The organism is Escherichia sp. 94.0001, from assembly GCF_013369155.2.
GTDB classification, from domain to species: domain Bacteria; phylum Pseudomonadota; class Gammaproteobacteria; order Enterobacterales; family Enterobacteriaceae; genus Escherichia; species Escherichia coli_F.
Window position 1 is genome coordinate 1 of record NZ_JABWMS020000026.1, and the last position, 57,092, is coordinate 57,092.

Consider the following 57,092-nt stretch of genomic DNA (forward strand, 5'->3'; position numbering starts at 1 on the left):
CGAACGCATCCGTCACCCTCACCCGCAGCGTGTTCGCCATTGCGCCGTCAGCCACGGCGTTATCCTGCGTCACCTCCAGACTCGCGATCTGCGCCGTCCTGACATCGGCGATAAACGTCACATCCCGGCTCTGGCTGCTGCTGTTAATGCTGGCAGTGACCGCACTGATTCCGGCGGTCTGGCTGGTGACAGAGATCTCCGCCGTGCCGTCCGGCTGTGTGGTGACCGTCGGAGCAACCGTTGCGCCGTTGTCCGCCAACACGCTGACCGTCTGCCCGCCCAGCGCATTACCGAACGCATCGGTGACCCTCGCCCGTAGCATATTCGCCATTGCACCGTCTGCCGCTGAGCCGTCTTGCGTCACCACCAGCTCCGCGACCTGCGCCGTGCTAACATCAGCAACAAAGTTCACCGTTTTACTATCGCTGCTTTGATTGACCTTAGCCTCAACAGTGCTGGCATCCGCTACGGTACTGCTCAGATCAACCTCTGCCATGCCATGCGCATCCGTCCTGATATCTGCGCTCTGCCTTGCATTGGCAAATACAGCCGCCCCTTTCGTCACCGTAAAGGTGACAGTCTGCTCTGGCAGCACATTGCCAAACTGATCTTCCACCCGAACATTCACCGTATGTTGATCGCTACCATTGGCCAGCACATCCTGGCTACCCGTTGTCACTTGCATCGCGACGATTTGTGCGCTGGCGGCATCGCCACTAATACTGTAAACATTTGAAGTCAGGGCGCTCGCCCAGCCGGACATCTGTAGCTGTGCTTTTAAACCGGTGCCAGGAAGTAAAGCGGTATACGTTGCGGTATAAATGCCTTTTTGATCTTCATTCCAGGTAATGCTTTCCGCTTTTGTATTTGGCAGCTGGATAGCCTGGCTGATAGCGTCTCGTTGCCCCCCGACCAGGTTTTCATAGCTATCCTTGAGCGTTACCGTAACTTTAATCGCACCGCCTGCGGTATAGGTCGTTTTGTCGGTAACGATAGAGGAATAAGCCAGCACAGCTCCGCTTTCGCGGATGACATACGCATCGGATTGCTGCGCGCTACTCCATGTCGATAGTTTCAGCGTGGCGTAATGGCGATCGCCAGCAATCTTCGCGGTTCGGGTGGTGGTGTAAACGCCATCAGACTCTTCGCTCCAGTTACCCGTTTCATTTTTATCTGTACCGCTCACCTCGACCACACCGCTACCCGCCAGCAGCGAAGCCATCCCTTTCACCAGGTTTTTCTGCTCATCCATAAGGGTAACTGACACTTTTATCTTGCCACCCGCGGTGTATGACACATCGTCCGTCTTGATGGTGGAGGTCAGCTGCGAGATATCGCCAGTAATAAAGCTCACTTCCACAGACTGACTACTGCCATTGATCTCGGCCTTGATAAGACTGTTTACCGCCTGGTCACTGGCAAGGTTAACGCTGGCAATCCCGTCTTTATCTGTCGTCACAATACCGCCATTTGGATCGGCAAAAACCGCCGCACCATTCACGACCGTGAAGGTAACATTTTGTCCCTGCAGTAAATTTTGATGCACGTCCCTGACCGTCACAGCGACGGTATTGTGATCGCGTCTGGCGACTGCGTTATTCGCGGTGATCTGCATCGCTGCGATTTTGGCGGTATCTTTATCACCCGCAATACTGAACGCATCCGAATGCTTGGTTTGCCAGCCGGGCATCGTCAGCTGGGCCGTTAATTTGTCGCCAATGAGATGGGCCGTATAGTTTGCTTTGTAAACTCCCTCACTTTCTTCCGTCCAGGCACTAACAGCATCAGTCTTCGTGTTGTCTACTTTAACAGCCTGTTTAAGAAGTTCTTTTCTTCCGGTAACCCCGTTGCCATTCTCATCTTTCAGGGTCACTTTTACGCCTATCGGCTTACCCGCGACGTAATTATTCTGGTCTGTTTCAATCATGGAGTCCGCTCGGGATGCCATATTAGCCACAATGGCAATCAGCGCTGGTGTTTTAGCAACATCGTCGCCGTTAAATTGTGGCATCAGCGACAACGCGCCTGACGTCTTCCCGGAGGTAACTAACTGGGTATAGGTTCCGTTACCGTTGTCTTTCCATTCGCTTAGGGCGAAATCTTGCAAACCTTTCGCATGGGTTTTTAATGTCATACCCGGGATAGGCTTGCCGCTGGAATCTCGCGCGGTATAGGTCAGCGTTGAGATTGATTTTCCATCCGCAAGCAGGATTTGTAGATCGACAGAAAGCGTTGAATCAGCGAGGCTTAGTGTGGGTTTTTCTACAACCACCATACTTTCTTCACGCCGGGAGAAATTCCCTTTCGAATCTTCCGCTATAACTGTTATTGGGTAAGTGTTGTCGGTTTCAGGCATTACCGTAAATCGGTAGGGTGGAATAGTGACCTGAATATCCTTGCCGGAAACAGCAACTTTCCCGCCCGCAGATTGCAAGGAAGCGGCTTCGATGTCATAACCTTTCAGCGCGTATTTGGTTTGTAAGGAAGAAACCAGCGATTTAACCTCGCCCGGCTTGCCTTTCAGCGGATCGGTCAGCGTCAGCCGCACCAGTTCTTTCTTGCGATATTCAAGGACAATATTGTTATTACGATCGACCAGGTCATAGCGACTGCCTACAAGGCTACGCCGTGCTGCTACTTCAGCCGGATCGAGCTGTTTTTGCAGTGATTGACCGGGTTGCAGCGTCAGCTCCATACCAATTCGGGTGTCGTTTTCTCCCTGTTTGCCCTGCCGTTGCTCGGCACTAAAGGAGATCAGGGGAACGGGGGTGTAACTCAATCCTGCGGTAATCGCGTGAGGATCATTTTGTCGCTCATCTTTACCAAATAGCGCCACTTCATCGCCGTAATATTGTTCATAGACTAACTTACCGCCCAACTGCGGCCAGGCCGGTAACCAGCCTTCGGCGCGAAGATCCCACCCGTTCGCCGGACGTGCTTCATAGTCATTGTCGAGTTCCGGTGCACTACGCCAGTTACTGAGGCGCAGATAACCGTTGCCGCTCAGTTTCAGGTAATCGCGCCAGTATTCAACGCCCATCCCGGTTCGGGTGTGATAGCGGGTCAGGTCATGATCGATAAACAGGTTTATGCCAGACATCCAGCTCGATGTGAAATAACGCCAGCCGATACCGTGGTTGGTTTGAGTGCGATCATCCGTACGGTGAAGTGTGTGCTGGCTGAAGACCAGGTTATCCGGCGTTTCGTACCACGGATGGAGAAATTCAAATGACGAGCTTTTAAGGCTGAAATCTTCATCAACACCAAGAGATACCCGGGCAGTTCCCCAACGACTGAGCCAGTCCGTCGCCTGCGCAGACACAGAAGAAGCCACCCAGCCACGCGCCATACTCGCAGCCTGTTCGCTGTCCATATCGCGCGCTAAAAGTGTCCCACTTTGTTGCGCCACTTCCGCGACCTGCATTTGTGGATCTTTACCGTCGCGCTCCATCTGCATTGCTTTCAGAGTGCGCGCTTCAGGGCTGTTACTGTTGATGAGTGGTACATCTATCTCATCGCCCTGACGCACATTGTCAAAGCCACGCGCAAAGGTACGGAACTGATTCAGGCGACGTAATTCATCCATGGTGATACCAAAGCGTGTCGCGACCGATTGTGCCGTTTCCAATGCCCCCAGGGTGTATGGGATAGTTTTAACATTCGGCAGGATCTGTGACGCGGCGGTATCCGCACGAGCATGGTTAATATATGTAGGGGCAGCAGCCATAACAGGGAAAATAGTTTGTGTTATCAGGCAAATACCGGCGGTCAGACGACGTAAACGATCCCCCAATCCACATATGGTTTTATCACCCCGACGATCGCCATTCCCATGCGCTTTCCCTGCCATTTGTCATCCCTGTCGCTATGCGTTCAGATTAAATGACTTTTCTTTAACATGAGGGAAAATGATGATTCATGATGAGTAAATGATGAATGCTGGTAGAAGAATGGAAATAACAACAAGATAAGAACAATGCCCGATCAATTGTTATCAGAGGGAAGAACAGGAGAGTGTTCCCACCACAGCAGTAACCCCTCCTGTAAATACGTTACTTCATTTTCACCTTTGCGGTGACTAACAGCGCGGTAAGCAACATCAATGTGCCGGACAACATCAGCGGCGAAGTCAGACCAATGTTATCCAACGCATAACCGCCGATTGCCGCACCGCAGGTATTGGCAAGCTGAATAACGGCCACCTGAATAGACCCAGCCTTTTCTGCCTGATCGGCTAGTGAGCGAGTGATCCACGTTGACCAGCCAACGGGAATTAAAGCAAAAGTCAGCCCCCAGATAATCGCAACGCCGGTCGCCACGATTTTATCGCTTCCCCACAACGTCAGCACCAACGCACTCAGAGCCAGTATTAACGGCGCACCTGCTAAGGCCAGTTTTACCGAATGTTTAAGAATGAACGACGAAAGCGACGTGCCGATAAAGCTGGCGATACCAAAACTCAACAGCACCAGCGTTAAGCCATCCACGCCGAATCCTGCGAGATTCATATACACTGGACGAATATACGTGAAGAAAGCAAACTGCCCGGCGAAAGACATGAAGATGGCGATCATCCCGGCCATCACGCCCGGACGCTGTAATAAGCGGAAAGTATTTTGCTTCTGATGCGAGGGTTCGCCAGGCAGCGAAGGCAATGATTTGATAATCCAGATAATACACAGCACGCCCATCACCGCCGCCGCATTAAAGACATTGCGCCAACCGATAAGCTCACCTAAAAAGCTGCCCAACGGTGCGGCTATCACCAGCGCAATAGAAACCGCGCCGAAAATCACCGACAGCGCCTTCGGCACCGTACGCGCTGGTACCAGACGCATGGTCAGCGACGCCGACATCGCCCAGAACCCGCCGAGTGCCAACCCCAGACAGGCACGACCGATTAAAAGCAAACTGAATGAGTTGGCAAAGGAAACCAGCAAGCAGGAGAGCGTCAGCAAAACGGCAAACAAAATAACAACGTAGCGGCGGTCAGTGGCCTGAATTGTCTGGGTAATAAACAAACTGGCAAACATTGCCACAAAGGCGGTCACGGTCACCGATTGCCCGGCAACCCCTTCCGAAATACCTAAATCCTGGGCCATTGGCGTCAACAAACTGACGGGCAAAAACTCAACGATAATCAGGCAGGCGACGCAAAACGCTACCGAGAAAACGGCGGACCAGTTCGGTCGGATGATGGCATCCGCGCCGCGGTTTTCGGCAATAAATTCACTCATGGTGTTACCCGTGGCATGTTTCAGAGGAAAAGCCGACCACTTTAACATTGAAATGTGTGACACATTTAACGTTTTTGCAACTTTTACGGTGTTGTGGGAAAAGTTCGAGGCTGCTCGAAGAAATAAAAATCATAGGGCAAGCTGATATGCATTTTCGCGATTGGGTTGGGAATAAGGGATAAAGTATTGCACTTGGTGATATACTTTAATAACAGGACCTCAACGATATGCGCGTGTTTAAAACCAAATGGTTTGCAAGGGAAGCCAGGTCTCATGCAATAACAGATGAAGAGTTGTGCCGGGCCATTTTAGAAACGGAGCAAGGTAAAGCTGATGCACTTGGTGGTGGCGTTTTTAAAAAGCGCCTTCACCAAAATCGTGAGCGTGCAATTATTCTGGCAAAAGGGGGAAGCAATTGGTTTTACACGTTTTTATATGCAAAACAGGATATGTCGAACATCAATAGTCAGGAACTGGCTGGGTTTCGTGAACTTGCAAAGCATTATGCCTTCCTGACGAAAGCCCAACTAACAGCAATGATTAACACTAAAGAACTGACAGAGATCTGCTATGACTGCAAAAACTAAATTTAAAAGTCCTGCATTTGAGGCTATTCACAGCGCAGCTGCTGGATTGTCCAGCGTCGATGCTATTTCTGCCGAAACGATGCGTACTTTTGACAAAGCCTGCCTGACCAGCGTGCAAGACTTACAACCTGTTGAGATAAAAGCACTGCGGGAAAAATTAAAAGTGAGTCAGCCCGTCTTCGCTCACTATCTCAATACCAGCGTTTCAACTGTACAAAAATGGGAAAGTGGCGCTAAACGCCCCAATGGCATTTCATTAAAACTGCTCAGCATTGTGCAAAAACACGGGCTGGAGGTGCTGCTGTAAATAGAACGTAGATAATGCGTTCACCTACTGTCAGTTCCGATGCCGGATGCGGCGTGCACGCCTTATCCACCCACCAGCTCAGGCGCGGTCTGTAGGCTAATAAGACGAAACGGTTTTAATGCAGCCAGTGAACGCCCTCAGCAGGCTGAAAGAATGCGTTATAGCGCATCTGAAAAGCATTAATATCCTGCATTTCAGGTTCGGTTTCGCGCAGAAAACCCAGCGCCAGCCTGACCTGAGCATCGGTAATCGGCGCGGCGAGGCGAGCTTTTTGTAAAATCCGATGCCATTGCAGCAGGTTCTGTTCGCTTCCATCGACAATGACAATTTGCCAGATGAGCAACACCTGCGCGGCGTTTTGCAGGTGCGACTCATCCGGGCGATGCAAATAACGTAAAAATTCCTCACCGGCTGACTTTCCCATTTGATCGACCATCGACTCCACGGGTACGACATCAATATTCAGCCGATCGCTGAGACGGCGAATCGCCTTTCTGGCCCCGGATGTCAGCACCCGAAAACCAATTACAAACACCACCGCCAGCGTAGCGAGCATTATCCAGATCATGAGTTCTCCTGCGTAATCAGAACTCATGATATCTGGAAACCCTCGCCAGTTACTAATCCACCAAAATAATCTTCAGAGCAAACAGAGCTGCAACCACCACCACACACAGGTTCAGATCGCGCCAGCGCCCGGTGCACACCTTCATGATGCAGTACGACATAAAGCCAAGCGCAATCCCTTCGGTGATCGAGAAAGTAAAGGGCATCATCACCGTAGTAATAAATGCAGGTACTGATTCGGTAAAATCATCCCAGTTAACGCGCGCCAGGCTTGAGGTCATCAGCACGCCAACAAAGATTAACGCTCCGGCGGTGGCGTAGGGAGGGACCATCGCCACCAGCGGCGAGAAAAACATAACCAACAGAAACATAATGCCGACCACGACCGCAGTCAGCCCCGTTCGACCACCAACTGCCACACCAGAAGTACTTTCAATATAGGCGGTAACAGACGAGGTGCCGATAAACGCGCCCGCCACCGAACTGACGCTATCAACATACAGCGCCTTATTCATATTAGGGAATTTACCGTTACTATCTATTAAGCCAGCTTTATCAGTCACACCAATTAATGTTCCTGATGAATCAAATAGGTTGATCAGCATAAAGGAGAAAATGATACCAGCGAGTTCAAGTGATAATGCGCCACTCAAATCCACTTCACCAATGACGCCGCTAATATCAGGCGGAATGGAATAGACGCCGCTAAAATGAACATCACCGAAAAATAATCCACAGCAAGACGTCACCACAATAGAGACCAGCACCGCGGCATGAAAATGACGAGATGACAACACGGTTATAATAAAAAACCCTAATATACCTAACAACACACCGTGAGAACTTAAATCACCAATCATCACCAGGGTGTCTTTATTGGCGACAATAACACCAGTATTTTTTAACCCCATTAAGGCGATAAATAATCCGATTCCGCTAGTGATACCAATACGTAAACTTAATGGAATGTTGGAGATCATCCAGTACCGGATGCGAAACAGCGTGAGCAAAAATAGCCCAATTGCGCCCCAGAATATTGCGCCCATCCCAGTCTGCCAGGAGATGCCCATCGCCCCCACGACCACAAACGCAAAGAAGGCGTTCAGCCCCATTGCCGGAGCCAGCGCCACGGGTAAGTTAGCAAATATCCCCATCGCAATACTGCCGATACCGGCAATCAAACAGGTGGTAACAAACACCACTTTCGGGTCCATTTGTGCCGCGCCGAGGATTTGCGGGTTCACAAAAACGATGTACACCATGGTTAAAAAAGTGGTCATCCCCGCAATCAATTCTGTGCGGACGGTGGTCCCATGTTGAGGTAGTTTAAATAATCGCGAAAGCGTCCCTGATTCATTACTCACGTAATCGATATTGTCATTATTCATTTTTTTGTCCATTGGAGGAGATTTAATCCCTTGCTTTTGTAAAACAAATGACAACAACGGTTCAGTGATAATTATCACATTTCAATTGCGCATTAATGGATATTCTTTAATAATCTCGCGACGTTTCTTTATGATAAATAATAATCAAATTGATAAAATCAAAATGAGAAAAATATGAATAATTCCATTAACCATAAATTTCATCACATTAGCCGGGTTGAATACCAGGATTTGTTAGCCGTTTCCCGTGGCGACGCTGTTGCCGATTATATTATTGATAATGTCTCTATTCTCGATCTGATCAATGGCGGAGAAATTTCCGGGCCAATTGTGATTAAAGGACGTCACATTGCCGGTGTTGGCGCAGAATATGCTGACGCTCCGGCTTTGCAGCGGATTGATGCACGCGGCGCAACGGCGGTGCCAGGGTTTATTGATGCTCACCTGCATATTGAATCCAGCATGATGACGCCGGTTACTTTTGAAACCGCCACCCTGCCGCGCGGCCTGACGACCGTTATTTGCGACCCCCATGAAATCGTCAACGTGATGGGCGAAGCCGGATTCGCCTAGTTTGCCCGCTGTGCCGAACAGGCAAGGCAAAACCAGTATTTGCAGGTCAGTTCTTGCGTACCTGCCCTGGAAGGCTGCGATGTTAACGGTGCCAGTTTTACCCTTGAACAGATGCTCGCCTGGCGTGACCATCCGCAGGTTACCGGCCTTGCTGAAATGATGGATTACCCTGGCGTAATTAGCGGGCAGAATGCGCTGCTCGATAAACTGGATGCATTTCGCCACCTGACGCTGGACGGTCACTGCCCGGGTTTGGGCGGTAAAGAACTTAATGCCTATATTGCTGCGGGTATTGAAAACTGCCACGAAAGTTATCTGCTGGAAGAAGGTCGCCGGAAGTTACAACTCGGCATGTCGTTGATGATCCGCGAAGGGTCCGCTGCCCGCAATCTCAACGCGCTGGCACCATTGATCAACGAATTTAACAGCCCGCAATGTATGCTCTGCACCGATGACCGTAACCCGTGGGAGATCGCCCATGAAGGACATATCGATGCCTTAATTCGTCGCCTGATCGAACAACACAATGTGCCGCTGCATGTGGCATATCGCGTCGCCAGCTGGTCGACAGCACGCCATTTTGGTCTGAATCATCTCGGCTTACTGGCACCCGGCAAGCAGGCGGATATCGTCCTGTTGAGCGATGCGCGTAAGGTCACGGTGCAGCAGGTACTGGTGAAAGGCGAACCGATTGACGCACAAACCTTACAAGCGGAAGAGTCAGCGAGACTGGCACAATCCGCTCCGCCGTATGGCAATACCATTGCCCGTCAGCCAGTTTCCGCCAGCGACTTTGCCCTGCAATTTACGCCTGGAAAACGCTATCGGGTCATTGACGTCATCCATAACGAATTGATTACGCACTCCCGCTCCAGCGTCTACAGCGAAAATGGTTTTGATCGCGATAATGTGTGCTTTATTGCCGTACTTGAGCGTTACGGGAAAAGACTGGCTCCAGCCTGTGGTTTGCTCGGCGGCTTTGGCCTGAATGAAGGCGCGCTGGCTGCGACGGTCAGCCATGACAGCCATAATATTGTGGTGATCGGTCGTAGTGCTGAAGAGATGGCGCTGGCGGTCAATCAGGTGATTCAGGATGGCGGCGGACTATGCGTAGTACGTAACGGTCAGGTACAGAGCCATCTGCCGTTGCCCATTGCCGGGCTGATGAGCACCGACACGGCGCAGTCGCTGGCGGAGCAAATTGACGCCTTGAAAGCTGCCGCCCGTGAATGTGGTCCGTTACCGGATGAGCCGTTTATTCAGATGGCGTTTCTTTCCCTGCCAGTTATCCCCGCACTGAAACTGACCAGCCAGGGGCTGTTTGATGGTGAAAAGTTTGCCTTCACCACGCTGGAAGTCACGGAATAATAAAAAAAGCCCGGCGTCATGCCGGGCAAAAGTCACCAGTTACGTTTATGCCACTGTCAACTGCTGAATCTTTTTCTCGCGGCGGATTTTGCGTTCTTCCATCACCGCCACTATCGCCATCAGGCAGATACAACCAATCGCGGCGATATCCAGTGCGGCAAAGGTGCCTGCCCAGCCGGTAAGGCCGAATACCGGCGTACCATCGGCAATCATCCCCAGCCCTAACTTGGCAAAGCTGTCGCCAATCAGGTAAGCGAAGGTGCCTTTAATACCATCGGCAGCGCCAATGGCTTTTTTAGGTACAAAACCAACAGCGGCCACACCAATCAACAATTGCGGGCCAAAGACCAGGAAACCCAACGCAAAGAGAGAAGCCAGATAGATATATTCGTTGCTGGCATGTTGATACACACCGAGCGTGGCGATAATCAGCGCCAGCGCGATGCAGGCCACCAGACCACGGCGACCGTTCGCCAGGTCAGAGAGCCAGCCCCACAACAGCGTACCCACCAGCGCACCAGCTTCAAACAGCGTAAAGCCCTGAATCGCCACCGCTTTAGAGAGTTTCAGTTCCTGGAACGCATACACGGTTGACCACTGGTCGATACCAATACGCACCACATAGAGGAAAATGTTGGCGAAGCACAGCAGCCAGATCACTTTGTTTTTCAGCACATACTCAACAAAGATCTGCCACTTGGTCATATCGGTAGATTCTGTCTCTTTGTCCTCTTCGCTGATCTCTTCGCCGAACAGTTCTTCAGCTTTGCCGAGGCCATAAGATTCCGGGGAGTCGCTGCCGTAACGCAGGCCGATAAAACCGACAATCAGCGCGATAATCGACGGGAAGATAAACATGCCGATGACATGGCCATCGAACAGGTAATTTGCGCCGAACAGCGCCACACCCGCCGCGCCCGCACCGCCAAGGTTGTGAGAAATGTTCCAGAAACCGAGGAACGTCCCGCGCTTACGACGCGGCGTCCATTTGGTGATGGTGGAGTAACTGCACGATCCCCCGGTACTCTGGAAAAAGCCGCTTAAGGCGTAGAAGGCAATCATCAGGAACAGACTAACCGAGCCGCTGCCCATACTGGCACTGAAGCCCAACATACAAATGGCAGACAAGATCAGCATGAACGGCAGGAATTGTTTGGTGTTTTTGCCGTCAGCGTAATAGGAAACCAGTGTTTTACCCACACCATAAGTGATGGAGAAGCCCAGGCCGATCATCCCCAGCTGCGTCATGCTCAAGCCGTAGGTCGAGATCATGTCGTTCTGCGCGATGTTAAAGTTCTTGCGAATCAGGTACATCGTCAGGTAGCCGATAAAGACCACCAGGTAGGATTGCATGAACGGTTTGAACCACATTTTGCGCCGCACTTCGAGCGGAAGATCCAGGGTCGGCTTGCGAACCTGGTTTAAGAAAGCCAGCATGGGTTACTCCTGAAATGAATACCTGCGTGAGGTATGCATTGTAAAAATCAGCAGCAAATCAGGCCTGAGATAGCGTCCAGGCAAAACCTGGAAAATTTCTTAGTTTTGCCGGATATGAAGTGAAAAAGTGAGATGCATCACGCTTCGCGCGGTGTCTGGGCATTCAAAAAGGGCAGTAACAGCAGTGCGGAAATCCCGGCGGCAATGGCGATAACCACAAAAAAACCGCTCCAGTGCCAGGTATCGAGTACTTTCGCCAGCGGCCAACCAGCAAGCGACGCCCCCAGATAAGCAAACAAGCCGACAAACCCCGTTGCCGCCCCTGCCGCCTCCTTGTGGGAACACTCTGCTGCCGCCATGCCGATTAACATCTGCGGGCCAAAGACAAAAAAACCAATGGTGAAGAAGCAAGTTGCCTGCATCACGTAGCTGGCAAATGGCATCAGCCACAGCGAGCCGACGGACAGTAAAATCCCGGCGGCGAAAATTAAATTCATCGGCCCGCGGTTGCCGTTAAAGAGTTTGTCCGAGCCCCAACCCGCTACCAGCGCACCGATAAATCCGCCCATTTCAAACATTGTCACTGCCGTATTCGCCGTGACCAGATCGACGCCCAGCGTCTCGGACATATACAAATTGCCCCAGTCGTTGATCGCCGCCCGGACCACATAGACCAGCACATAGCAAAACGAAAGCAGCCAGATATACGGATTCAGCAACACATATTTGGTGAGGATCTCTTTACGTGTCAGCCCTGCCCCTTCTTGATGTTGAGCGATTTCCAGCGCGTCGTGTCGCCATTCGCCGATCGCTGGTAAACCTAACGCCTGCGGGCGATCGCGCAGCCGCCAGCAGAGAATAATCCCCACGACTATCGCCATACAACCGGCAATCATCATCCCGGCACGCCAGCCGTAATGCAGCGCGCTCGCTGCCATCACAATGGGAATGAGCGCACCGCCAACGTTATGCGCCGTGTTCCATAATGCCCACCAACCCCCGCGCTCGGTACGAGAATACCAGGCCGTTAACAGACGCGCACACACCGGTGAACCCCAGCCCTGGAAAAAGGCGTTCAACACCCAGAGCACGGCAAACGCCCATAGCGACGTCGAGAAGCCAAACAGAATGTTGATGATGCCCGTGGCGATAAGCCCTATCCCCATAAAATAACGGGCATTTGAGCGGTCGCTGACAATGCCGGAGACAAACTTCGACACGCCGTAGGTAATGTAAAACAGGGTCGCTAACAGGCCGATATCGCTACGGCTGAGCACGCCATTAGCAAGGATTTCTGGTACGGCGGCGTTAAAACTTTTCCGCGTGAAGTAAAACAGCGCGTAACCCAGCCAGATGGTCAGCAGAATATGGCGACGCCAGTAACGGTAACGGGCATCAATTTCTTGTTTATCGCTAATCAACGGCGCGTCAGCTGGCGCTTTCAGAAACGGCAACATCATCAAGCCTTAGACATAACGTTGAGGTAGAGAAACACTGACACGCGTGCCGTGCAAACAGGAGATGGTCAAGGTGCCACCCAGCGCCGTTACTCGCTCGCGCATTCCGGTGAGGCCAAAACCGTGTTGCCCGGAACCCGGCGGTAAACCGCTACCATCGTCTTCAATCACCAGCATCAACCGTTCGTCCTGCTGCCAGCCTTGCAACGTGACCGCACTGGCATCGGCATGTTTCACAATGTTGTTCAACCCTTCCTGGCAGACGCGAAACAGTGTCACGCGCTGGTTTTCGCTTAACGCTGATTCATCGATTCGCCATTCGAGATGGCTGACAATACCGCGCCCTTCCAGCTCCATTTCCCGCATCAGTGAGCGGATGGCCTGCTCCAGAGTGAGATCATCCAGCTGGCGCGGACGTAACCGCCCTAACAAGCGGCGCACCGCGTCGTAAACGCCCAGGGATAACTGTTCGATGAGCTGCCCGCTCTGTTTCACGCGGGCGTTATCCGCCGCGAGCCGCTGGACAATGCCCGCTTGCGTACGAATGGCGGTGATGGTCTGACCGATATCATCGTGTAATTCACGCGCCACATCACGACGCACACTCTCTTCGGTTTCCAGCAAACGTTCAGCCAGATGCTGATTGCGCGCCAGTTCCTTTTGCAGCGACTGGTTAAGTTCACGCAACCGCTGGATGCCAGCGCCCAGTAACAACCCTGTCAGACTTTGCACCAGCAGTGAGAGCAATAAATCGACCGGATGGTCACGCCAGGTTTGACTGGCGATCAGCGCGATGGCGTTCATCAACGTCGCAATCAGCGCCCCTTGCCAGCCGTAGTGCCATGCCAGCGCGATAATCGGCAGCGCCAGGCAGAATGGCGTAAAGCGCGACAGTTCATCCGGCAATCCCAACTGGAGCCAGAGACTGATAACAAACAGCAGCAAGTACCAGACCAGATGCCGCCCGCGCCAATTGATCGGTTGAGAAACCAATGACGGACCGAGCGGCAGCCAGGTGTTATTGGCGAGATAGTGCCAGAACACCAGACATATCGGGGCCAGCGTCAGGCCGCCAGTTAAAGTTAACAGCAGCGCATTCCACGACTCTTTGCCGTACCAAAGCCAGGGCAACGACTGCAACAACGCCGCCGCCGTCAGCGCTGCCCCCTGTAACAGCAGGGTGCGCCAGTCGCGTTGATGGCGATAGCGTGAGATCAGCGCCACGGGCAGTAACGTCAGCAAACTACCGATCATCAATAAGGAGAAATGGCTTAAACCAACCGCCTGCATTAACCAATAAATCAGCAGCCATTCCGCGCCCAGCAGCACTGGCCAGTATCCGCGTGGGCATTGCAACATTAGCCCAAGTCGAAGACCAAACGGAAATAACAGCACCGCCATATCAGGGCGCTCAACCAGATGCAGGCTGATACTCCACAGGCAAAACCACGCGGCAGAGAAGATAAAAAAGCAGGCAATAACAGTAATTAAGCGGGAGAACAACGTCTTCATCACCAGCCATCAAACATGCGGCGCGCCAGTTCCACGTCGTTACTGACGCCCAGTTTTTCCATCAGGTTGGCGCGATGGACGTGTACCGTTTTCGGCGACAAGCCCAGTTCGGCGGCAATCTCTTTCACCGCCATTCCTTGCGCCAGTTTTTCCGCCACCTGGCGTTCACGTTTGGTCAGTGGATCCTGGCGACCGGATGCCAGTTTAATGGCAATATCCGGCGTCAGATAACAGCCGCCCGTGGCAACCGTATGCACCGCAGCAATCAGTTCATCCGGGCTACAGCGTTTGGAGAGAAAGCCGCGCGCCCCCGCGTTAAGCGCCTGCTCAACCAGTGCCGGACTGTCATGAACGGAGAGCATAATTGTCGCCATACCTTTCGGCAGCTGGCTTAGCAGCTCCAGACCGGAGATATCGGGCATGGAGATATCGCAAATACACACCTGCACACCGCGCCCCGGCAGCCCCGCCAGTGCCTCGCGCCCCGAACCAAACTCGGCAACTACCTGCAAATCAGGTTCCAGCCCCAGCAGCTGCGCAAAGCCGGAGCGGACGATAAGGTGATCGTCTATAAGGGCAACGGTGATCATGATTGGGTCCTGGCGGATAAAAAACGCGCATACCTTAACGATAAGCGCGATGTTGTTCAAGTTGGATATGGGTATGTATTGACTGATTAATGTTGCGCTTATCGCAAAAACGCTTACCTGAAAGGTAAGCGTTTAGCGTGTATGATTTAGAAAAAGCTAATTATTTGATGATTGCAATTGTAATATTACCTGAGAAATTTTTCGTTATAATATCGTTATACTTTTCTGGCATCCAGTAATTATCTTCAAAATCTGCAGAGCTATAAGATTCAGCGGAATACTCATAATTAGTATCTTTTTTATAAGTGTCTTTTTCTGGTAACTCACCGGATGTGGTATAGATGAAATTTGCAATATCAAAATCGCTTTTAGCTTCATTTACGACTGCTTTTACAACATGATAAGTTTGTTTGAATGCATACTCTGAAAAGTCAGCAAAAAGCAAATTCATCCTCCCCCCCAACGCACAAAAAATAGGATTATCAGATATTATGCTATAAAGAGAACTTCCTGCCTGAGATACATTAATATCCTTTCCGTCATGGGCCACATGAAATGCCTGTGAACAAGCATAATACAGATTACCAATCCCTGAAACACTAGAGAGACAAGAAACAATACTCGCTATTTTTACTTTATCAACATGTTCATCCTCTAGAGATTTTCTTACCAAATCACATTGCGCTGGCGTAAATTTAATTTCATTGAAAAGCGCATCGAGATTAATTTTATGGGCATCTTTACGCTCAGCCAAAGCCGAGGTTTTCTCCTTCAGTAACTCATGTATAGTACGGTTAATTTTCACCCCACAACATGAAATATGTGAACTCCCCTCTCCCACTTGCCTTTTTGCATCACCAAGAAGTGAGCCAAACTCACCTTTATCAACAGACAGTTTTGTTATGGCCGATTGATAAAGAAAATTATCTGGAATTAATTGAGTTTGTTTTTGCAAAGCATTTGTTAATGGGGATTCAGCTTGAGTTTTATATACATTATTACCTGTTATATAATTACTAACCAGTTCTTTCTTAAGAGCATTTGCAGCAATTGTTAATTCTGAGAATTGTTCTCTTTCCAATTTATCGTGTTGTGAAAGTAACTGTATAAACTCTTCCACATTTCGACCACTAAAAATCCTTACCCTGGTGTTATTTTTCAACTGGTTGCTATTACCATTGTTCTCACGACACCTCTCAGTGACTGTAAATTTATTACTGCCGGTCTGCTCAATTGTTATTTGACTATTTATACCCGTGGTGGCAACCCATGTTTTTTTATCAGCATTCACCGATTCAGGGGTAACATGAAAATAACGGACTAATTTATCACTAACATCATGTCGATAGATATTAAAAGAATCTAAAATATATAATAGCAAACTACGAAAAATTTCGCCAAACGTGGCTTTATCAGACCTTGTTCTACAATTACCGAGCAGACCACTTTGTTCCATCACATCAAATTTAGAAATATTTCCGTCAAGACTTCTTTCGATACTATCCCTTAGACTCTGATTAAGAAACTGGCTATCATCAACCTCTGTTTTCCTTGAATTCATAGAACCCGTCGCACTAACCATAGTAACCTCACAATATGACATTTTGCATATTCTAACATTGTTAAAAACATGAATAGTTAGCATCATGAATATTTCTATGCCAACCACTACTCTTCATTTATTTCAATAGTAATTATATGGTGTTGTTATTTTCCTTAACTATTTTCCAGTGCAATTGCATCATCAACACAACTTATTAACTATCAAAAATCGCTCATTTTCAAAAACACAGGCAAAAAACAAATTGTTAAGAACACGTACTCACCTTTATGATAAGCGCGCTTTATCAGGGGTAAATTATAAATCAGCGATTGTTGCGGCACCGGAAAATGTAAAAGAAAATGAATTATCGGTGGACTCTTCTTTAATCACACCTTTAGTAAAATAACGAGAGCACTCAAGCTTAACTTCATCCCCATCATTACTAACACTCGCCACATACAGCTTTTGTCTAAAATCTTTTTTGGTAAAATATATTTCATTAACATACTTACCCCCCCCTACCAAAGTATAACCTGATTTACCCGAACTTAATCTTTCCATACTCTTATTCATCCCCTGTAAAACATCTGGAGTTATGCCTTTTAAATAACTTTGATAGGATTGTATGCAAGCATGATAAAAACATGAAATCCCCTGAGGACTAGATAAGCAATCGATTATTTCATCAATCTTATCATCAGTAATGTTACTCTTTGATTGTTTTAATAATTTACTTAACTGAGAAGATTCATCGTCTTTAAAGCAAACCAGCGGAACTATTTGTTGAAGTGTGCTTTGACTATTATTTGTTTCGTTTTCAATTATTTTAATTTTATTTGCAAAAATTTCAAGAATGTCTTTACTTAACTCAACACCGCAGCAAGTTATTTTAGCAGCACCATTTTGCTGACTTTGTTCTTTTATAGTTCTATGCGCATCCATAATTATGGATTCCAAAAAAACATCAGCGCTGTTAAAACTTTCATGAACAGGTAAATACCCTTCATCTTTTTGAATTTGCAGCTTTAACAAATCATATATATTATTCTCAATGTCTGCATTAATTACGTTTTTAGCATCCTTGTTTTTCATAACAATACAATTGACAATACTTTTCCTCAAAAGTGTATCAGCGGAGTGAGTCTCTAGCGCAGCAGTCTTTTCAGAAAGCGACTTGATGATAGTCGCCACAGCCACTCCAGAATATGATATTTCGGTTCGTTCATTTGAATTTTCATCCTTCTGTATAATCTTAAAAGATTTGTCACCTGTTTGTTCGATTACGGTATATTCACTCTCTCCAGTTGCCGCCATCCAGGTACGATTACCATTATTTTCTGTTCCTGGCATAGGATGAAAATAGTCAAGAATATCAGTGCTAACGTTCCGAGAACCGGACATGATATTTACTATTAAGCGTTTTATTTCCTGTAACATCCATTTTGCAAAATTACTGCCTGGTGAATATTTTTTTGCATAATTCTTAATATGAAGCTCATCTGCTATATTTATTTTTTTATCTAAAATAGAGTGAGAGCAGGAATTTGATATCGTTGTTCCATTGTTTATAGGGCTTGCCATAATATACCTCACGATGAGCAATTAATTTATAGAATGCTAGTCATGATCACTGGTATAGACAGCAATCAGAATTTAGCGCCATCGCTGGAAATTTTAGCCCTAACCGTCAACCCGCGAATGACCAGTGCTGGACTCTAATTAACGTCAGGGCCAATAAATTGTGCCTGAGATGGTTTCTGGCACAATTTCACCCGATATGTCTGAAGGGAACTATCAAAAATCGCTCATCAGTAATCACCCTGAGCGATTTAATGTCGCGCCTTACTGAAAAAACACCGCAATCTTGTTGAACATCGTCGGATCGGACTGGTTACGCTGCACTTTCACTACGTCTTCCAGCTTATCGATTTGACTGATCATCTGCTCCAGACGCTGGTCGTCATTGACCAGTAGCCAAATGTGGCTTTTGTCGCTGTCCTGAATTGGCAGGCAGAGAATACCTTCAACGTTAAAAGCGCGACGGGCAAAAAGACCACAAACGTGGGTCATTACGCCCGGATGGTTACGAACGGTGAGTTCCAGAATCACGTTGTCATGAGTTGTGTTTTGCATGGCTTATTCCCCCACCATTTCAGTATTCGCCGCACCTGGCGGCACCATCGGGTACACTTTTTCTTCGGCATCAATACGCACATGGATCAGCGCCGGACCAGGGCGGTTGATGATTTCCTGCAATGCAGCCTGCGGATCGGCTTCGTTATTCAAATCACAGGTTTCGAGGCCAAATCCGGCGGCAATCTGCATAAAGTTGATTTTGCCCGGATAGGTGGCGGCAAAAACGCCCTGCTTGTAGAACAGACTCTGTTGCTGATGCACCAGCCCCAGCGCTTCGTTGTTCATCAGAATGATTTTCACATCCAGCTGGTTTTCACTGGCGGTCGCCATCTCCTGAATATTCATCATCAGGCTGCCGTCGCCGGAGAAACACAACACTTTGCGATCCGGGTTCGCCAGCGCCGCGCCAATGGCCGCAGGCAGGCCAAAGCCCATCGTGCCCAGCCCGCCGGAGGTCAGCCACTGGCGTGGGCGATTGAGCGGATAAGCCTGCGCGGTCCACATCTGATGCTGACCCACGTCGGTGGTGATAATCGCGTTGTCATCGACACAGGCGGCAACGGCGTTGATCAGGCCGTAATGGCTTAACGGATCACACGCTTTCGGGATTGGACACGGGAATTCGCGCTGCAAATCGGCTACCAACTGGTGCCACTCTGCACGCGGTTGCGCTTCCACCAGCGGGATCAACTGCGCCAGCACGTCATCAACATCCGCCTGAATCGCTACGTGCGGCTGCTTGATTTTGCCCAGCTCTGCGCGGTCGATATCGACATGAATAATTTTGGCATTCGGGCAGAACTGCTCGGTTTTGCCAATCGCCCGGTCATCAAAACGTGCGCCGAGAACAATCAGCAGATCCGCCTCCTGCAAGATATAGTTAGTGCTACGTACACCGTGCATCCCCAGCATACCCAGCGACAGCGGATGCGCTTTTGGCAATATGCCCAGCGCCATTAAAGTCATGGTGGTAGGCAGCTGCGCTTTCTCCGCCAGTTCACGCACCCGCGCGGGCGCGTTAATGACACCGCCGCCCAGATAGAGCACCGGGCGTTTGGCGGCGTTAATCATTGCAGCTGCGTCACGAATACTCTCTTCACTAAACGCAGGCGCGGCAGCTTTTTCTGTCATACCGGGCTGTTCTTCAATCTCAAAAACTGCCGTTTGCACATCCTTAGGAATGTCTATCCACACCGGGCCAGGGCGGCCTGATTGCGCAATACGGAAGGCATCGCTCATGACCTGCGGGAGTTCTTCGATATGTCTGACCAGATAGTTGTGTTTGGTGATGGGGATAGAGATGCCGTAGGTGTCCACTTCCTGGAAGGCATCAGTGCCGATCATTGAGGCAGGAACCTGACCAGTGATGCAAATCAGCGGGATGGAGTCCAGTCGCGCATCGGCAATGGCGGTCACCAGGTTAGTCGCACCCGGTCCGCTACAGGCCATACAGACTGCCGGTTTGCCGTCAGTGCGCGCCATTCCCTGAGCGATAAACCCCGCGCCCTGTTCATGGCGAGCCAGAATATGGCGGATTTGCGTGCTTTGGCTTAAGGCGTCGTAAACAGGCAGGATAGAACCGCCCGGAATGCCCGTCACAATCTTAATGCCCTGCTGTTCCAGGAAATGAACGATAAATTCTGCGCCGGTAAAGCGCTTACGCGTCGATGATGTGCCCGAACTTGCCATGCTCCAGTCCTTTTCTTCTGGGCCGACTTTCCGGGAGGTGCTTAAACGAAAAACCCCGCCCGGTTTGCGCCGGCGGGGTTTTGGAATCGTGTGTTGTTCCAGTCCCTACGGCGCATTGCCGACGACCACCACCACACGCACGACGACCACTGCGGCGGATGGCGCAGTTGGTAGTAGTTTTGCGTTGAGCATGGAAGTAGTCATTGGGGACCTTGTTGGTTTTGTGTTTAACAATATTTATACAAGCACAGGTTTACAGGAGAGACAATGGAAAATTTTTCAGCAAGGGAAAATTGAGGGATTGATCACGTTTTGTACTGTACTGCAGGTAACAAAAAACCCCGCCGGAGCGAGGTTTCGTCAGCCGCCCGCGGCTGGTAACCGCAAAGCACACTGTATTATGTCAACACAGAAAGTATACGTGTTCCGCGCAGAACGCGCAATTTCGGCACGAATTTTGACGTATTTAGTACATAGTGGAGTATCGATCACAGTTTACGTTTTGTCCAAATATTACTGTTTATTTATACAGTACACTTCTATAATATCACTGTACGCAATGTGTTATGCGGGGGCCGCATCGTTACCCGGCGCACTAAGTCCTGGCTGAAACGGGTGGTGCCGTCAGCGCCTTAACCCCGCGAGAGCACACTGTGTTATGTCAACAGCACAACGTTTCTCCTTGAGATACCGCGTGCACAACAGCTGGCAACAGGCAGCGGAAAGGTACGTCAGCTGGCAGTGCTCCTGAACCACAGGAGACGCGTATGAGCCTGGTGGATATCGCCATTCTTATCCTCAAACTCATTGTTGCAGCACTGCAACTGCTTGATGCTGTTCTGAAATACCTGAAGTAATTCAGATTCAAGTCGCACCAAAGGGGAGCGGGTAACCGCTCCCCTTTTATATTTAGCGTGTGGGTTGGTGTCGGATGCGATGCTGACGCATCTTATCCGACCTACCATCCCTCCCGGCAACATTTATTGCCGCTTTTGTTTACATATTCTGCCGCTAAACAATTCCCCATTCCTGGCGTATATCTGGCTAACATTCATCAATGTGATAGATTCCTCTCCCGCATTTATGGGAATGCGTAGTGACTTATTCTAATTATTTTTATAAAAGCATCCGTGATAATGAAAAGGCATAGAAACGTCAATTTGTTATTGATGTTGGTATTACTCGTGGCCGTCGGTCAGATGGCGCAAACCATTTATATTCCAGCTATTGCCGATATGGCGCGCGATCTCAACGTTCGTGAAGGGGCGGTGCAAAGCGTAATGGGCGCTTATCTGCTGACTTACGGTGTCTCGCAACTGTTTTATGGCCCGATATCCGACCGTGTGGGTCGCCGACCGGTGATCCTCGTCGGAATGTCCATTTTTATGCTGGCAACGCTGGTCGCGGTCACGACCTCCAGTTTGACGGTGTTGATTGCCGCCAGCGCGATGCAGGGGATGGGCACCGGCGTAGGCGGCGTGATGGCGCGTACATTGCCGCGTGATTTATATGAACGGACACAGTTGCGTCATGCTAACAGCCTGTTAAATATGGGTATTCTCGTCAGTCCGTTGCTCGCACCGTTAATCGGCGGTCTGCTGGATACGATGTGGAACTGGCGCGCCTGTTATCTCTTCCTGTTGGTACTTTGTGCCGGTGTGACCTTCAGTATGGCGCGCTGGATGCCGGAAACGCGTCCGGTAGATGCACCGCGCACGCGCCTGCTTACCAGTTATAAAACACTTTTCGGTAACAGCGGTTTTAACTGTTATTTGCTGATGCTGATTGGCGGTCTGGCCGGGATTGCCGCCTTTGAAGCCTGCTCCGGCGTGCTGATGGGTGCGGTATTAGGGCTGAGCAGTATGACGGTCAGCATTTTGTTTATTCTGCCGATTCCGGCGGCATTTTTTGGAGCATGGTTTGCCGGGCGTCCTAATAAACGATTCCCGACGTTGATGTGGCAGTCGGTTATCTGCTGCCTGCTGGCTGGCTTGCTGATGTGGATCCCCGACTGGTTTGGCGTGATGAATGTCTGGACGCTGCTCGTTCCCGCCGCGCTGTTCTTTTTCGGTGCCGGGATGCTGTTTCCGCTGGCGACCAGCGGCGCAATGGAACCGTTCCCCTTCCTGGCGGGCACGGCTGGCGCGCTGGTCGGCGGTCTGCAAAACATTGGTTCCGGCGTGCTTGCGTCGCTCTCTGCGATGTTGCCGCAAACCGGTCAGGGCAGCCTGGGGTTGTTGATGACCTTAATGGGATTGTTGATCGTGCTGTGCTGGCTACCGCTGGCGACGCGGATGTCGCATCAGGGGCAGCCCGTTTAAGCTCACGTCACCGCAGCATCGTCATCAGCTCCATGGGAGAACGATGCTGCTTTATCAGATCACGCATCACCCGCATATGCGGCGCGGAGTAAGAATAAAACGCCTGATAGCCCGCACAAAGCACGTTGTCTGGCGTCTCCTCCCGAGCGTGCGGGCACAGCCGATGCCAGTCGCACGCCTGGCAGCCACGGCGCGGTTGCGGGTTTTCGCTGCCACACCATTTTTGTAGGGTGGCGTCAAAAAGCTCAATCGAGATACGACTGATATCTGCCCGTACCCAACACTCGAACAGGGCAATTAAAAATTTCCCCCACAGCTCTGCTGTCACCGAAGCGGCCGTCAGATCGCCCCGGTCATCAAATTCAAGATGGGGAATAAGCTGTACGGAGCGGATGCCCCGCTGTTTGAAATTGTAATAAAAATCGGCAGGTTGCAGAGCATCCTTATACTCTACAACCAGTTTATGCCTGTCCTCTTCAGCATCAATGACCTGACTTCCTGTCATGCGACTCTCTCAATAAATACGATAAGTTGATGTATATGCGTTACAGCAAACAGTATTGCGAGAGATAACACCGCGAGGGAGATCAAAAATTTGTCACGGACTACGTGAAATTGGGAAAAATCGCTATTCGTGACATCCATTAAATTGCGATTACGGGTGTAGTGCCAGAGGATCAGCGCCACGATGGCGAGGATGCCAATCGAAATCCAGAATAACATGCCCGCCTGGTGCCAGTTGTGTTTGATAGCCAACGCCATCAACGCGCCGTAGCCCAGCATGGTACGAAACCACGCCAGCGATGTACGCTCCGGCTGCAGCCCTGGGTCGGCAATGCGTCTGGCTTTGCGGCTATCCGGCATACAACACCAGTCCCATAACGATCACCGCCACGACCATCAATATTAAGCTGATGATTAATAAGCTGTTGGTATAGGGCAGGTCCTCTTTCAGACGCATCGCTTTTTCATTGCGTAACCAGCGCAAGTAGCCATACATCGCTAACCCGCCGGAAAACAGACACAACAACAACGCCAGCAGTTCGCGAATGACGGGCGTGGCGAAATCTGGCGCAAGTTGATCAAGCCCAACCCCCGCCGCCAGAAATCCTAGTGCAGTACGGATCCACGCCAAAAAAGTACGCTCATTAGCCAGCGAGAAGCGGTAATCGGGCGCTTCTCCGAGGCGGGAAATTTTCATTGTTGCTCCTTTGCAATTTCACTAACGCTCTACCTTTAGCGGTTTTTTTAAGAATTTCGTCCGCCCGTTTCCTGATATGCTTTTGCCATCCGCTACAAGGAGGTCAGATGGGTATCATAGCGCAAAATAAAATCAGTTCCTTGGGCATGCTGTTCGGTGCCATCGCTTTAATGATGGGGATTATCCACTTTTCATTCGGCCCTTTTTCCGCACCACCGCCAACGCTTGAAAGCATCGTGGCGGACAAAACGGCTGAAATTAAAAGAGGTCTTCTCGCCGGAATAAAAGGCGAAAAAATTACCACCGTGGAGAAAAAAGAGGACGTAGATGTCGATAAAATCCTCGATCAAGGCGGAATCGCACTGGCCATTGCCGCGCTACTTTGCGCATTTATTGGCGGTATGCGTAAGGAAAATCGCTGGGGCATTCGCGGCGCTCTGGTTTTTGGCGGCGGGACGCTGGCTTTCCATACCTTACTTTTTGGCATCGGCATCATCTGCAGCCTTCTGCTGATATTCCTGATTTTTTCTTTCCTGACCGGTAGTTCACTGGTTTAAGCAGCCTGAATATTTTGCCCGCTGGGTTATCGCCAACGGGCATTGTCGTCAAAACTTCTGTTTTTTCTCTTCCACCTTCACCCCTTGTGTTGGCAGGCCGGTGTCATAGTCGCGTACTACCGGCGAATAGCCATCCTGTGGGCGTGGACGGAACGCCCCCATCCAGCGCGGTTGCGCATCTTTACGCCACGGACGCAGACTCCATTGGTAACTGCGGAACGGATCGCGAATTTTGTCCATGTAATCCAGCAAGGCGTCATGCATTTTGCTGCGAACGTCGGTAAAACGGATATCATCGATCAGGTTATGCATTTCATTTGGGTCGTTACGGCGATCGTAAAGTTCATCACTGGTGAAAAGGTTTAGCACCAGTTTAAAATCATCCGTCACCCAGCAACGCACCGGAATAAAACCGCCAAAGCTGTCATGCTCAATCTCATAACGGTTAAATTCCACCATCACGCTACGCGGCTCTTTCACAGCAAGGATATTTTCCCCTGGCAGAATGTCTGGTTTTTCAATATCTGCCAGCGCCATCATTGTCGGCAGTAAATCGATATGACTGACTGGCGTATCGACCTGCCGCCGCTCCCCTTGCGGCGAACGGATGATCAGCGGAATACGGGTGATGTCGTCATACATCGCCGCTCCTTTACTGATCAGCTTATGTGCGCCCATCATTTCACCATGATCGGAGGTATAAATGACCCACGTATTTTCACGTTGCTCTGGCGTTAAGGCATTGATGACCCGTCCAATTTGGTCATCAACAAAGTCATTGCAGGCAAAATAGAGCGGATGGTGATAAAACCCGTCATCACCGACTGGCGATGGCATCGCCTGCGCCCATAAGCGGTGATGTTCCGGTTTGTTCGCCAGGTCATCCTGTGATTTCTCGCCAAGTTCGTAGTAAAAATCAGCGTATTTCTCTAAATACTCCACCGGACAGGTGAACGGGTGATGCGGCTCATCATACGAAACCACCATCAGGAAGGGTTCCTCGGCGCGCGCGGGCTGTTGCAGAAAATCTACCGCCCGATTGCTGATGCGGTGCGCCCAGGTGAAGGTTTCGTCGATCTGGTTCGCCTGTAAATCCTCAACGCTGTTTAGGCCATTGCGCCACAGGCTGATCTCTTTTTCCGTCAGTTCGCTAAGGTAGTTCGCCCCATCGAACCAGTAATCAGCGTCCCACTCCGGCGGACACTCGCCAGTGCCGAAATAGTCATGACCGTCGAGATGCCATTTGCCAATGTAACAGGTGTGATAGCCCGCATCCTTAAAGTAGCGTCCCATAGTGGAGATGTTTTTGCCCGGCGCGACGTTATTGGTCCACGGGCCGGACTGGTTAGCGTAGATACCGGTAAACAGCCCGGCGCGCGCTGGTGTACAAACCGGTGAACAGGTATAGGCGGAATTAAAGCGAATACTTTCCGCCGCCAGACTATCAATATTTTGCGTATTCAGAGGCTTACCGCTATAGCAACCGACCATATTGGTGGCCTGGGTATCGGTCATGATGAACAGAAAATTGGGGCGTTTCATAGGCTATCCTTCGCGTCGGGAGTAAAGGTTACGGCTGGGTCGTGACGATGCCGCCAGCTGTCAAAAATCAGGTAGACAATCACTACGGCAGCGATGAAATAACTGATCATCGCTAACCAGCGCGTACCGTAGCCGCCGAATTCAGCCAGCCCGGCATAGACGCCAATCATAGCGAACAGGATACCAATTGACGCGATCTTGACGTTTTTCCACGGCTTCATGTCCACCGCAAACGCATCTTTGAAAGTGAACGGCGTGGCGCGCGGTTTGATAAAACCGATCACCAGCATCACTACCACGTTGATACAGAACGTACAGGCCAGTACATAGAGGAAATGGAAGTCGAACTTCACCAGATAGTTGATGGTGATGTAGCTGATTATGCCAATCCCCATCGCCACTTTTGCCGCCAGCGCCGGAATGCGGGGGAAGAAAAAGCCCATAATGATGATGGTAACCAACGGCACGTTGTAAATACCGTTGAGCTGTTTCATCCAGCTATACAGCCCCTCGGCGCGTTGGCGATCCACGGCGCGACCAGCACCGAAACGATGGCGATAAAGAAACCAAATTTGCGCCCAACGGTGACCAGCTGTTGCGGCTCGGCATTCTGGTTAACGATGCGCCGATAAATACCCATACTGAATAACGTACTGGCGCTATTCAGAAAGCCGTTGAAGGTACTGATCACCGCACCAAATAACACCGCGCCGAAGAAACCCACCAGTGGCACTGGCAGAACGTTATTGACCAGCGTCGGGTAGGCCATGTCGGCTTTAGGTAAATCCTGATACAGATGAAACGCAATCAACCCTGGCAGCACCAGTACCAGCGGGTCGAGCATTTTCAGCACCGCCGTTAACAGCGCCCCTTTTTGCCCTTCCGCCAAACTTTTTGACGCCAGCGTGCGTTGCACGATGCCCTGATTTGTACACCAGTAAAAGGTGTTCACCAGAATCAAACCGGTAAATGCCGCACCAATTGGCAAGGGATCGGTTGGACCGCCGACTGAGTTTAATTTCTCGGCGTGAACGGTGGTGAGTTGCTCAATGCCCTGCATAAAGCTGCCCTTGCCCATCGCGATCAGGCCAAACACCGGCACCATCAAGCCGCCGATAACCAGCCCAATACCGTTAATGGAGTCCGCCACCGCCATCGCGCGCAGTCCGCCGATCACCGCATACAAAATTCCCGCCATACCAAGCAAGATCACCAACAGCCAGATAGCCGCACCGTGAGAAATTTGTAGCGATTCCCCAACGTGAAACAGGCTGTTTAACGCCAACGCGCCGGAGTAGAGAACAATTGGCAGAAAGCAAACGCCAGTGGCAATGAGGAAGCAGAAGTCGATGATAATACGCGTCGTTTTATCATAACGTTCCTCCAGAAAATCGGGGATGGTGGCAATGCCACGCTTCAGATAGCGCGGTAAAAAGATTAGCGCGAGGAAGATCAGCGTCACCGCAGAAGTGACTTCCCAGCCCATCACCGACATGCCGCTTTTGTAGGCCTGCCCGGAAAGTCCAACCAGTTGTTCCGTGGAAAGGTTGGTTAACATTAACGAAGCGGCAATAACCGGCGCTTTTAGTGAACGTCCGGCAAGAAAATAGCCTTGTTGCGATCCGGTATCTGTTTTGCGGACCTTCCACCAGGTGATGACCGCCACCAGCAGCGTAAAACCGACAAAACTCAAGATTTGTAACGAATTCATCTCATAGCCCTTATTTATGTTTATGTCCCGGACGCATGAATATAGGGAGAGGTAAAATGCGTCGGGTCAGGCAGTCAGATTCTTAAAATACAAACGTCGTATCCCTGAACGGATTGTTTTCTGTTAAGTTCAGGTTGTGAGCATAATTCGCCGGAGGGATATTAAAATGAATGGAAAATTGCAAAGTTCGGATGTAAAAAACGAAACTCCGTACAATATTCCCTTATTGATTAACGAAAATGTGATCTCCAGCGGAATTTCTCTGATCTCGCTCTGGCATACCTACGCCGACGAGCATTATCGGGTGATCTGGCCGCGGGACAAGAAGAAACCGCTTATCGCCAACTCATGGGTAGCGGTGTATACCGTACAAGGATGTGGGAAAATTATTTTAAAGAATGGGGAACAAATAACACTGCATGGCAACTGTATTATATTTTTAAAGCCAATGGATATTCACTCTTATCACTGTGAAGGTTTAGTCTGGGAACAGTACTGGATGGAATTTACCCCCACCAGTATGATGGATATTCCCGTCGGTCAGCAAAGCGTTATTTATAATGGCGAAGTTTATAATCAGGAACTCACCGAAGTTGCTGAATTAATTACTTCACCAGAAGCAATAAAAAATAATCTGGCAGTCGCTTTTCTGACGAAAATTATTTATCAGTGGATTTGTCTTATGTACGCAGACGGTAAAAAAGATCCACAACGGCGGCAAATTGAAAAACTAATTGCCACTTTACATGCCAGTCTGCAACAACGCTGGAGCGTAGCTGATATGGCTGCCACGATCCCCTGTAGCGAAGCCTGGTTGCGTCGTCTGTTTTTACGCTATACCGGCAAGACGCCGAAAGAATATTACCTCGATGCACGTCTGGATCTGGCGCTATCGCTATTAAAGCAACAAGGGAACTCGGTTGGCGAAGTCGCTGATACACTCAACTTCTTCGACTCCTTTCATTTCAGCAAAGCCTTTAAGCATAAATTTGGTTATGCGCCGTCAGCCGTGCTGAAGAATACGGACCAGCACCCAACGGATGCCAGTCCACACAATTAACGTAACTCTGGCCAGTACGCTTTGTTGGCCTCCAGCAACTCATCCAGAATAGCTTTGGCGACCGAGGCGCTCGGTACCGTTTTCGACAGAGTAATCGCCTGCCACAGGTGCTGATATGAACGCTGTTCCCAGGCGTCCACGACCAGTTTTTCCACCGCCACTTGCTGACTCATTAACCCTTTCTGAAACTGCGGGATATCGCCGACCACCAGTGGTTCTGGTCCGTTGTGCCCGACCAGACACGGGATCTCGACCATCGCTTCATCATCAAAGTTATGAATTGCCCCGTTGTTAGGCACAATCAGCAACATCCGCTCCTGAGTGTTAAAGGCGATTGCCGCTGCCAGATCGACGATGTATGACGCATGTTCGTCAATTTCCAGCTTGCCCGCCGCCGAATTTCCTGCCGCCGTAATGGCGCGGCAAGCATCGAAAACCTGTTTCTCGCGATGTTCCATCACCTCATTCGCGCGGGTATGTTCAGGGTTGGAATGCTGAACGACATAATCCGGGAAGAGATAATATTTCAGATAGGTGTTCGGCAATGTATCCGGATCCAGTGCCTGGACATCCCGCGCTTTTGCATAGGTGTCGTTCCAGCTCGCTTCGGTATGCGTATCTTGCTGCGGTGGAACATAACCGTGCTTTGAGACATATTGCCGCAGCTGGGGCATCAGGTCGTTGCCTTGCAAATCTTCAATTGATGTCCACCAGCCAAAGTGGTTCAGACCGTAGTAGCGCACACGCATCTGTTTGCGATCTTGCAGCCCAACAATTTGCGCCATCCGACTTTCAATACCGATTGGCATGTCACAGATGTTGAGGATTTTCGCATTCGGGCGCAGACGACGCGTGGCTTCTGCCACAATTGCTGCCGGGTTGGAGTAGTTGAGCATCCAGGCATTTGGTGAATATTTTTCCATATAATCCACCAGTTCCAGGACGCCGCCAATGGAACGCATGCCGTACGCTATTCCGCCGGGTCCGCAAGTTTCCTGACCGACAACGCCGTGGCGCAGCGGTATTTTTTCATCCAGTTCGCGCATCGGGTATTTGCCGACGCGGATGTGCGCCATGACAAAATCAACGTCGCTGAATGCCACTTCAGGATCGGTGGTGTAACTAAACGCAATGTCCGGCGCTTTTTCTTTAAGGATGACTTTACAGGCTTCGGCAATCACTTCCTGCCGCGCACCATCGTTATCATAAAATTTCAGTGCACGAAGCGGGAAACGGTCCTGATTCGCCAGGAGCATCAACACGATGCCTGGCGTAAAGGTGCTTCCACCGCCTGCGACAACCACTGAGAATTTGGTCATTATACTGCCTCCGTAATGGCAACTTTTTCTGCTAATTGATGAGAATTAATTAAGCTATCGAGCTGTTCACGCAGCTGGGAAACATGCAAACCAATGATCACCTGAATGGCATCACCACTACGGAAGACGCCATGCGCTCCCAGCTTTTTAAAGACTTCGTCATCCAGCGTTTGTGACATGTCATGCAGTGCAATACGTAGACGCGTCGCGCAATTGTTAATACTGGAGATATTGCCCACCCCGCCCAGGGCTTGCAGGATGCCGGCAGCCTGCTCCAGCTCTTTTTTGGGCTCTGCAGCGGTAGTTTGGCCTCGTGAGGCTTTGTATTCGGCTTTCGAGTAGAGCTTCACCTCCGCATCTTCACGCCCCGGTGTGCACATGTTGAATTGCAGAATCAGGGTGCGGAAGACAACGAAGTACAAGAGGGTAAAGCACAACCCAATGGCGATTTGGGTCAGCATCATATCCGCATGTTTGCTGAACATCGGGATCCAGTTTTGCGGTAAAACCTGGTCTATCAGACCACCGCCCATGTTGCCCACCACACCAAAGAGATACATCACAGTCGACATTGAGGCCGCCAGCACGGCGTGTACCGCAAACAGCAACGGTGAAATGAACAGGAAGGTAAATTCCAGCGGTTCGGTAATTCCCACCAGCATGGCGGTTAAGGTTGCAGGGATCAGCAAGCCCGCCACTTTTACCCGATTTTCCGGTGCAGCAGTGAAGTACATCGCTAAAGAAATGCCCACGGCACCAAAGATTTTTGAGTTACCGTGCAGGGCAAAACCGCCTTCCGGGAACAACGATTTCAGCGGCTCGGCGCTCAAACTGAACTCTTGCAGATGCTGCGCCCAGTACATCTGAATGCCGCCTTCAACAGCTGCCGGACCAAAGATAAACGGTCCGTAGATGAAGTGGTGTAAACCGGTTGGGATCAGAATGCGTTCGAGGAAGGTGTAAACCCAGACCCCAAGCGCACCCGCCGAACGCAGGAACGCTTGCAGAGATTCAATCCCCATTTGTACTTTTGGCCAGCCGAGCAATGTCAGCCACGCGCAGGGGATCATCACCAGGAAGGCGATAATCACCACATAAGATGTCCCCTGAAAAATGCCGAGAAAAACCGGCAGTTTTTTATCGAACAGACGGTTATGCAGCGCCGTCACAATGCCAGAAATGATAATCGCGCCGATAATGCTGGTATCGAGGGTTTTAATTCCGGCCATCATGGTCAGCCCGCTACCTGCCACTGCGTCCTGAGAGAAATCGACGCCGAAGTAGCTTCCCCAGGTCATTCCCATCGCGTTGATGAAATAGTTCCAGGTCAGGAAACTCACCATCACCGCCAGACAAGCACGCCCCTGCGCTTGCTTAGCAAGGCCAATGGGTAAACCGACAGCAAAAATCAGCGGCATATTACGGAATACCGTCCAACCGCCCTCTTCAATGATGTGTACGATTTGCGCGAATAAACTGTTCGGATCGGTCAGTGATTCCCCGACAAACATCGGGTTTTGCAGCAAAATGGCAAGACCCACCACAATCCCGGCGAAGGGAAACAGCAGCACTGGCGTGAACATCGCGCCGCCAAAGCGTTGAATTTGACTGAGCATTTCCACATCCTCTTTTCTCAATTCTGTAAGTAGGAAGCCTGATTGGTTATGCGGCAGGCCTGGAGCGAGGATAGGAAGATGCTATCGGCAGAACATGACGACCCAGTGGGATTCGTGATCGCTTTCATGCTTTTCGTTGAGCGGTAGAGATCTACGTTTTCGCGAAAAAGTAGACATCTGTGAACACGGGTACACAGCATCGAACACATCACTAAAAAAAAGATGCTTTTTCAACGGATTAATCGAAATTTGTGGGCGCTTTACCCGGGCTTGCAGGCAAAAAAGAGATCTAGAGATGATCTACAAAAGCATTGCGGAGCGGTTAAGAATTCGACTTAACTCCGCGGATTTCACGCTAAACAGTCTTCTTCCTGGTGAAAAAAAGCTGGCGGAAGAGTTTGCGGTATCACGGATGACCATCCGTAAAGCCATTGACCTGCTGGTGGCGTGGGGGTTGGTGGTCCGCCGCCACGGCAGCGGTACTTATCTGGTGCGCAAAGATGTACTGCATCAAACTGCCAGCCTGACCGGGCTGGTGGAGGTGTTAAAACGCCAGGGGAAAACGGTCACCAGCCAGGTGCTAATATTTGAAATCATGCCTGCGCCTCCGGCCATTGCCAGCCAATTACGGATTCAAATCAACGAGCAGATCTACTTCTCCCGTCGCGTTCGTTTTGTGGAAGGGAAACCGCTGATGCTGGAAGATAGCTATATGCCAGTAAAACTGTTCCGCAACCTTTCGCTGCAACATCTGGAAGGGTCGAAGTTTGAATATATTGAACAAGAGTGCGGGATTCTTATTGGCGGTAATTATGAAAGCCTGACGCCGGTTCTCGCCGATAGACTGCTGGCGCGGCAAATGAAGGTAGCGGAACACACACCACTGCTGCGGATCACCTCGTTGTCATATAGTGAGAGCGGTGAGTTTTTGAATTATTCAGTGATGTTCAGAAATGCCAGTGAATACCAGGTGGAGTACCATTTACGGCGACTCCACCCGGAAAAGAGTTAACCGATACTCCAAAAGAGCACCGCCAGTAATTGTGGGGTGATAATGCGCAGGAACATCACCAACGGATAGACAGTGGCATAAGAGAGTGCCGCCGCACCGCTGGTTGGATGAAGATTATTAGCAAATGCCAGCGCCGGAGGATCGGTCATGGAGCCAGCCAGCATTCCGCACATGGTCAGGTAATTCATTTTGGCTAACATCCGCGCCAGAATACCAACAGTAATCAGCGGAACGGCGGTGATCAGGGCACCATAACCAATCCAGCTTAGCCCTTCGCCATTGACCAGGGTATTTACAAAATCCCCACCAGATTTCAGCCCCACTACCGAGAGGAACAGTACGATCCCCAGCTCCCGCAGCGCGAGGTTGGCGCTTGGCGGCATAAACCAGTACAGCTTACCGATACTGCCGATACGCCCGAAGATCAACGCCATAATCAGCGGACCGCCCGCCAGTCCCAGTTTCAACGCCGCCGGGAATCCCGGCACAAAGACGGGAATAGAACCTAACAATACGCCAAGCCCGATACCAATAAACACCGGCAGCATCTGAACCTGTTGCAGTTTCTGCTGCGCATTCCCCAGCACATTGGCAACGGCATCAATTGCGGACGGACGCCCCACCAGGTTGAGAATATCGCCGAACTGCAGGCTGATATCGCCACTGGCGACCAGTTCGACCCCGGCACGGTTCAGGCGCGAAATAACAACGTCATAGCGTTCTTTAAAGTGCAGATCGCGAATACGCTTACCAAGCACGTTTTCATTGGTGACCACCACACGCTCGACGCGTAAATCAGTGCCTTTCGTGGACAGCGAGGTATCGACCTCCTGACCAATCACCAGTTGCGCATTATGTAAATCCGCTGGCTGCCCCACCAAATGCAGCAAATCGCCCAGTTGGATAATAGTATCTGGCGAAGGTACTTTTAGGGTTTCTTCTCGTTTCAGACGCGAACAGATAATTTTGTCCCCGTTGAGAATCGGTACATCTTTAATGGCTAAGTCATGCAGGTTAGGGTTCTCAACGCGAATATTGATAGTCTTGATCAGCGCACCGCCATTGGTGCGTGAAGACTCGTGCTGCTGAGCTTCTGTCTCGACATTGACGCGGAAAATAACCCGCAACATCCACATGGTGAACAAAATCCCGCAAATGCCGAATGGATACGCCATCGCGTAACTCATCCCCATCTGATCGACCATTTCCATTGGTGTACCCAGGTCGCGCAAGATCTGCTGCCCTGCCCCCAGTGCTGGCGTATTGGTTACCGCACCGGAGAAAATCCCCAGCACGACCGGCAGTGGAATATCAAACAGTTTATGCAGGATGGCGGTAACCAGACCACCGATGATGACGATCAGAACAGCAAACAGGTTGAGGCGTAATCCGGAGACGCGCAATGAGGCAAAGAAGCCCGGACCCACCTGAATCCCGATGGTATAAACGAACAGGATCAGGCCAAATTCCTGAATAACATGCAGCATATCGCTACTTAATGTCATCCCCGCCTGAGAAACAAAATGGCCGACGATGATCCCACCAAACAGCACGCCGCCAATACCTAATCCTATGCCGCGAAATTTGACGTTGCCGATAAACAAACCGACGACTGCCACCAAAGCCAGAATACTGACCGTTAATGCTATATCACTCATCGTCCATTTCTCTTGAGATAACATTTTAATTGCTACGGATTATGGCTGAATCGGTGAAGCAGATTTGCCTTATAGCGCACATTATCACGGGAAAGAACGTGCCGAAATATCTTAAACAGGCGAAAATTAACGCATTGTTGAAGAAGAAAGACAAAAAAAGCCCCACCAGAATGGTGGGGCAAAGAGAATAGCTAGTTAGCTATTTAACGCGGGACGTTCGCTGATAGCGATACGCTGCGCTGCGATGGGTTCAGGCTCATTACGAATTAAATCAATATGCAGTAAACCGTTTACGAAGGTTGCGCCAGAGACTTCCATATTTTCAGCCAGCGTAAAACTCAGGCTAAACGGCTGATTCATAAGCCCTTGATGCAGCCATTTCTTCTCTTCTTTTGGCTGCTCCGGCGTGCCTTTTACGCTCAGGCGCGTACCTTCCAGTTGAATCTCTAAATCTTCCTGACGAAAACCTGCCAGCGCAAGGGTAATGCGGTAGTGGTTATCGTCGCTTTTTTCAATGTTGTACGGCGGGAAGCTCTGGCTTTCACCGGCGTTTTGCAGTGCGTTGGCCAGTTTGTCAAAACCGATCCATTGACGCATCAGTGGGGATAAATCGAAGTTACGCATAGTCATTTCTCCTTCTAAGAAGCGAGTAAGTACCTGCAAATCCGAAGATTCGCATATGCTCCCTGACGGCGAGCATGGAGATATCAGGCCGCGCCAGGCGGCCTTAGGGAATTAGTTGATTTCGATACGGCGCGGTTTTTTCGCTTCCGGAATCACACGTTCGAGATCGATATACAGCAAACCATTTACCAGGTTAGCACCACGAACATGAATGTTCTCAGCTAACTGGAATTTGCGTTCAAAGTTGCGTTCAGCGATGCCCTGGTACAGATAGGTGCGCTCTTTTTGTTCGTCGGCGTGAGCACCTTTCACCACCAGCAGATTATCCTGGGCGGTAATTTCCAGTTCGCTCTCAGCAAAACCAGCCACAGCGATAGCAATGCGGTAATGGTTTTCGTCTACCAGTTCAACGTTATACGGAGGGTAGCCGCCATTACTCTGGCTCTGGTTGTTTTCTAAGTGGTTAAACAAACGGTCAAATCCAATAGCAGAACGGTAAAGCGGGGATAAATCAAAGTTACGCATAATCAATAGCTCCTGAAATCAGCGAGAATGTAAGACCTTCCACAATGGACAGGTCAGGTAGCCAGAACACCCATCAGGCGCGTCCTCATCGGCTACGATGTAAAAATGGGTCTGGAAATGAACTTTTCAAGCCTTATCAGCGGACTTTTTTTTGCAGTTTATGGTCTATTGCATAGACTGAGGGGGCAGCACGAAACGTTAAAGTGCGATAGCCGCCACAGTGCGACGTAATGATGATGTTATTTTCAGCAAGGGATCGCTATAACTCATCAGGCCAACACCCACGATCAACAGATGAATTTATTATGATAAGAAATGTGTTGTTAGCGTTCATGATATGCAGCGGAATGACATTACTCGGAGGATGCTCCAGCGTGATGTCCCATACCGGGGGGAAAGAAGGAACGTATCCCGGCACCCGCGCCAGCGCCACCATGATTGGCGACGATGAAACCAACTGGGGCACTAAGTCGTTGGCGATCCTCGATATGCCGTTTACCGCTGTGATGGACACGCTTTTACTGCCGTGGGATGTGTTCCGCAAAGACAGCTCGGTGCGCTCACGCGTTGAAAAAAGCGAAGCCAACGCGCAAGCCACCAATGCGGTTATTCCACCGGCCAGAATGCCTGATAACTGATTTAGCGATCAGTTTCGGTGATCCACAGCTGGCCACCTTCCATCCACGCCAGCCATCGACCATCCGGCGAGAAGACCACGGCGTCCGCAGAAGGGGGGTTGACGTGGTTTTCGGTTAAATACTCAACCTCGCCGCTTTGCGCATGGGCGCAAGCAATTCGATTATCCAGCACAAAGCCCAACCATTCTCCTGACGGATGCCAGTTAAATGCAGACTGAATATCCGTTTTGTTATGGGTTAACTGGCGCGGCTCGCCGCCCTGTGGCGAGATAAGCCACAGTTGCACAATGCCGTTATCATCACGCATTAAAAACGCGATTTGCGTACCCTGCGAATTACAGCGCACCCAGTGGCGCGGGACGTTGACTAACCCCGGATAAGCGCGATGGTGGGTAAAGGTTAAACGTCGCTGCAAGACGCCACGCGGTGGCGCAGGCAGGGTCGATTCCGTTCCGCTTAACGGCGCATCACCTGCTGCTTTCCAGCCAGCTTCATCTTGCGGTAACTCAACGATAAACAGCTCCGGCACTTTCTCGCCCTTTGGCGAAAATGTGTCGCCAATAAACGCCAGCGCGTGGTTTCCTACCCATCCTTCTTCATAAGCACGATTGATTTCATCACTGCCAGGCTGCGGCGTGGGCGTTGTTTTACTTACCAGTACGCACCAGTGGCTGCCGCTGTATTCACGCGGATGCTGCTTTTGTACGTTGACCGGGCCAAACGGTACCGCAACACCTACGTTGCGCAAATCCAGCGCCGGATCGCGTTCATGCATTACATGGTCGTTATAGGTAAAGCTCACCATTTCACCGTTCGGGCTAAAGACATGTACATGGCTGCCGCCACGCAGCGCTCCTGGCGTATACGGCGCGGTAATATCCATTGCATCGAGATTGCTCACCTTGCCGCTTTCAGCAATCACGCCGCGTCGATGATGGAAGTCGTAATGCCATGTTTCATCAGGATTTTCAGGGCCGTGAATAAAGACATATTTCTCTGACTTCGGATGAACGGTCACCACGCCGACGTGTGCGCCCTGTGACGCACGGTAGATAACCTCGACCTCGCCGGTATGGATATTCACGCGCTCAATGGTCTCACCGGTAAACGACGCCCCAGAAGGACGCACGTCAAATACCAGCCACTGGCTGTCGGGCGTCCAGGTATTGGTATTGGTGAGCAGGTGATTACGGGGAGCAAAGGTTATCTGTTTCATGGCGCGGTCCTGATACAAAACGGTTCCCGCCATCATACTTCACAAGGACTTCACTTTCAGACAATAGTCTTTTGCCATCGTGATGAATGTGAGTGAAAAGATGGAACATTTCGACGTGGCGATTATTGGCCTCGGCCCGGCAGGTTCGGCGTTGGCGCGAAAGTTAGCCAGCAAAATGCAGGTGATCGCGCTGGATAAAAAGCACCAGCATGGTACTGAAGGTTTCAGCAAGCCTTGTGGCGGTCTGCTGGCACCGGACGCGCAGCGATCTTTTATTCGCGATGGACTGACGCTGCCTGTCGATGTGATCGCCAATCCGCAGATTTTCAGCGTCAAAACCGTCGACGTAGCCGCATCGCTTACACGTAACTACCAGCGAAGCTATATCAATATTAATCGCCATGCTTTCGACTTATGGATGAAATCGCTCATTCCCACCAGCGTTGAGGTTTACCACGACAGCCTGTGCCGGAAAATCTGGCGCGAGGATGATAAATGGCATGTCATTTTTCGCGCAGACGGCTGGGAGCAACACATTACCGCCCGCTATCTGGTCGGTGCCGATGGTGCCAACTCGATGGTGCGGCGACATCTCTACCCGAACCATCAAATTCGTAAATATGTCGCTATCCAGCAGTGGTTCGCAGAGAAACATCCGGTGCCGTTCTACTCCTGCATCTTTGATAATGCGATAACTGACTGTTATTCATGGAGTATCAGCAAAGACGGTTATTTTATCTTTGGCGGTGCCTATCCAATGAAAGACGGCCAGGCGCGCTTCACGGCGCTAAAAGAGAAAATGAGCGCCTTTCAGTTCCAGTTTGGTAAGGCGGTAAAAAGCGAAAAATGCACGGTGCTGTTTCCCTCACGCTGGCAGGATTTTGTCTGCGGTAAGGACAACGCCTTTCTGATTGGTGAAGCGGCGGGATTTATCAGCGCCAGCTCGCTGGAGGGGATTAGCTATGCGCTGGATAGTGCAGAGATTCTGCGTTCGGTGTTACTGAAGCAGCCGGAGAAGAGCAACGCCGCTTACTGGCGCGCCACCCGCAAACTGCGTTTAAAACTCTTCGGCAAAATAGTAAAAAGCCGATGCCTGACCGCACCGGCTTTAAGAAAATGGATTATGCGCAGTGGTGTGGCGCATATTCCACAGTTTAAAGATTATCCAACGCGCTTCACATCGCCCACCAGCAGGATGTAAGAGAGCGCGCCAATCAACGCGACGGCGGAGATATAAACCAGTGCAGGCGCGAAACCGTAACCCTGCGCCAGGTACCCCACCACCAGCGGAACGGTGATGCCGCCCAGACCACCGGCGAAGTTAAACACGCCGCCGGTTAAACCAATCAGCCGCATCGGTGCCAGAGAAGAGACTAACGACCAGGTAATCGAAGCAAAACCGTTGCCGAAGAATGCCAGCGCCATCAGGCACATAATCATCATCGGATCGTTGGTGTAGTTAGCACCCATAATGCAGGTGGAGATCAGCAAACCGCAGATAATCGGCGTTTTACGCGCAAAGCCCAGTGAAAAGCCCTTACGTACCAGCAGATCCGCGACCCAGCCTGAGAGCAGGACGCCAACAAACGCCGCAAGGAATGGCACCGTGGTCATAAAGCCCGCTTTCAGCGCTGTGATTCCTTTTTCCTGGGTTAAATAGTTCGGGAACCAGGTTAAGAAGAACCACAGTGTAGAAGCCACCGCAAATTGCCCAAGATAGACGCCGATCAGTTTACGATGGAACACCAGTTTCCAGTCTTTGGCGGTTAGCGGCTGACGCGCCTCTTTTTTCACTGGCGCATCGCCATCCACCAGACCGCCGCCGTCACGAATGTAATCCAGTTCAGCTTTGCTAATGCCTTTGGTCAGGCGCGGCGGCTGATAAACCTTAAACCAAATCAGCGACCAGATAATGCCGATACCGCCGGTGACAATGAACACCCAGTGCCAGCTCAACATTTCCTGAATCCAGATCAGCAGCGGAGTCAGAAACGCCAGACCGACAAACTGACCAGACGTATAAAAACCCACGGCAGAAGCGCGTTCATGTTCCGGGAACCAGCTGGTCACCATCCGGTTATTGGTCGGGAACGCGGGCGCTTCGAAAATACCGGTTATCGCGCGCAGACCAATTAATGACATTAAGCCCGTGGCAAAGCCCTGGAATAACGTCGCCACTGACCAGCCAAATATCGCAATAAAATAAGTCACGCGAGAACCTACGCGATCTAAAAACCAACCGCCGGGGATCTGGCATAAGGTATATAGCCAGGCGAAGGCCGAAAATACATAGCCCATTTCCGCTTTGGTAATGCCGAACTCTTCCTGAATATGGGCGGAAGCCACGGCAAGGTTAGCGCGGTCGACATAACAAATGACCACCGTAATAAAGATCATCACCAGCGTCAGATAACGCCGACGCCCCGGTTTTGCTGCATTCACGGGAATATCCATAGCGAGCTTTCTCCAGATTTTGGGCATAGCGAAGCCGCTCACCATGCCCTGTAATGTACAGAGGGTTATATTTTTGTATTGCTGTTTTAGTGCCCGATGAGGGGCTTACGTGGCAGGAATTACCACTCTGCTACGCTGTTATCTTCATGACGCCAGAGCGGATTACGCCAGTCCGGGGCATTTTTACTGAACTCAATAACTTTGGCTTCGTCGATTTCCACGCCTAAGCCCGGTTTCGTTAATGGTTTAAAGAAGCCGCCGACCATGCTGAAGTCTTCTTTATTTTTCACAAAGTCGAGTAACTCCGCGCCTTTGTTGTAATGAATGCCCATACTTTGTTCCTGAAGTACCGCGTTATAGGAAACAAAGTCGATATGCAGGCAAGCCGCCAGTGCAATCGGGCCGAGCGGACAGTGCGGCGCAAGGGTCACGTCATAGGCTTCTGCCATTCCGGCAATTTTGTAGCATTCAGTAATACCGCCTGCGTGGGAGAGATCCGGTTGCAGAATCGAAATACCGCCAGCTTCCAGCACGCGTTTAAAATCGAAGCGTGAGAACATGCGCTCACCCGCCGCCAGTGGAATATGCGTTTGTGCCGCCAGTTTCGGGTAGTATTCGGCTTGTTCCGCCAGCACCGGCTCTTCAATAAACAGAGGGCGATACGGTTCCAGTTCTTTAATCAGCACTTTCGCCATCGGCGCGCTGACGCGACCGTGGAAATCAAGACCAAACTCAATCTGATTGCCAAAAGCTTCACGAATTTGTGCCACGGTGTTGACCGCCGCATCTACCGCGCGGGAGTTATCAATCAATCCCAGTTCTTCACAACCGTTCAGTTTGAAGGTATCGAAGCCGATTTCGCGTAGCGTTTTAATGCCGTCGATAACATCCGCCGGACGATCGCCGCCGACCCAACTGTAGGCTTTAATTTTGTCGCGAACCAGACCACCCATCAGTTGCCAGACCGGCGCATTCAGCACTTTACCTTTGATATCCCATAACGCCTGGTCGATCCCGGCGATGGCGCTCATCAGAATCGGACCGCCACGATAAAATCCGGCGCGATACATCACTTGCCATAAGTCATTGATGCGCGATGGATCCTGACCAATCAAATAGTCACCCAGCTCGTGAACTGCCGCTTCCACCGTGCGGGCGCGGCCTTCGATCACGGGCTCGCCCCAACCGACCACGCCTTCATCAGTTTCAATTTTCAGGAACATCCAGCGGGGAGGTAAACGATACGTAGTAATGTTGGTGATTTTCATTGCACTGCCTCTCGATACGCCTTAACAAATGCTGCTGCCTGCTGCGCGGTGCGTTCTACTGATTGCCCGGCGCGATAGAGATCGCTGCCTAAGCCCGCCCCTGCACAACCTGCGTCTATCCACTGCGCCAGGTTTTCTGGCGTCACACCGCCTACGGCAAAGACCGGGATGTCCTGCGGTAATACCGCTTTTAACGCTTTGATGTATTGCGGCCCAAAAGCCGATGACGGGAATATTTTCAGCGCCTGCGCGCCCGCGTCGATCGCGGTAAAGGCTTCAGTCGCCGTCGCGCAGCCGGGGCAAACGGTCATGCCATAGCCCACCGCGCGGCGGATCACTTCACTATGGATATTGGGCGTAACGATGAGCTGACAGCCCATCCTGGCGAGCGCATCGACCTGTTCAGGTTTCAGTACCGTACCTGCGCCAATCAACGCTTTGTCGCCATACGCATCAACGATGGCGGGAATGCTTTGTTCCCATAGTGGAGAGTTCAGCGGGATTTCTACCGCGTCGAACCCAGCGTCAATCACCGCGCCAACATGCGCCAGCGCCTCGTCGGGCGTAATGCCGCGCAAAATGGCGATCAGCGGGAGTTTAGTTTGCCACTGCATGAGCGATGCTCCTTATACCAGCCTGAAATGCCGTGTCGCCCGCCACCGCCGTCACGTCGCAACCCATCGCCTGAAAGGCTTGCTGGTAGCGTGCAGTCAGCGATGTTCCGGCGACAAGGGTGATGGCGTGTTGATGGACCACGTAGTCGCGCATACTGGCGACCTCTGCGCCAATCAACAATCCAGAGAGAAATTCGCTGACCTGTTCACGGGGAAGTGTTCCCAGCACATGCGAGGCACGAACTTCAAAAAGCTGCGGCAATATTGCGGGCGCATTAAGGCCGCGCTCAAGGCCAGCCGCGAAGGCATCGGCAGAGTTTTCCTGCGGCGGTAAACCTGCGCCAATCAATGAGTGATTTAACAGTAAATGATGTAACTCACCGGTCATTACGGTGCGAAAATCGTTGATTTGCTGGCTATCGGCCTGCACCCATTTGCAATGCGTACCGGGCATGACATAAAGAGGGGAAGGAGCCAGAGCACGCGCACCGATCAATTGTGTTTCTTCGCCGCGCATCACATTGTGGTTATCATCATGAGAGACGCATAATCCGGGAATAATCCAGATATTGTCGCCAACAGACGTTAATTGTTCGCCAATAGACGAAAAACGGGCAGGAACAGATAAATACGGCGCAACTTTCCAGCCGACATTGCTGCCAACCATTCCTGCCATCACCACTGGCGTATTCTCTTCACGCCAGTCGGTCGTCACTTCTGCTAACACCGCAGCCGGAGATTTTCCGTTCAGACGCGTAACGCCTGCTTCTGATTGCCTGCTGTCCAGGCAGTTATCGCCCTGATAAAGCCAGGCGCGCAGGTTGGTCGATCCCCAGTCAATTGCGATGTAGCGAGCTGTCATGTGATTTCCTTTAACCTTCGTGTCGAGCTGGCGATCATGGTAAGCGCCGCCTGCTCTGCCGCATCGCCGTCCTGATGCCGTATCGCATCAAACAGCGCCTTATGTTCCTGGAGCGTTTGCGGCATGTTGGCCTCATCGCCCATCCAGGTTCGTTCAAAAACTGCCCGCTGTAATGAACTAATCGCAATGCTAAGTTGCTGTAACACCGGGTTATGCACTGATTGCAGTACCGCCTCGTGATAGCGAATATCCGCTTCGTTAAACGCTTCGCGGTCCTGATTGTTGGCGATCATCTCGTTCAGCGCTGATTCAATCTGCGCCAGATCGCTGGAAGTCGCGCGCTCTGCCGCCCAACGGGCAATCGCCGGTTCCACCAGATTTCGCACTTCGCTCATTGCACTGATAAGCCGTGGGTCGTAGTCGTTTTCCAGCACCCATTGCAGCACGTCAGTGTCGAGGTAATTCCACTGATTACGCGGTGCCACAAACGCCCCGCGATAACGTTTCATTTCAATCAGCCGCTTCGCCATCAGCGAACGAAACACCTCACGGATGATGTTGCGCGAGGTTGCAAACTCCTCACAAAGTTCCGCTTCGGCCGGAAGCGGCGAGCCTGGCACGTATTTGCCGTGAACGATCTGTTTACCCAGCGTAATGACGATGCGATCGGTTTTATTGAGAGTCATGGAGAGTCCTTGTGCTCTGTATGTACTTCTCTACTTTACCCCGATCGATGCATAACGCGGCAATTTTGTAGTACCAGCGTGATGACGTTCGCGTTTGCCGTATGCGTAATGTAGTACAAAGTTATATTGTTGTACTACAATTTAGATCACAAAAAGAACAATGCATAAAAAAATGACATGCGTCGGGCAGAAATCTGAAAAGGGATATCAGGCGCTAAACAGGAGGGAAAGAAGAGTATGCTTTCAACGGCTTAGCTACTCGTTTAAAGGATTAGTCATGAAGTTGAATTTTAAGGGATTTTTTAAGGCTGCCGGTTTGTGTTCTTTGGCATTTGCGTTGACCGGATGTCTAACCGCAGGACTGCTTTTCAATACCGCAAGTCCGCCACATGCCGAGCAATGGCGGTCAGACTCGATTAAGGGGTTATCGCTGGCAGAGGATAGTAACGGTACGAAAGGCTATGTTTTTGTTGGTGAATCGTTGGACTATCTGTTGACCACGGGCGGCGGCGAGGTGGTTAAAATGCTGAACGATCCGGCAATTCATGGCGAAAGAATCACCGTTTCCGATAACGCGAAATTTATTTTAAGCAGCAGTGATACTAATTTTTCTGGTTCAATAATTCTCTATTACGACTGGGATAATGAGGAAGATAAAGCACTGGCGACACAATATGGTTTTATTTGTAATACCCAGCGTTGTACCTGGGCACTTGACGGCCTGAAAGGCTCTATCCACCAGAAAAATAAAAAAGCGGATTACTCAAACGTGATGGTTTTCCATCAACCCTTTACGGTGGGATTTTATAAGTACAAAGCAACTGATGGCGTTCCGCGCGGCCTCGCTAATGCGCTGCTACCAGTCACTCTTACGCTGGATATAGTAACGTCACCACTCCAGTTCCTGATTTTATGCACGACCAGAAATTGTTAATCGCTGCGGGCAAACGCATTTATGTAGTTTGCCCGCCCACTGATTAATTCAGCACATACTTCTCAATAGCAAACGCCACGCCATCTTCCAGGTTGGATTTGGTGACAAAGTTCGCCACTTCTTTCACCGAAGGAATAGCGTTATCCATTGCCACACCAACACCTGCATATTCAATCATTGCGATGTCGTTTTCCTGATCGCCAATCGCCATGACTTCTTCCGGCTTAATGCCTAACACGTCGGCCAGTGATTTCACACCCGTACCTTTGTTAACGCGTTTATCGAGGATTTCGAGGAAGTACGGCGCACTTTTCAGCACAGTGTATTTTTCTTTCACTTCCTGCGGAATACGCGCAATGGCCTGGTCGAGGATGGCGGGTTCATCAATCATCATCACTTTCAGGAACTGAGTATTGGGGTCCATTTTCTCCGCTTCGCAGAACACCAGCGGAATAGTGGCAACGAAAGATTCATGCACCGTGTAGTAGCTGATATCACGGTTGGCGGTGTACAGCGTGGTGCGGTCCAGGGCGTGGAAATGAGAACCGACTTCGCGAGAGAGTTTTTCCAGGAAACGGTAGTCTTCATAGCTCAGAGCGGTTTGCGCCACGGTGCTACCATCGGCGGCCTTCTGTACCAGCGCGCCGTTATAAGTAATGCAGTAATCGCCCGGCTGTTCCATATGCAGCTCTTTCAGGTAGTTGTGAACACCTGCATAAGGGCGACCCGTCGTTAGCACGACATTCACGCCACGGGCGCGAGCTGCGGCAATCGCGTTTTTAACAGCGGGTGAAATGGTGTGATCGGGCAGCAGAAGGGTGCCATCCATATCGATAGCAATGAGTTTGATAGCCATGAGTTCCCCAGGTAGATTGGTTCCTGACCCATGCTAACGCGATTCCGCTCAAAAATCAGTACAACACCCGAGGGAAAAGGGGGATGCAACGCGCGTTGCATGCTCCCCTTTTGCTTAGCGGAAGAGTTTCCCTTTCAGCAGTTCCATGCCTGCGGAAAGCAGATCGTTATTGGCTTGTGGTGACACTTCACCCTGCGGTGAGAGAGCATCAATAATCTTTGGCAGTTGCTCTGCCAGCAAGCTGGAAGCCGTACTGGTATCTACACCCAGTTTTTGCCCGAGATCGGACACCGCATTTGTGCCGAGCGCCGACTCCAGTTGCTCGCCACTCACCGGCTGATTGCCCTGTTGATTACTCAACCAGGTTGAGAGAATGGCACCTAAGCCGCCACTTTGCAGTTTTTCCAACAGCACCTGAATGCCGCCCTGTTCCTCAACCCAACTCAAAATAGCCTGATATTTCCCCGCATCGCCTTTCAGAAAGGCGCCGACAACATCATCAAAAAGCCCCATGATAATCACCTGTAAAGCGTTACGTGTTGACTCAAAAAGTATAGATCTGCGGAATGATAATTACGGATTGCAGAAATAAAAAGGGCGGAGATGATCTCCGCCCTTTTCTTATAGCTTCTTGCCGAATGCGGCGTTAACGTCTGATCCGGCCTACAAAATCATGCAAATTCAAAATATTGCAGGAGTCTCGTAGGCCTGATAAGCGTAGCGCATCATGCACGCTCGCATTGTTAACGCCATTAAATATCGATATTCGCCGCTTTCAGGGCATTCTCTTCGATAAACGCACGACGCGGTTCAACGGCGTCGCCCATCAGCGTGGTGAACAACTGATCGGCAGCAATCGCATCTTTAACGGTAACGCGCAGCATACGACGGCTTTCCGGGTCCATGGTGGTTTCCCACAGCTGTTCCGGGTTCATCTCGCCCAGACCTTTATAACGCTGGATGGAGAGGCCGCGACGGGACTCTTTCACCAGCCAGTCCAGCGCCTGCTCGAAGCTGGCTACCGGCTGACGACGCTCGCCACGTTCGATAAACGCATCTTCTTCCAGAAGGCCACGCAGTTTCTCACCCAGCGTGCAGATACGACGATATTCGCCACCGGTGATAAACTCGTGATCCAGCGGATAGTCAGTATCCACACCGTGGGTACGCACGCGAACAATCGGTTCAAACAGGTTTTGATCAGCATTGGTGTGGACATCAAACTTCCACTGGCTGCCGTGCTGTTCTTTGTCGTTCAGTTCGCTGACCAGGGCGTTCACCCAACGGGTAACGGTCTGCTCATCAGAGAGGTCGGCTTCCGTCAGCGTCGGCTGATAGATAAGCTCTTTCAGCATTGCTTTCGGATAACGACGCTCCATGCGGTTGATCATTTTCTGCGTCGCGTTGTACTCAGACACCAGTTTCTCTAACGCTTCGCCAGCCAATGCCGGTGCACTGGCGTTGGTGTGCAGCGTTGCGCCATCCAGCGCAATAGAGATCTGGTACTGATCCATCGCTTCGTCGTCTTTAATGTACTGTTCCTGCTTGCCTTTCTTCACTTTGTACAGCGGCGGCTGAGCGATGTAGACGTGACCGCGTTCAACGATTTCCGGCATCTGACGATAGAAGAAGGTCAACAGCAGCGTACGAATGTGCGAGCCGTCGACGTCCGCATCGGTCATGATGATGATGCTGTGATAACGCAGTTTGTCCGGGTTGTACTCGTCACGACCGATACCACAACCAAGCGCGGTGATCAGCGTCGCCACTTCCTGGGAAGAGAGCATCTTATCGAAGCGCGCTTTCTCGACGTTGAGGATTTTACCCTTCAGCGGCAGAATCGCCTGGTTCTTGCGGTTACGCCCCTGCTTCGCAGAGCCGCCCGCGGAGTCCCCTTCCACAAGGTACAGTTCAGAGAGCGCCGGGTCGCGTTCCTGACAGTCCGCCAGTTTACCTGGCAGGCCCGCTAAATCCAGCGCACCTTTACGACGGGTCATTTCACGAGCGCGACGCGCAGCTTCACGGGCACGAGCAGCATCGATAATTTTGCCGACTACGATTTTCGCGTCGGTTGGGTTTTCCAGCAGGTATTCTGCCAGCAGTTCGTTCATCTGCTGTTCAACCGCCGATTTCACCTCAGAAGAAACCAGTTTGTCTTTGGTCTGAGAGGAGAATTTCGGGTCCGGCACTTTTACGGAAACGACGGCAATCAGGCCTTCACGCGCATCGTCACCGGTGGCGCTGACTTTGGCTTTTTTGCTGTAGCCTTCTTTATCCATGTAGGCGTTCAGAGTACGGGTCATCGCCGCACGGAAGCCTGCCAGGTGAGTACCGCCATCACGCTGCGGAATGTTGTTGGTAAAGCAGTAGATGTTTTCCTGGAAGCCATCATTCCACTGCAATGCAACTTCAACGCCGATACCGTCTTTTTCGGTGGAGAAGTAGAAGATATTCGGGTGGATCGGCGTTTTGTTTTTGTTCAGATATTCAACGAACGCCTTGATACCGCCTTCATAGTGGAAGTGGTCTTCTTTGCCGTCGCGCTTGTCGCGCAGACGAATGGAAACGCCAGAGTTGAGGAACGACAACTCACGCAGGCGTTTCGCCAGAATGTCATATTCGAATTCGGTCACATTGGTGAAGGTTTCGAGGCTTGGCCAGAAACGCACCATGGTGCCGGTTTTTTCAGTCTCGCCGGTAACCGCCAGCGGAGCCTGCGGTACACCGTGTTCGTAGATCTGACGGTGAATTTTACCCTCGCGCTGGATAACCAGCTCCAGTTTTTGCGACAGGGCGTTTACTACCGAAACACCAACGCCGTGCAGACCGCCGGACACTTTATAGGAGTTATCGTCAAATTTACCGCCTGCGTGCAGGACGGTCATGATCACTTCCGCCGCCGATACGCCCTCTTCCGGGTGAATACCGGTCGGAATGCCGCGCCCGTCATCCTGTACAGAGACAGAGTTATCGGCGTGAATGGTGACGATAATTTCTTTACAGTGACCCGCGAGCGCTTCGTCGATAGCGTTATCTACCACCTCGAATACCATGTGGTGCAGACCGGTGCCGTCATCCGTGTCGCCGATATACATACCCGGGCGCTTACGCACCGCATCCAGCCCTTTCAGGACTTTGATACTGGAGGAGTCATAAGAATTCGACATCAACGTTTCTCGCTCATTTATTCTTGGGTTAATCCGTTATTTTACCCTTTTCCACGGTAAACATCTTCGAATTTTCGTCCGACATGTCTATTACGTGTTCAGCACTGATCGCGCTGACAAAGACCTGTGATTGCGTCGCTTTTAAGCGGCTGGCAAGCAGCCCGCGACGCTCATCATCAAGCTCAGAGGCAAAATCATCTATCAGGTAGAGACACCGCCGCCCGCTTTCACGGGTGAGGAACTCTCCTTGCGCCAGACGTAAGGCGCACATCAACAGCTTAAGCTGTCCACGCGATAAGGTATCTTCCACCGGCGCACCGTCGGCGCGAATGCGTAAGTCCGCTTTATGCGGACCGTGCGCGGTGTAGGTTAGCTGGCGATCGCGTTCAAAATTACGTTCCAGCACCTCAGCATATTCTGTCTCTTTCTCCCAGCCGCGCTGAAAAGAGAAAGTCAGAGTAAACTCCGGGAGAAATTGCTTACAGGTATCGGCCATATCAGCGGCGATACCGGCGCTGTACTCGGCGCGCCAGGTACTGATTTGTTCTGCCAGCGGGATCAGTTCTTTGTCCCACGGGCGTAGCTGTTCATAACGAGTCACCTGGCGCAGTGCCGCATTGCGCTGCTTGAGTAATCGCTTGAGATTGCTCCAGGCGGTGAAAAATCCGGGTTCGTTGTGAAAGCATCCCCAGTCGAGGAAAGCTCTTCTGTATTTGGGGCCGCCGTTGAGTAAAGTAAACCCTTCTGGCGTTATCAGTTGCATCGGCATCAGGTGCGCCAGCTCGGCGACCTTATGCCCGTCAGTACCGTCGATGCGGACTTTGCTGTCGCCCTGTTTATCTTTGGTTAGGCCAATCGCCGTCTCGCGCTCTTCGCCCTGTAAACGCCCATGGAGAATAAACGCCTCCTGCTCGTGGCGAATAACACGACCAATCTGCAAACTGCGAAACGCCCGACCGTGGCCGAGCGTATAGATGGCTTCCAGCACGCTGGTTTTGCCACTGCCGTTGGCACCTACCAGAAAGTTAAAGCCGGGAGATAAAGCGAGATCCGCGGTTTCAATGTTGCGGAAATCGCGGATCAACAAACGGGTGAGGGACATTACAGTCTCATTGGCATGACAACATAGGCAGCCGACTGTGATGCGGCATCTTCAATCTGCACACTGGAAACCGAATCGGTCAGCATCATGCGCACGTTTTCGCATTTCAGCGCGTTCAGAACATCCAGCACATAGCTGACGTTGAAGCCAATTTCCATCTCCGCACCGCTATAGGTAACGTCGAGGATCTCTTCCGCTTCTTCCTGTTCCGGGTTATTGGCGGTGATTTTCAGCTGATTTTCGCTGACATACAGACGCACGCCGCGGAATTTCTCGTTGGAGAGGATAGCCGCACGGGCAAACGCTTGCTTGAGCAGATCGCAGCCTGCTTCCAGATGTTTGTCCGGATTCTTCGGCAGAACACGGCGGTAATCCGGGAAGCGACCATCCACCAGTTTGGAAGTGAAGATAAAGTCGCCGACGTGGGCGCGAATGTTGTTGCTGCCAATTTGCACGCGCAGCGGATTGTCGCCGCCGTCGAGCATACGCATCAGTTCAATCACACCTTTACGCGGCACGATCACCGAATGGCTTGGCAAAGACTGACCAAGTGGCATGGAACAGACCGCCAGACGGTGACCGTCGGTCGCCACGGTACGCAGTTCTTCACCTTCGGTTTCGAACAGCATACCGTTTAAGTAATAGCGAACATCCTGATGCGCCATCGAAAACTGAGTCGCTTCAATCAGACGCTTCATCGTCGCCTGCGGCAGGGTAAATTCGACTTCGCTCTGCCAGTCATCGAGGTTCGGGAAATCCGCCGCTGGCAGGGTAGAAAGCGAAAAACGGCTACGCCCGGAACGCACCAGCATCCGCTCACCTTCCAGTTGCACGGCAATTTCCGCGCCTTCAGGCAGACCACGGCAGATATCAAAGAATTTGCGCGCCGGAACGGTCGTCGCCCCTGGTTCGTGCGGCTGAACCAGCGCAACACGTGCCACCATTTCCATCTCGAGATCGGTACCGGTCAGCGACAACGTACCGTCAGCAACCTGTAACAGCAGATTACCGAGAATCGGTAGCGTAGGACGACCACCTAACGGACCGCTCACCTGTTGTAGCGGTTTTAATAAATGCTCACGTTCTACGGTAAATTTCATAGGTTTACGATGACAATGTTCTGATTAAATTTGAAAAATCTTCTTTGATATCGTGGCTCTCTTCACGCAACTGCTCGATCTTCCGGCAAGCATGAAGCACCGTTGTGTGGTCACGACCACCAAACGCATCGCCAATCTCGGGCAGACTGTGGTTAGTCAACTCTTTCGCCAGCGCCATCGCCATCTGGCGCGGACGCGCCACCGAGCGGGATCGACGCTTGGAAAGGAGATCCGCAACTTTGATCTTGTAGTACTCTGCCACCGTCTTCTGAATATTGTCGATGGTGACCAGTTTTTCCTGCAATGCCAGCAAGTCGCGCAGCGCCTCACGCACGAAGTCGATGGTGATCGCCCGTCCGGTAAAGTTGGCGTTAGCAATGACGCGGTTCAACGCCCCTTCCAGCTCACGTACGTTAGAGCGTAGACGCTTGGCGATAAAGAACGCCACTTCGCCCGGCAAACGAATGTCGTTTTCGTCGGCCTTTTTCATCAGGATCGCCACGCGGGTTTCTAACTCTGGCGGTTCGATCGCCACAGTCAGTCCCCAACCGAAGCGGGATTTCAGACGATCCTCAACGCCGTTGATCTCTTTCGGATAGCGATCCGAGGTGAGAATGATCTGCTGGTTACCTTCCAGCAGGGCGTTGAAGGTGTGGAAAAACTCTTCCTGAGATCGTTCTTTATTAGCAAAAAACTGAATATCGTCGATCAGTAGTGCATCTACGGAACGGTAGTAGCGTTTAAACTCTTCGATCGCGTTGTTTTGCAGGGCTTTAACCATGTCCTGAACAAAGCGCTCGGAGTGCATATAAACCACTTTGGCATTCGGCTTACGCGCCATAATGCCGTTACCCACCGCATGCAGCAGGTGAGTTTTACCCAGACCCGTGCCGCCATAAAGGAACAACGGGTTATAGGCACCGCCAGGGTTATCAGCCACCTGACGAGCCGCCGCGCGCGCCAGTTGGTTAGATTTACCTTCAACGAAGTTATCAAACGTGTGTTTGACGTTTACGTTAGAACGATAGGTCGGTTCTGCCGGAGCCGGGACGTTATCCCAACCGGAACGCGTAGAAGGCGCAACACGTTGCGGCTGCGCATGCGCCACCTGTGCTGGGGCCGCGACGTTGCTCGTCACTGCCGCTTGTGGCGTTTGTGTCACCGGTTTGGTGCCGACTTCAAAACGCAGCTGTGGGGCATCCGCTCCGCAGAAACTGGTTAGCAGTCCATTGATATTATTAAGGTACTTTTCCCGTACCCAATCGAGGACAAAACGGTTTGGCGCGTACAGGGCCAGCGTGTTATCGCTCAGTTCCGCCTGCAATGGGCGTATCCACATACTGAATTCTGTGGCTGGTAACTCATCCTGCAATCGGGCAAGACACTGCTGCCAAAGCGAAAGTGACACGGCGGACTCCACTCGAACAAAAGTCGATAATGACTAAGGCTGAAACATTCATGATTGTTGACGTACGTCGAAAAGACCCTGCTTGAGGGTGACGCACGAACCGCTGTCTGCGGTTATATGCCCGATCAAGATCCTGCTAAACGATCGGGACCGCGGATCATAGCCTAAACTGCGCAAGAGATCTTCTGTTTCTCACAGATTTTCCCGATTTATCCACAGGATGATCCAGAACTCGCTAAGTGTAAACGATCCTGCCGCGAGGCGGGCACGATTTACGCCGCATATTGGAAAATTTAATGACCATAGACAAAAATTGGCTTAATCGATCTAATAAAGATCCAGGACGATCCTTGCGCTTTACCCGTCAGCCCGTATAATCCTCCACCCGGCGCGCCATGCTGGTTTTCACCGGTGTGAGGCCGTACGTTTTCCCTGCGAAAAGGTGCGGAAAAGCGCGGTAAATAAGGAAAGAGAATTGACTCCGGAGTGTACAATTATTACAATCCGGCCTCTTTAATCACCCATGGCTTCGGTGTCCATCGTTTCATTTTTCGGCGGATATCCAATAAAGCCATTGAATTTATTCAAGTTTAGGTAGAAATCGCCATGAAACGCACTTTTCAACCGTCTGTACTGAAGCGCAACCGTTCTCACGGCTTCCGTGCTCGTATGGCTACTAAAAATGGTCGTCAGGTTCTGGCACGTCGTCGTGCTAAAGGCCGCGCTCGTCTGACCGTTTCTAAGTAATAAAGCTAACCCCTGAGTGGTTAAGCTCGCATTTCCCAGGGAGTTACGCTTGTTAACTCCCAGTCAATTCACATTCGTCTTCCAGCAGCCACAACGGGCTGGCACGCCGCAAATTACCATTCTCGGCCGCCTGAATTCGCTGGGGCATCCCCGTATCGGTCTTACAGTCGCCAAGAAAAACGTTCGACGCGCCCATGAACGCAATCGGATTAAACGTCTGACGCGTGAAAGCTTCCGTCTGCGCCAACATGAACTCCCGGCTATGGATTTCGTGGTGGTGGCGAAAAAAGGGGTTGCCGACCTCGATAACCGTGCTCTCTCGGAAGCGTTGGAAAAATTATGGCGCCGCCACTGTCGCCTGGCTCGCGGGTCCTGATAGCCCTCATTCGGGTCTATCAACGCCTGATTAGTCCGCTACTCGGGCCGCATTGTCGTTTCACTCCAACCTGTTCAAGCTACGGAATTGAGGCATTGCGCAGGTTTGGAGTGATAAAAGGCAGTTGGTTGACGGTGAAACGCGTATTAAAATGCCACCCTTTACACCCTGGTGGTGACGATCCCGTCCCGCCCGGACCATTTGATACCAGAGAACACTAACGATGGATTCGCAACGCAATCTTTTAGTCATCGCTTTGCTGTTCGTGTCTTTCATGATCTGGCAAGCCTGGGAGCAGGATAAAAACCCGCAACCTCAGGCCCAACAGACCACGCAGACAACGACCACCGCAGCGGGTAGCGCCGCCGACCAGGGCGTACCGGCCAGTGGCCAGGGGAAACTGATCTCGGTTAAGACCGACGTGCTTGATCTGACCATCAACACCCGTGGTGGTGATGTTGAGCAAGCTCTGCTGCCTGCTTACCCGAAAGAGCTGAACTCTACCCAACCGTTCCAGCTGCTGGAAACTTCACCGCAGTTTATTTATCAGGCACAGAGCGGTCTGACCGGTCGTGATGGCCCGGATAACCCGGCTAACGGCCCGCGTCCGCTGTATAACGTTGAAAAAGACGCTTATGTGCTGGCTGAAGGTCAAAACGAACTGCAGGTGCCGATGACGTATACCGACGCGGCAGGCAACACGTTTACCAAAACGTTTGTCCTGAAACGTGGTGATTACGCTGTCAACGTCAACTACAACGTGCAGAACGCTGGCGAGAAACCGCTGGAGATCTCCACCTTTGGTCAGTTGAAGCAATCCATTACACTGCCACCGCATCTCGACACCGGAAGCAGCAACTTCGCACTGCACACCTTCCGTGGCGCGGCGTACTCCACGCCTGACGAGAAGTACGAGAAATATAAGTTCGATACCATTGCCGATAACGAAAACCTGAACATCTCTTCGAAAGGTGGTTGGGTGGCGATGCTGCAACAGTATTTCGCGACTGCGTGGATCCCGCATAACGACGGTACCAACAACTTCTACACCGCTAATCTGGGTAACGGCATCGCCGCTATCGGCTATAAATCTCAGCCGGTACTGGTTCAGCCTGGTCAGACTGGCGCAATGAACAGCACCCTGTGGGTTGGCCCGGAAATCCAGGACAAAATGGCAGCAGTTGCTCCGCACCTGGATCTGACCGTTGATTACGGTTGGTTGTGGTTCATCTCTCAGCCGCTGTTCAAACTGCTGAAATGGATCCATAGCTTTGTGGGTAACTGGGGCTTCTCCATTATCATCATCACCTTTATCGTTCGTGGCATCATGTACCCGCTGACCAAAGCGCAGTACACCTCCATGGCGAAGATGCGTATGCTGCAGCCGAAGATTCAGGCAATGCGTGAGCGTCTGGGCGATGACAAACAGCGTATCAGCCAGGAAATGATGGCGCTGTACAAAGCTGAGAAGGTTAACCCGCTGGGCGGCTGCTTCCCGCTGCTGATCCAGATGCCAATCTTCCTGGCGTTGTACTACATGCTGATGGGTTCCGTTGAACTGCGTCAGGCACCGTTTGCACTGTGGATCCACGACCTGTCAGCACAGGACCCGTACTACATCCTGCCGATCCTGATGGGCGTAACGATGTTCTTCATTCAGAAGATGTCGCCGACCACTGTGACCGACCCGATGCAGCAGAAGATCATGACCTTTATGCCGGTCATCTTCACCGTGTTCTTCCTGTGGTTCCCGTCAGGTCTGGTGCTGTACTATATCGTCAGCAACCTGGTTACCATTATTCAGCAGCAGCTGATTTACCGTGGTCTGGAAAAACGTGGCCTGCATAGCCGCGAGAAGAAAAAATCCTGATTCGGTGAGTTTTCGCTAAAATAAGGGCGGTCAGTTGACCGCCTTTTTTCTTTTCGTAGGGCGGATAAGCACCGCGCATCCGCCACACAAAGCAACAGGAACATCATGAGCGATAATGACACTATCGTAGCCCAGGCCACGCCTCCGGGACGTGGCGGCGTTGGCATCCTGCGCATCTCCGGCCTCAAAGCCCGTGAGGTTGCCGAAACCGTGCTGGGTAAACTGCCTAAGCCGCGCTACGCCGATTATCTTCCGTTTAAAGACGCCGATGGCAGCGTGCTCGATCAGGGGATTGCGCTATGGTTCCCTGGCCCGAACTCGTTCACCGGCGAAGATGTGCTGGAACTGCAAGGTCATGGCGGTCCGGTGATCCTCGACCTGCTGTTAAAACGCATTCTGACTATTCCCGGCCTGCGGATTGCCCGTCCTGGTGAGTTTTCCGAACGCGCATTTCTGAACGATAAACTCGATTTAGCCCAGGCCGAAGCGATTGCAGACCTTATCGACGCCAGCTCGGAACAGGCGGCGCGCTCAGCGCTAAACTCGCTGCAAGGCGCGTTCTCCGCACGGGTTAACCATCTGGTGGAAGCCCTCACCCACTTGCGCATTTACGTCGAAGCGGCAATTGATTTCCCCGATGAAGAGATCGATTTCCTCTCCGACGGCAAAATTGAAGCCCAGCTCAATGACGTGATTGCCGATCTCGACGCAGTACGCGCCGAGGCTCGTCAGGGCAGCTTGTTACGCGAAGGGATGAAAGTCGTCATTGCCGGGCGTCCAAACGCCGGTAAATCAAGCCTACTGAACGCGCTGGCGGGCCGTGAAGCGGCAATCGTGACTGATATCGCCGGAACCACGCGTGACGTACTGCGTGAGCATATCCACATTGACGGAATGCCGCTGCATATCATCGATACCGCCGGATTACGCGAAGCCAGTGACGAAGTGGAACGTATTGGTATCGAGCGCGCATGGCAGGAAATTGAACAGGCCGACCGTGTGCTGTTTATGGTTGATGGCACCACCACGGATGCCGTTGATCCAGCAGAGATCTGGCCGGAGTTTATCGCCCGTCTGCCAGCGAAACTGCCGATCACCGTGGTACGCAATAAAGCCGATATCACCGGCGAAACGTTGGGGATGAGCGAAGTGAACGGTCACGCGTTAATTCGTCTTTCGGCGCGGACTGGCGAAGGCGTGGATGTGCTGCGTAACCATCTCAAACAGAGCATGGGCTTTGACACCAACATGGAAGGCGGCTTCCTGGCGCGTCGTCGTCACCTACAGGCACTGGAACAGGCGGCAGAGCACCTGCAACAGGGTAAAGCGCAACTGTTAGGAGCCTGGGCAGGCGAGCTGCTGGCGGAAGAACTGCGTCTGGCGCAGCAGAATTTAAGCGAGATCACCGGAGAATTTACCTCAGACGACCTACTGGGGCGGATTTTCTCCAGCTTCTGTATTGGTAAGTGAGTCGTCTAAATTGATATAAAGGGCACTGTTCCGTTCTGGGGAAACTAACTATCAGAACGGAACAGCGCTTGTTTTTTATGAGCATCCTGCACCAAAACTGCATTTGCTACTGGCTGGAGCGACTTTAAACACCTTGCAGTCCTGTCTTTACAGAGAACGATATTGCTTTAACCTATTAAGCTCCTCTTGCGGAAAGTTAAATTCGTCTACTGCTTTCCAGAATAGTTCTTTAAGTACAGGATTGCCATTTGCCTGACTTATTACAGATTTACCTTCATTATTCTTTTCTTCCAGCTGCATCATCACATCTTTAAGGTAATTTTCATTTTCACCAACCACAATTTTGAATATTTTCAGCCAGAGTCCCATATGTATATCATCCCCGTTATTTACCACATGAGAGAATGGCTTGCCATCAAAGTCACGGGTAAACTGCTCCACAATTTCATCGAAAGTGAATCCGTGTTGCAACGCCAGGCGAATCGCCGCATTCAGATATACGTCAATGACCTGTTTACTCATTTTCTTAAAGCTTGCAATATGCAAAGAGCAGACGGCATTATTTCTGCTCAGCGACAGTAGTTCGCTCACCACATCTTTATCATTTTCATAATGGCTGGCTATCACATCAGCTGTCTCCATCCAGGCGGCAACAATCTCCGTATACCCTTTCACTATCGCAGAATATAAGCCTGATGCCTTCGTCCATTTGTCTGACTCCCCCGTCCATTTTTCTCTTGCAGCCATCAGTTTCAATATATCTTCTTTATTTATTTCATTTTTAAAC

Annotated in this window: 50 protein-coding genes, 4 pseudogenes and 1 other annotated feature; of the genes and pseudogenes, 17 read left to right on the forward strand and 37 right to left on the reverse strand. The window is 51.1% G+C overall.

What is annotated here, in order from left to right:
• Together air and nepI are read right to left on the reverse strand one after the other, a co-directional pair.
• Nucleotides 1-3,850: pseudogene (air, locus tag HEN33_RS13610) on the reverse strand (inverse autotransporter adhesin EaeX/Air); the annotation flags it as partial.
• A gap of 202 nt (nt 3,851-4,052) precedes the next feature.
• A complete protein-coding gene (gene nepI / locus HEN33_RS13615; protein WP_032185504.1) occupies nt 4,053-5,237 on the reverse strand; it encodes a purine ribonucleoside efflux pump NepI in 1,185 nt (394 codons plus the stop codon).
• A 233-nt stretch (nt 5,238-5,470) separates the two neighbouring features.
• Between nepI and HEN33_RS13620 the strand changes: the two genes are divergently transcribed.
• Nucleotides 5,471-5,824 (forward strand): type II toxin-antitoxin system RelE/ParE family toxin, encoded by a 354-nt coding sequence (locus tag HEN33_RS13620; protein ID WP_001521686.1) that lies wholly within the window; start codon nt 5,471-5,473, stop codon nt 5,822-5,824.
• A complete protein-coding gene (locus HEN33_RS13625; RefSeq protein WP_000125643.1) occupies nt 5,808-6,131 on the forward strand; it encodes a helix-turn-helix domain-containing protein in 324 nt (107 codons plus the stop codon). Before HEN33_RS13620 ends, HEN33_RS13625 begins: the two co-directional genes overlap by 17 nt.
• A gap of 115 nt (nt 6,132-6,246) precedes the next feature.
• Here HEN33_RS13625 and HEN33_RS13630 read toward each other — a convergent pair whose 3' ends face one another.
• Nucleotides 6,247-6,699: a DUF1198 domain-containing protein gene (locus tag HEN33_RS13630; protein WP_001353562.1), complete on the reverse strand. Its 453-nt coding sequence runs from the start codon at nt 6,697-6,699 to the stop codon at nt 6,247-6,249.
• A 52-nt stretch (nt 6,700-6,751) separates the two neighbouring features.
• Nucleotides 6,752-8,086, reverse strand: coding sequence for an adenine permease AdeQ (gene adeQ / locus HEN33_RS13635; RefSeq protein WP_176263341.1), 1,335 nt, complete (start codon nt 8,084-8,086; stop codon nt 6,752-6,754).
• Nucleotides 8,087-8,260: 174 nt separating this feature from the next.
• Between adeQ and adeD the strand changes: the two are divergent.
• Nucleotides 8,261-10,027 (forward strand): annotated as a pseudogene (gene adeD / locus HEN33_RS13640) (adenine deaminase).
• Nucleotides 10,028-10,072: 45 nt separating this feature from the next.
• Here the strand turns inward: adeD and uhpT are convergent.
• From uhpT to ivbL, 9 genes are all read right to left on the reverse strand, one after another.
• Nucleotides 10,073-11,464 carry a hexose-6-phosphate:phosphate antiporter gene (uhpT, locus tag HEN33_RS13645; RefSeq protein WP_000879194.1) on the reverse strand — a complete coding sequence of 464 codons (1,392 nt, stop codon included), beginning with the start codon at nt 11,462-11,464 and terminating at the stop codon, nt 10,073-10,075.
• Between the two features lie 137 nt (nt 11,465-11,601).
• A complete protein-coding gene (uhpC, locus tag HEN33_RS13650; protein ID WP_176262770.1) occupies nt 11,602-12,921 on the reverse strand; it encodes an MFS transporter family glucose-6-phosphate receptor UhpC in 1,320 nt (439 codons plus the stop codon).
• A 9-nt stretch (nt 12,922-12,930) separates the two neighbouring features.
• The gene (uhpB, locus tag HEN33_RS13655) at nt 12,931-14,433 is read right to left on the reverse strand and encodes a signal transduction histidine-protein kinase/phosphatase UhpB (RefSeq protein ID WP_001355057.1); all 1,503 of its coding nucleotides are present in this window, start codon (nt 14,431-14,433) and stop codon (nt 12,931-12,933) included.
• Complete coding sequence (gene uhpA / locus HEN33_RS13660; RefSeq protein WP_000633668.1) at nt 14,433-15,023, reverse strand: transcriptional regulator UhpA; 591 nt, start codon at nt 15,021-15,023, stop codon at nt 14,433-14,435. The genes uhpB and uhpA overlap by 1 nt, the downstream gene beginning before the upstream one ends.
• A gap of 160 nt (nt 15,024-15,183) precedes the next feature.
• The gene (locus HEN33_RS13665; RefSeq protein ID WP_194313518.1) at nt 15,184-16,668 is read right to left on the reverse strand and encodes a hypothetical protein; all 1,485 of its coding nucleotides are present in this window, start codon (nt 16,666-16,668) and stop codon (nt 15,184-15,186) included.
• A 213-nt stretch (nt 16,669-16,881) separates the two neighbouring features.
• A complete protein-coding gene (locus tag HEN33_RS13670) occupies nt 16,882-18,147 on the reverse strand; it encodes a hypothetical protein (RefSeq protein WP_183083436.1) in 1,266 nt (421 codons plus the stop codon).
• 261 nt (nt 18,148-18,408) lie between these two features.
• On the reverse strand, nt 18,409-18,699 hold the full coding sequence (gene ilvN / locus HEN33_RS13675) for an acetolactate synthase small subunit (RefSeq protein ID WP_001181706.1): 291 nt from the start codon (nt 18,697-18,699) through the stop codon (nt 18,409-18,411).
• 3 nt (nt 18,700-18,702) lie between these two features.
• Complete coding sequence (ilvB, locus tag HEN33_RS13680) at nt 18,703-20,391, reverse strand: acetolactate synthase large subunit (protein WP_176263846.1); 1,689 nt, start codon at nt 20,389-20,391, stop codon at nt 18,703-18,705.
• A gap of 105 nt (nt 20,392-20,496) precedes the next feature.
• A complete protein-coding gene (ivbL, locus tag HEN33_RS13685) occupies nt 20,497-20,595 on the reverse strand; it encodes an ilvB operon leader peptide IvbL (RefSeq protein ID WP_001300753.1) in 99 nt (32 codons plus the stop codon).
• A 563-nt stretch (nt 20,596-21,158) separates the two neighbouring features.
• Between ivbL and tisB the strand changes: the two genes are divergently transcribed.
• The gene (gene tisB / locus HEN33_RS13690) at nt 21,159-21,248 is read left to right on the forward strand and encodes a type I toxin-antitoxin system toxin TisB (RefSeq protein ID WP_000060506.1); all 90 of its coding nucleotides are present in this window, start codon (nt 21,159-21,161) and stop codon (nt 21,246-21,248) included.
• Between the two features lie 123 nt (nt 21,249-21,371).
• Here tisB and ysdE read toward each other — a convergent pair whose 3' ends face one another.
• Nucleotides 21,372-21,446 carry a protein YsdE gene (gene ysdE, locus HEN33_RS26360; protein ID WP_211180519.1) on the reverse strand — a complete coding sequence of 25 codons (75 nt, stop codon included), beginning with the start codon at nt 21,444-21,446 and terminating at the stop codon, nt 21,372-21,374.
• 81 nt (nt 21,447-21,527) lie between these two features.
• Between ysdE and emrD the strand changes: the two genes are divergently transcribed.
• Nucleotides 21,528-22,712 carry a multidrug efflux MFS transporter EmrD gene (emrD, locus tag HEN33_RS13695; RefSeq protein ID WP_024166225.1) on the forward strand — a complete coding sequence of 395 codons (1,185 nt, stop codon included), beginning with the start codon at nt 21,528-21,530 and terminating at the stop codon, nt 22,710-22,712.
• Nucleotides 22,713-22,719: 7 nt separating this feature from the next.
• On the opposite strand, the gene HEN33_RS13700 is transcribed toward emrD, so the two are convergent.
• Genes HEN33_RS13700 through HEN33_RS13710 form a run of 3 tightly spaced genes read right to left on the reverse strand, consistent with a single transcriptional unit; the run spans nt 22,720 to nt 23,913 of the window.
• On the reverse strand, nt 22,720-23,217 hold the full coding sequence (locus HEN33_RS13700; protein WP_000148072.1) for a radical SAM protein: 498 nt from the start codon (nt 23,215-23,217) through the stop codon (nt 22,720-22,722).
• The gene (locus tag HEN33_RS13705; RefSeq protein ID WP_001113432.1) at nt 23,214-23,576 is read right to left on the reverse strand and encodes a DUF202 domain-containing protein; all 363 of its coding nucleotides are present in this window, start codon (nt 23,574-23,576) and stop codon (nt 23,214-23,216) included. The genes HEN33_RS13700 and HEN33_RS13705 overlap by 4 nt, the downstream gene beginning before the upstream one ends.
• Nucleotides 23,566-23,913 carry a YidH family protein gene (locus HEN33_RS13710; RefSeq protein WP_000703959.1) on the reverse strand — a complete coding sequence of 116 codons (348 nt, stop codon included), beginning with the start codon at nt 23,911-23,913 and terminating at the stop codon, nt 23,566-23,568. Before HEN33_RS13710 ends, HEN33_RS13705 begins: the two co-directional genes overlap by 11 nt.
• A 107-nt stretch (nt 23,914-24,020) precedes the next feature.
• Here HEN33_RS13710 and yidI point away from each other — a divergent pair, with 107 nt between their 5' ends.
• On the forward strand, nt 24,021-24,470 hold the full coding sequence (yidI, locus tag HEN33_RS13715; protein WP_039020312.1) for a protein YidI: 450 nt from the start codon (nt 24,021-24,023) through the stop codon (nt 24,468-24,470).
• Between the two features lie 48 nt (nt 24,471-24,518).
• Here yidI and HEN33_RS13720 read toward each other — a convergent pair whose 3' ends face one another.
• Together HEN33_RS13720 and HEN33_RS13725 are read right to left on the reverse strand one after the other, a co-directional pair.
• Entirely contained in the window at nt 24,519-26,012 is a 1,494-nt protein-coding gene (locus tag HEN33_RS13720; RefSeq protein WP_176263847.1) for a sulfatase-like hydrolase/transferase, read from the reverse strand.
• Nucleotides 26,009-27,723, reverse strand: a pseudogene (locus HEN33_RS13725) (solute:sodium symporter family transporter). The gene HEN33_RS13720 and the pseudogene HEN33_RS13725 overlap by 4 nt, the downstream one beginning before the upstream one ends.
• 166 nt (nt 27,724-27,889) lie before the next feature.
• On the opposite strand from HEN33_RS13725, the gene HEN33_RS13730 reads away from it, so the two are divergent.
• Complete coding sequence (locus HEN33_RS13730; RefSeq protein WP_001353557.1) at nt 27,890-28,783, forward strand: helix-turn-helix transcriptional regulator; 894 nt, start codon at nt 27,890-27,892, stop codon at nt 28,781-28,783.
• Here HEN33_RS13730 and HEN33_RS13735 read toward each other — a convergent pair.
• Nucleotides 28,780-30,102 (reverse strand): 6-phospho-alpha-glucosidase, encoded by a 1,323-nt coding sequence (locus tag HEN33_RS13735; RefSeq protein ID WP_000160112.1) that lies wholly within the window; start codon nt 30,100-30,102, stop codon nt 28,780-28,782. The genes HEN33_RS13730 and HEN33_RS13735 overlap by 4 nt on opposite strands.
• Complete coding sequence (locus tag HEN33_RS13740) at nt 30,102-31,718, reverse strand: PTS sugar transporter subunit IIB (RefSeq protein WP_088541973.1); 1,617 nt, start codon at nt 31,716-31,718, stop codon at nt 30,102-30,104. Before HEN33_RS13740 ends, HEN33_RS13735 begins: the two co-directional genes overlap by 1 nt.
• A 295-nt stretch (nt 31,719-32,013) precedes the next feature.
• Here HEN33_RS13740 and HEN33_RS13745 point away from each other — a divergent pair, with 295 nt between their 5' ends.
• Entirely contained in the window at nt 32,014-32,730 is a 717-nt protein-coding gene (locus tag HEN33_RS13745; protein ID WP_001300779.1) for a GntR family transcriptional regulator, read from the forward strand.
• On the opposite strand, the gene HEN33_RS13750 is transcribed toward HEN33_RS13745, so the two are convergent.
• The 3 genes from HEN33_RS13750 to ibpA all read right to left on the reverse strand — a co-directional run bounded on the left by HEN33_RS13750 (nt 32,727) and on the right by ibpA (nt 35,537).
• Complete coding sequence (locus HEN33_RS13750) at nt 32,727-34,388, reverse strand: putative transporter (protein ID WP_163426430.1); 1,662 nt, start codon at nt 34,386-34,388, stop codon at nt 32,727-32,729. The two genes, HEN33_RS13745 and HEN33_RS13750, sit on opposite strands and share 4 nt — an antisense overlap.
• 195 nt (nt 34,389-34,583) lie before the next feature.
• The gene (gene ibpB / locus HEN33_RS13755) at nt 34,584-35,012 is read right to left on the reverse strand and encodes a small heat shock chaperone IbpB (RefSeq protein ID WP_001243431.1); all 429 of its coding nucleotides are present in this window, start codon (nt 35,010-35,012) and stop codon (nt 34,584-34,586) included.
• Nucleotides 35,013-35,123: 111 nt separating this feature from the next.
• Nucleotides 35,124-35,537 carry a small heat shock chaperone IbpA gene (gene ibpA / locus HEN33_RS13760; RefSeq protein WP_001243437.1) on the reverse strand — a complete coding sequence of 138 codons (414 nt, stop codon included), beginning with the start codon at nt 35,535-35,537 and terminating at the stop codon, nt 35,124-35,126.
• Nucleotides 35,531-35,603, reverse strand: a sequence feature (ROSE (Repression Of Heat Shock gene Expression) occurs in the 5'-region of heat shock genes and acts as an RNA thermometer to modulate expression.). It overlaps the preceding gene by 7 nt.
• A 239-nt stretch (nt 35,604-35,842) precedes the next feature.
• Here ibpA and HEN33_RS13765 point away from each other — a divergent pair.
• A complete protein-coding gene (locus HEN33_RS13765; RefSeq protein ID WP_000620888.1) occupies nt 35,843-36,175 on the forward strand; it encodes a YceK/YidQ family lipoprotein in 333 nt (110 codons plus the stop codon).
• A gap of 1 nt (nt 36,176) precedes the next feature.
• On the opposite strand, the gene HEN33_RS13770 is transcribed toward HEN33_RS13765, so the two are convergent.
• Nucleotides 36,177-37,391: a DUF3748 domain-containing protein gene (locus HEN33_RS13770; RefSeq protein WP_203219657.1), complete on the reverse strand. Its 1,215-nt coding sequence runs from the start codon at nt 37,389-37,391 to the stop codon at nt 36,177-36,179.
• Nucleotides 37,392-37,491: 100 nt separating this feature from the next.
• Here HEN33_RS13770 and cbrA point away from each other — a divergent pair, with 100 nt between their 5' ends.
• Entirely contained in the window at nt 37,492-38,592 is a 1,101-nt protein-coding gene (cbrA, locus tag HEN33_RS13775) for a colicin M resistance lipid reductase CbrA (protein ID WP_176263848.1), read from the forward strand.
• On the opposite strand, the gene HEN33_RS13780 is transcribed toward cbrA, so the two are convergent.
• The 5 genes from HEN33_RS13780 to dgoR form a co-directional block, all read right to left on the reverse strand.
• Complete coding sequence (locus HEN33_RS13780; RefSeq protein ID WP_000253455.1) at nt 38,553-39,890, reverse strand: MFS transporter; 1,338 nt, start codon at nt 39,888-39,890, stop codon at nt 38,553-38,555. The two genes, cbrA and HEN33_RS13780, sit on opposite strands and share 40 nt — an antisense overlap.
• A 74-nt stretch (nt 39,891-39,964) precedes the next feature.
• Entirely contained in the window at nt 39,965-41,113 is a 1,149-nt protein-coding gene (gene dgoD, locus HEN33_RS13785) for a galactonate dehydratase (RefSeq protein WP_000705257.1), read from the reverse strand.
• Entirely contained in the window at nt 41,110-41,727 is a 618-nt protein-coding gene (gene dgoA / locus HEN33_RS13790; RefSeq protein WP_032304102.1) for a 2-dehydro-3-deoxy-6-phosphogalactonate aldolase, read from the reverse strand. The genes dgoD and dgoA overlap by 4 nt, the downstream gene beginning before the upstream one ends.
• A complete protein-coding gene (dgoK, locus tag HEN33_RS13795) occupies nt 41,711-42,589 on the reverse strand; it encodes a 2-dehydro-3-deoxygalactonokinase (protein ID WP_176263849.1) in 879 nt (292 codons plus the stop codon). Before dgoK ends, dgoA begins: the two co-directional genes overlap by 17 nt.
• Nucleotides 42,586-43,275 carry a D-galactonate utilization transcriptional regulator DgoR gene (gene dgoR / locus HEN33_RS13800; protein WP_000174305.1) on the reverse strand — a complete coding sequence of 230 codons (690 nt, stop codon included), beginning with the start codon at nt 43,273-43,275 and terminating at the stop codon, nt 42,586-42,588. Before dgoR ends, dgoK begins: the two co-directional genes overlap by 4 nt.
• A gap of 277 nt (nt 43,276-43,552) precedes the next feature.
• Between dgoR and HEN33_RS13805 the strand changes: the two genes are divergently transcribed.
• Complete coding sequence (locus tag HEN33_RS13805) at nt 43,553-44,209, forward strand: YidX family protein (protein WP_176263853.1); 657 nt, start codon at nt 43,553-43,555, stop codon at nt 44,207-44,209.
• 43 nt (nt 44,210-44,252) lie between these two features.
• Here the strand turns inward: HEN33_RS13805 and yidA are convergent, their stop codons facing one another.
• From yidA to dnaA, 6 genes are all read right to left on the reverse strand, one after another.
• Nucleotides 44,253-45,065 (reverse strand): sugar-phosphatase, encoded by an 813-nt coding sequence (gene yidA / locus HEN33_RS13810; RefSeq protein WP_000985560.1) that lies wholly within the window; start codon nt 45,063-45,065, stop codon nt 44,253-44,255.
• A 114-nt stretch (nt 45,066-45,179) separates the two neighbouring features.
• A complete protein-coding gene (locus HEN33_RS13815) occupies nt 45,180-45,578 on the reverse strand; it encodes a YidB family protein (protein WP_001318139.1) in 399 nt (132 codons plus the stop codon).
• Nucleotides 45,579-45,817: 239 nt separating this feature from the next.
• Nucleotides 45,818-48,232, reverse strand: coding sequence for a DNA topoisomerase (ATP-hydrolyzing) subunit B (gene gyrB / locus HEN33_RS13820; RefSeq protein ID WP_001353554.1), 2,415 nt, complete (start codon nt 48,230-48,232; stop codon nt 45,818-45,820).
• Between the two features lie 28 nt (nt 48,233-48,260).
• Nucleotides 48,261-49,334 carry a DNA replication/repair protein RecF gene (recF, locus tag HEN33_RS13825; protein ID WP_000060098.1) on the reverse strand — a complete coding sequence of 358 codons (1,074 nt, stop codon included), beginning with the start codon at nt 49,332-49,334 and terminating at the stop codon, nt 48,261-48,263.
• Nucleotides 49,334-50,434, reverse strand: coding sequence for a DNA polymerase III subunit beta (gene dnaN / locus HEN33_RS13830; RefSeq protein ID WP_176263850.1), 1,101 nt, complete (start codon nt 50,432-50,434; stop codon nt 49,334-49,336). Before dnaN ends, recF begins: the two co-directional genes overlap by 1 nt.
• Nucleotides 50,435-50,438: 4 nt before the next feature.
• Nucleotides 50,439-51,842: a chromosomal replication initiator protein DnaA gene (dnaA, locus tag HEN33_RS13835; protein WP_176263851.1), complete on the reverse strand. Its 1,404-nt coding sequence runs from the start codon at nt 51,840-51,842 to the stop codon at nt 50,439-50,441.
• Between the two features lie 296 nt (nt 51,843-52,138).
• Between dnaA and HEN33_RS13840 the strand changes: the two genes are divergently transcribed.
• The 6 genes from HEN33_RS13840 (at nt 52,139) to mnmE (ending at nt 56,305) form a co-directional block, all read left to right on the forward strand.
• Nucleotides 52,139-52,219: a hypothetical protein gene (locus HEN33_RS13840; RefSeq protein WP_122134670.1), complete on the forward strand. Its 81-nt coding sequence runs from the start codon at nt 52,139-52,141 to the stop codon at nt 52,217-52,219.
• 229 nt (nt 52,220-52,448) lie between these two features.
• Complete coding sequence (gene rpmH, locus HEN33_RS13845; RefSeq protein WP_000831330.1) at nt 52,449-52,589, forward strand: 50S ribosomal protein L34; 141 nt, start codon at nt 52,449-52,451, stop codon at nt 52,587-52,589.
• Between the two features lie 16 nt (nt 52,590-52,605).
• Entirely contained in the window at nt 52,606-52,965 is a 360-nt protein-coding gene (gene rnpA / locus HEN33_RS13850; RefSeq protein WP_000239730.1) for a ribonuclease P protein component, read from the forward strand.
• Complete coding sequence (gene yidD / locus HEN33_RS13855; RefSeq protein WP_001307474.1) at nt 52,929-53,186, forward strand: membrane protein insertion efficiency factor YidD; 258 nt, start codon at nt 52,929-52,931, stop codon at nt 53,184-53,186. The genes rnpA and yidD overlap by 37 nt, the downstream gene beginning before the upstream one ends.
• A 2-nt stretch (nt 53,187-53,188) precedes the next feature.
• Nucleotides 53,189-54,835, forward strand: coding sequence for a membrane protein insertase YidC (gene yidC / locus HEN33_RS13860; RefSeq protein ID WP_000378258.1), 1,647 nt, complete (start codon nt 53,189-53,191; stop codon nt 54,833-54,835).
• 105 nt (nt 54,836-54,940) lie between these two features.
• Nucleotides 54,941-56,305 carry a tRNA uridine-5-carboxymethylaminomethyl(34) synthesis GTPase MnmE gene (mnmE, locus tag HEN33_RS13865; RefSeq protein ID WP_001282361.1) on the forward strand — a complete coding sequence of 455 codons (1,365 nt, stop codon included), beginning with the start codon at nt 54,941-54,943 and terminating at the stop codon, nt 56,303-56,305.
• Nucleotides 56,306-56,452: 147 nt separating this feature from the next.
• Here the strand turns inward: mnmE and HEN33_RS26365 are convergent.
• A pseudogene (locus HEN33_RS26365) lies at nt 56,453-57,092 on the reverse strand (ShET2/EspL2 family type III secretion system effector toxin); the annotation flags it as partial.

Excerpts from the sequence above, each read along its gene's own strand:
- HEN33_RS13780 (WP_000253455.1), bottom strand. The coding sequence starts at position 39,890 with ATGGTGAGCGGCTTCGCTATGCCCAAAATCTGGAGAAAGCTCGCTATG.
- dgoK (WP_176263849.1), bottom strand. The coding sequence starts at position 42,589 with ATGACAGCTCGCTACATCGCAATTGACTGGGGATCGACCAACCTGCGC.
- yidA (WP_000985560.1), bottom strand. The coding sequence starts at position 45,065 with ATGGCTATCAAACTCATTGCTATCGATATGGATGGCACCCTTCTGCTG.
- ilvB (WP_176263846.1), bottom strand. The coding sequence starts at position 20,391 with ATGGCAAGTTCGGGCACATCATCGACGCGTAAGCGCTTTACCGGCGCA.
- HEN33_RS13625 (WP_000125643.1), top strand. The coding sequence starts at position 5,808 with ATGACTGCAAAAACTAAATTTAAAAGTCCTGCATTTGAGGCTATTCAC.
- HEN33_RS13670 (WP_183083436.1), bottom strand. The coding sequence starts at position 18,147 with ATGGCAAGCCCTATAAACAATGGAACAACGATATCAAATTCCTGCTCT.
- cbrA (WP_176263848.1), top strand. The coding sequence starts at position 37,492 with ATGGAACATTTCGACGTGGCGATTATTGGCCTCGGCCCGGCAGGTTCG.
- HEN33_RS13840 (WP_122134670.1), top strand. The coding sequence starts at position 52,139 with ATGACCATAGACAAAAATTGGCTTAATCGATCTAATAAAGATCCAGGA.
- ilvN (WP_001181706.1), bottom strand. The coding sequence starts at position 18,699 with ATGCAAAACACAACTCATGACAACGTGATTCTGGAACTCACCGTTCGT.
- adeQ (WP_176263341.1), bottom strand. The coding sequence starts at position 8,086 with ATGAATAATGACAATATCGATTACGTGAGTAATGAATCAGGGACGCTT.
- HEN33_RS13700 (WP_000148072.1), bottom strand. The coding sequence starts at position 23,217 with ATGACAGGAAGTCAGGTCATTGATGCTGAAGAGGACAGGCATAAACTG.
- dgoA (WP_032304102.1), bottom strand. The coding sequence starts at position 41,727 with ATGCAGTGGCAAACTAAACTCCCGCTGATCGCCATTTTGCGCGGCATT.
- HEN33_RS13705 (WP_001113432.1), bottom strand. The coding sequence starts at position 23,576 with ATGCCGGATAGCCGCAAAGCCAGACGCATTGCCGACCCAGGGCTGCAG.
- yidD (WP_001307474.1), top strand. The coding sequence starts at position 52,929 with ATGGCGCCGCCACTGTCGCCTGGCTCGCGGGTCCTGATAGCCCTCATT.
- ivbL (WP_001300753.1), bottom strand. The coding sequence starts at position 20,595 with ATGACTACTTCCATGCTCAACGCAAAACTACTACCAACTGCGCCATCC.
- HEN33_RS13740 (WP_088541973.1), bottom strand. The coding sequence starts at position 31,718 with ATGCTCAGTCAAATTCAACGCTTTGGCGGCGCGATGTTCACGCCAGTG.
- HEN33_RS13730 (WP_001353557.1), top strand. The coding sequence starts at position 27,890 with ATGAATGGAAAATTGCAAAGTTCGGATGTAAAAAACGAAACTCCGTAC.
- HEN33_RS13735 (WP_000160112.1), bottom strand. The coding sequence starts at position 30,102 with ATGACCAAATTCTCAGTGGTTGTCGCAGGCGGTGGAAGCACCTTTACG.
- dgoR (WP_000174305.1), bottom strand. The coding sequence starts at position 43,275 with ATGACTCTCAATAAAACCGATCGCATCGTCATTACGCTGGGTAAACAG.
- HEN33_RS13720 (WP_176263847.1), bottom strand. The coding sequence starts at position 26,012 with ATGAAACGCCCCAATTTTCTGTTCATCATGACCGATACCCAGGCCACC.
- rpmH (WP_000831330.1), top strand. The coding sequence starts at position 52,449 with ATGAAACGCACTTTTCAACCGTCTGTACTGAAGCGCAACCGTTCTCAC.
- HEN33_RS13745 (WP_001300779.1), top strand. The coding sequence starts at position 32,014 with ATGATCTACAAAAGCATTGCGGAGCGGTTAAGAATTCGACTTAACTCC.
- HEN33_RS13630 (WP_001353562.1), bottom strand. The coding sequence starts at position 6,699 with ATGATCTGGATAATGCTCGCTACGCTGGCGGTGGTGTTTGTAATTGGT.
- uhpC (WP_176262770.1), bottom strand. The coding sequence starts at position 12,921 with ATGTTGCCGTTTCTGAAAGCGCCAGCTGACGCGCCGTTGATTAGCGAT.
- uhpT (WP_000879194.1), bottom strand. The coding sequence starts at position 11,464 with ATGCTGGCTTTCTTAAACCAGGTTCGCAAGCCGACCCTGGATCTTCCG.
- ibpB (WP_001243431.1), bottom strand. The coding sequence starts at position 35,012 with ATGCGTAACTTCGATTTATCCCCACTGATGCGTCAATGGATCGGTTTT.
- tisB (WP_000060506.1), top strand. The coding sequence starts at position 21,159 with ATGAGCCTGGTGGATATCGCCATTCTTATCCTCAAACTCATTGTTGCA.
- HEN33_RS13750 (WP_163426430.1), bottom strand. The coding sequence starts at position 34,388 with ATGAGTGATATAGCATTAACGGTCAGTATTCTGGCTTTGGTGGCAGTC.
- dgoD (WP_000705257.1), bottom strand. The coding sequence starts at position 41,113 with ATGAAAATCACCAACATTACTACGTATCGTTTACCTCCCCGCTGGATG.
- HEN33_RS13770 (WP_203219657.1), bottom strand. The coding sequence starts at position 37,391 with ATGAAACAGATAACCTTTGCTCCCCGTAATCACCTGCTCACCAATACC.
- uhpB (WP_001355057.1), bottom strand. The coding sequence starts at position 14,433 with ATGAAGACGTTGTTCTCCCGCTTAATTACTGTTATTGCCTGCTTTTTT.
- recF (WP_000060098.1), bottom strand. The coding sequence starts at position 49,334 with ATGTCCCTCACCCGTTTGTTGATCCGCGATTTCCGCAACATTGAAACC.
- yidI (WP_039020312.1), top strand. The coding sequence starts at position 24,021 with ATGGGTATCATAGCGCAAAATAAAATCAGTTCCTTGGGCATGCTGTTC.
- HEN33_RS13805 (WP_176263853.1), top strand. The coding sequence starts at position 43,553 with ATGAAGTTGAATTTTAAGGGATTTTTTAAGGCTGCCGGTTTGTGTTCT.
- HEN33_RS13665 (WP_194313518.1), bottom strand. The coding sequence starts at position 16,668 with ATGCTAACTATTCATGTTTTTAACAATGTTAGAATATGCAAAATGTCA.
- HEN33_RS13710 (WP_000703959.1), bottom strand. The coding sequence starts at position 23,913 with ATGAAAATTTCCCGCCTCGGAGAAGCGCCCGATTACCGCTTCTCGCTG.
- uhpA (WP_000633668.1), bottom strand. The coding sequence starts at position 15,023 with ATGATCACCGTTGCCCTTATAGACGATCACCTTATCGTCCGCTCCGGC.
- nepI (WP_032185504.1), bottom strand. The coding sequence starts at position 5,237 with ATGAGTGAATTTATTGCCGAAAACCGCGGCGCGGATGCCATCATCCGA.
- HEN33_RS13815 (WP_001318139.1), bottom strand. The coding sequence starts at position 45,578 with ATGGGGCTTTTTGATGATGTTGTCGGCGCCTTTCTGAAAGGCGATGCG.
- dnaN (WP_176263850.1), bottom strand. The coding sequence starts at position 50,434 with ATGAAATTTACCGTAGAACGTGAGCATTTATTAAAACCGCTACAACAG.
- mnmE (WP_001282361.1), top strand. The coding sequence starts at position 54,941 with ATGAGCGATAATGACACTATCGTAGCCCAGGCCACGCCTCCGGGACGT.
- HEN33_RS13765 (WP_000620888.1), top strand. The coding sequence starts at position 35,843 with ATGATAAGAAATGTGTTGTTAGCGTTCATGATATGCAGCGGAATGACA.
- emrD (WP_024166225.1), top strand. The coding sequence starts at position 21,528 with ATGAAAAGGCATAGAAACGTCAATTTGTTATTGATGTTGGTATTACTC.
- ibpA (WP_001243437.1), bottom strand. The coding sequence starts at position 35,537 with ATGCGTAACTTTGATTTATCCCCGCTTTACCGTTCTGCTATTGGATTT.
- gyrB (WP_001353554.1), bottom strand. The coding sequence starts at position 48,232 with ATGTCGAATTCTTATGACTCCTCCAGTATCAAAGTCCTGAAAGGGCTG.
- yidC (WP_000378258.1), top strand. The coding sequence starts at position 53,189 with ATGGATTCGCAACGCAATCTTTTAGTCATCGCTTTGCTGTTCGTGTCT.